Source organism: Streptomyces sp. NPDC094147 (genome assembly GCF_044764265.1).
Classification (GTDB): domain Bacteria; phylum Actinomycetota; class Actinomycetes; order Streptomycetales; family Streptomycetaceae; genus Streptomyces.
In genome coordinates, this window is sequence record NZ_JBIWHT010000038.1 from 1 (window position 1) to 45,126 (window position 45,126).

Annotated in this window: 54 protein-coding genes, 5 pseudogenes and 1 riboswitch; of the genes and pseudogenes, 29 read left to right on the forward strand and 30 right to left on the reverse strand. The window is 69.5% G+C overall.

Going from position 1 to position 45,126, the window contains the following annotated elements:
• Positions 1-230, forward strand: a pseudogene (locus tag ACIQ8J_RS32075) (hypothetical protein); the annotation flags it as partial.
• Between the two features lie 97 nt (positions 231-327).
• A riboswitch (ZMP/ZTP riboswitch) is annotated at positions 328-414 on the forward strand.
• 22 nt (positions 415-436) lie between these two features.
• Positions 437-1,312 carry a bifunctional 5,10-methylenetetrahydrofolate dehydrogenase/5,10-methenyltetrahydrofolate cyclohydrolase gene (locus ACIQ8J_RS32080; RefSeq protein ID WP_403275745.1) on the forward strand — a complete coding sequence of 292 codons (876 nt, stop codon included), beginning with the start codon at positions 437-439 and terminating at the stop codon, positions 1,310-1,312.
• A 706-nt stretch (positions 1,313-2,018) separates the two neighbouring features.
• Here ACIQ8J_RS32080 and ACIQ8J_RS32085 read toward each other — a convergent pair.
• The gene (locus tag ACIQ8J_RS32085) at positions 2,019-2,261 is read right to left on the reverse strand and encodes an RICIN domain-containing protein (RefSeq protein ID WP_403275746.1); all 243 of its coding nucleotides are present in this window, start codon (positions 2,259-2,261) and stop codon (positions 2,019-2,021) included.
• A 180-nt stretch (positions 2,262-2,441) separates the two neighbouring features.
• On the opposite strand from ACIQ8J_RS32085, the gene ACIQ8J_RS32090 reads away from it, so the two are divergent.
• Both ACIQ8J_RS32090 and ACIQ8J_RS32095 read left to right on the forward strand, forming a co-directional pair.
• A complete protein-coding gene (locus tag ACIQ8J_RS32090) occupies positions 2,442-2,858 on the forward strand; it encodes a GNAT family N-acetyltransferase (RefSeq protein WP_403275748.1) in 417 nt (138 codons plus the stop codon).
• 93 nt (positions 2,859-2,951) lie between these two features.
• Positions 2,952-4,083, forward strand: a pseudogene (locus tag ACIQ8J_RS32095) (IS630 family transposase).
• Here the strand turns inward: ACIQ8J_RS32095 and ACIQ8J_RS32100 are convergent.
• The 9 genes from ACIQ8J_RS32100 to ACIQ8J_RS32140 all read right to left on the reverse strand — a co-directional run bounded on the left by ACIQ8J_RS32100 (position 4,008) and on the right by ACIQ8J_RS32140 (position 11,372).
• Positions 4,008-4,961 carry an RICIN domain-containing protein gene (locus tag ACIQ8J_RS32100; RefSeq protein WP_403275749.1) on the reverse strand — a complete coding sequence of 318 codons (954 nt, stop codon included), beginning with the start codon at positions 4,959-4,961 and terminating at the stop codon, positions 4,008-4,010. The pseudogene ACIQ8J_RS32095 and the gene ACIQ8J_RS32100 sit on opposite strands and share 76 nt — an antisense overlap.
• A gap of 346 nt (positions 4,962-5,307) precedes the next feature.
• Entirely contained in the window at positions 5,308-5,682 is a 375-nt protein-coding gene (locus ACIQ8J_RS32105; RefSeq protein ID WP_403275750.1) for a nuclear transport factor 2 family protein, read from the reverse strand.
• Between the two features lie 69 nt (positions 5,683-5,751).
• Positions 5,752-6,327, reverse strand: coding sequence for an NADPH-dependent FMN reductase (locus tag ACIQ8J_RS32110; RefSeq protein WP_403275752.1), 576 nt, complete (start codon positions 6,325-6,327; stop codon positions 5,752-5,754).
• Between the two features lie 112 nt (positions 6,328-6,439).
• A complete protein-coding gene (locus tag ACIQ8J_RS32115; protein ID WP_403275753.1) occupies positions 6,440-6,907 on the reverse strand; it encodes an ester cyclase in 468 nt (155 codons plus the stop codon).
• Positions 6,908-7,033: 126 nt separating this feature from the next.
• Positions 7,034-7,657, reverse strand: a complete 624-nt coding sequence (locus ACIQ8J_RS32120; RefSeq protein WP_403275754.1) for a TetR/AcrR family transcriptional regulator — start codon at positions 7,655-7,657, stop codon at positions 7,034-7,036.
• A gap of 603 nt (positions 7,658-8,260) precedes the next feature.
• A complete protein-coding gene (locus tag ACIQ8J_RS32125; RefSeq protein ID WP_403275755.1) occupies positions 8,261-9,202 on the reverse strand; it encodes a ribosome-inactivating family protein in 942 nt (313 codons plus the stop codon).
• Positions 9,203-9,206: 4 nt separating this feature from the next.
• Positions 9,207-9,857, reverse strand: coding sequence for an ester cyclase (locus ACIQ8J_RS32130; RefSeq protein WP_403275757.1), 651 nt, complete (start codon positions 9,855-9,857; stop codon positions 9,207-9,209).
• A 174-nt stretch (positions 9,858-10,031) separates the two neighbouring features.
• Positions 10,032-10,397, reverse strand: a complete 366-nt coding sequence (locus tag ACIQ8J_RS32135; RefSeq protein ID WP_403275758.1) for a hypothetical protein — start codon at positions 10,395-10,397, stop codon at positions 10,032-10,034.
• A 282-nt stretch (positions 10,398-10,679) separates the two neighbouring features.
• The gene (locus ACIQ8J_RS32140; protein WP_403275759.1) at positions 10,680-11,372 is read right to left on the reverse strand and encodes an alpha/beta fold hydrolase; all 693 of its coding nucleotides are present in this window, start codon (positions 11,370-11,372) and stop codon (positions 10,680-10,682) included.
• Positions 11,373-11,556: 184 nt separating this feature from the next.
• Between ACIQ8J_RS32140 and ACIQ8J_RS32145 the strand changes: the two genes are divergently transcribed.
• Together ACIQ8J_RS32145 and ACIQ8J_RS32150 are read left to right on the forward strand one after the other, a co-directional pair.
• Positions 11,557-14,418, forward strand: a complete 2,862-nt coding sequence (locus ACIQ8J_RS32145) for an ATP-binding protein (protein WP_403608038.1) — start codon at positions 11,557-11,559, stop codon at positions 14,416-14,418.
• A complete protein-coding gene (locus ACIQ8J_RS32150) occupies positions 14,408-14,941 on the forward strand; it encodes a hypothetical protein (protein WP_403275763.1) in 534 nt (177 codons plus the stop codon). The genes ACIQ8J_RS32145 and ACIQ8J_RS32150 overlap by 11 nt, the downstream gene beginning before the upstream one ends.
• Here ACIQ8J_RS32150 and ACIQ8J_RS32155 read toward each other — a convergent pair.
• Positions 14,938-15,765 (reverse strand): MerR family transcriptional regulator, encoded by an 828-nt coding sequence (locus tag ACIQ8J_RS32155; protein WP_403275764.1) that lies wholly within the window; start codon positions 15,763-15,765, stop codon positions 14,938-14,940. The two genes, ACIQ8J_RS32150 and ACIQ8J_RS32155, sit on opposite strands and share 4 nt — an antisense overlap.
• A gap of 116 nt (positions 15,766-15,881) precedes the next feature.
• Between ACIQ8J_RS32155 and ACIQ8J_RS32160 the strand changes: the two genes are divergently transcribed.
• From ACIQ8J_RS32160 to ACIQ8J_RS32175, 4 genes are all read left to right on the forward strand, one after another.
• On the forward strand, positions 15,882-16,613 hold the full coding sequence (locus tag ACIQ8J_RS32160; protein WP_403275766.1) for an SDR family NAD(P)-dependent oxidoreductase: 732 nt from the start codon (positions 15,882-15,884) through the stop codon (positions 16,611-16,613).
• 107 nt (positions 16,614-16,720) lie between these two features.
• The gene (locus tag ACIQ8J_RS32165) at positions 16,721-17,131 is read left to right on the forward strand and encodes a VOC family protein (RefSeq protein ID WP_403275768.1); all 411 of its coding nucleotides are present in this window, start codon (positions 16,721-16,723) and stop codon (positions 17,129-17,131) included.
• 496 nt (positions 17,132-17,627) lie between these two features.
• A complete protein-coding gene (locus ACIQ8J_RS32170; RefSeq protein WP_403275769.1) occupies positions 17,628-18,743 on the forward strand; it encodes a DNA alkylation repair protein in 1,116 nt (371 codons plus the stop codon).
• A 198-nt stretch (positions 18,744-18,941) separates the two neighbouring features.
• Positions 18,942-19,241: a helix-turn-helix transcriptional regulator gene (locus ACIQ8J_RS32175; RefSeq protein ID WP_403275770.1), complete on the forward strand. Its 300-nt coding sequence runs from the start codon at positions 18,942-18,944 to the stop codon at positions 19,239-19,241.
• Here the strand turns inward: ACIQ8J_RS32175 and ACIQ8J_RS32180 are convergent.
• Both ACIQ8J_RS32180 and ACIQ8J_RS32185 read right to left on the reverse strand, forming a co-directional pair.
• Positions 19,238-19,957, reverse strand: a complete 720-nt coding sequence (locus ACIQ8J_RS32180; protein ID WP_403275771.1) for a Rieske (2Fe-2S) protein — start codon at positions 19,955-19,957, stop codon at positions 19,238-19,240. The genes ACIQ8J_RS32175 and ACIQ8J_RS32180 overlap by 4 nt on opposite strands.
• A complete protein-coding gene (locus tag ACIQ8J_RS32185; RefSeq protein WP_403275817.1) occupies positions 19,954-20,586 on the reverse strand; it encodes an RNA polymerase sigma factor in 633 nt (210 codons plus the stop codon). Before ACIQ8J_RS32185 ends, ACIQ8J_RS32180 begins: the two co-directional genes overlap by 4 nt.
• Before the next feature lie 257 nt (positions 20,587-20,843).
• Here ACIQ8J_RS32185 and ACIQ8J_RS32190 point away from each other — a divergent pair, with 257 nt between their 5' ends.
• From ACIQ8J_RS32190 to ACIQ8J_RS32200, 3 genes are read left to right on the forward strand one after another with little or no spacing between them, the layout of a single operon-like run.
• Positions 20,844-21,377 carry a plastocyanin/azurin family copper-binding protein gene (locus ACIQ8J_RS32190; protein ID WP_403275773.1) on the forward strand — a complete coding sequence of 178 codons (534 nt, stop codon included), beginning with the start codon at positions 20,844-20,846 and terminating at the stop codon, positions 21,375-21,377.
• The gene (locus ACIQ8J_RS32195; RefSeq protein WP_403275774.1) at positions 21,374-22,363 is read left to right on the forward strand and encodes a metallophosphoesterase family protein; all 990 of its coding nucleotides are present in this window, start codon (positions 21,374-21,376) and stop codon (positions 22,361-22,363) included. Before ACIQ8J_RS32190 ends, ACIQ8J_RS32195 begins: the two co-directional genes overlap by 4 nt.
• On the forward strand, positions 22,360-22,761 hold the full coding sequence (locus ACIQ8J_RS32200) for a hypothetical protein (protein ID WP_403275775.1): 402 nt from the start codon (positions 22,360-22,362) through the stop codon (positions 22,759-22,761). The genes ACIQ8J_RS32195 and ACIQ8J_RS32200 overlap by 4 nt, the downstream gene beginning before the upstream one ends.
• Here the strand turns inward: ACIQ8J_RS32200 and ACIQ8J_RS32205 are convergent.
• Positions 22,758-23,576 (reverse strand): MerR family transcriptional regulator, encoded by an 819-nt coding sequence (locus tag ACIQ8J_RS32205; protein ID WP_403275777.1) that lies wholly within the window; start codon positions 23,574-23,576, stop codon positions 22,758-22,760. The two genes, ACIQ8J_RS32200 and ACIQ8J_RS32205, sit on opposite strands and share 4 nt — an antisense overlap.
• A 130-nt stretch (positions 23,577-23,706) precedes the next feature.
• Here ACIQ8J_RS32205 and ACIQ8J_RS32210 point away from each other — a divergent pair, with 130 nt between their 5' ends.
• Together ACIQ8J_RS32210 and ACIQ8J_RS32215 are read left to right on the forward strand one after the other, a co-directional pair.
• Positions 23,707-24,081 carry a nuclear transport factor 2 family protein gene (locus ACIQ8J_RS32210; protein WP_403275778.1) on the forward strand — a complete coding sequence of 125 codons (375 nt, stop codon included), beginning with the start codon at positions 23,707-23,709 and terminating at the stop codon, positions 24,079-24,081.
• A gap of 16 nt (positions 24,082-24,097) precedes the next feature.
• Positions 24,098-24,418 carry a putative quinol monooxygenase gene (locus ACIQ8J_RS32215; RefSeq protein WP_403275779.1) on the forward strand — a complete coding sequence of 107 codons (321 nt, stop codon included), beginning with the start codon at positions 24,098-24,100 and terminating at the stop codon, positions 24,416-24,418.
• Between the two features lie 33 nt (positions 24,419-24,451).
• On the opposite strand, the gene ACIQ8J_RS32220 is transcribed toward ACIQ8J_RS32215, so the two are convergent.
• Together ACIQ8J_RS32220 and ACIQ8J_RS32225 are read right to left on the reverse strand one after the other, a co-directional pair.
• Complete coding sequence (locus ACIQ8J_RS32220) at positions 24,452-24,646, reverse strand: hypothetical protein (RefSeq protein WP_403275780.1); 195 nt, start codon at positions 24,644-24,646, stop codon at positions 24,452-24,454.
• 467 nt (positions 24,647-25,113) lie between these two features.
• Positions 25,114-25,365 carry a hypothetical protein gene (locus ACIQ8J_RS32225; RefSeq protein ID WP_403275781.1) on the reverse strand — a complete coding sequence of 84 codons (252 nt, stop codon included), beginning with the start codon at positions 25,363-25,365 and terminating at the stop codon, positions 25,114-25,116.
• Positions 25,366-25,522: 157 nt separating this feature from the next.
• Between ACIQ8J_RS32225 and ACIQ8J_RS32230 the strand changes: the two genes are divergently transcribed.
• Complete coding sequence (locus ACIQ8J_RS32230; RefSeq protein ID WP_403275783.1) at positions 25,523-25,648, forward strand: hypothetical protein; 126 nt, start codon at positions 25,523-25,525, stop codon at positions 25,646-25,648.
• Positions 25,649-25,655: 7 nt separating this feature from the next.
• Here ACIQ8J_RS32230 and ACIQ8J_RS32235 read toward each other — a convergent pair whose 3' ends face one another.
• Both ACIQ8J_RS32235 and ACIQ8J_RS32240 read right to left on the reverse strand, forming a co-directional pair.
• A complete protein-coding gene (locus ACIQ8J_RS32235) occupies positions 25,656-26,105 on the reverse strand; it encodes a hypothetical protein (protein ID WP_403275784.1) in 450 nt (149 codons plus the stop codon).
• A gap of 558 nt (positions 26,106-26,663) precedes the next feature.
• Positions 26,664-27,248 carry a TetR/AcrR family transcriptional regulator gene (locus ACIQ8J_RS32240; RefSeq protein WP_403275785.1) on the reverse strand — a complete coding sequence of 195 codons (585 nt, stop codon included), beginning with the start codon at positions 27,246-27,248 and terminating at the stop codon, positions 26,664-26,666.
• A gap of 93 nt (positions 27,249-27,341) precedes the next feature.
• On the opposite strand from ACIQ8J_RS32240, the gene ACIQ8J_RS32245 reads away from it, so the two are divergent.
• From ACIQ8J_RS32245 to ACIQ8J_RS32255, 3 genes and pseudogenes are all read left to right on the forward strand, one after another.
• Positions 27,342-28,160 carry an SDR family NAD(P)-dependent oxidoreductase gene (locus ACIQ8J_RS32245; protein ID WP_403275786.1) on the forward strand — a complete coding sequence of 273 codons (819 nt, stop codon included), beginning with the start codon at positions 27,342-27,344 and terminating at the stop codon, positions 28,158-28,160.
• Positions 28,161-28,199: 39 nt separating this feature from the next.
• Positions 28,200-29,156, forward strand: a complete 957-nt coding sequence (locus ACIQ8J_RS32250; RefSeq protein ID WP_403275787.1) for an SDR family NAD(P)-dependent oxidoreductase — start codon at positions 28,200-28,202, stop codon at positions 29,154-29,156.
• Positions 29,157-29,295: 139 nt separating this feature from the next.
• A pseudogene (locus ACIQ8J_RS32255) lies at positions 29,296-29,537 on the forward strand (AraC family transcriptional regulator); the annotation flags it as partial.
• Between the two features lie 295 nt (positions 29,538-29,832).
• Here ACIQ8J_RS32255 and ACIQ8J_RS32260 read toward each other — a convergent pair.
• The 4 genes from ACIQ8J_RS32260 to ACIQ8J_RS32275 all read right to left on the reverse strand — a co-directional run bounded on the left by ACIQ8J_RS32260 (position 29,833) and on the right by ACIQ8J_RS32275 (position 32,476).
• A complete protein-coding gene (locus ACIQ8J_RS32260) occupies positions 29,833-30,234 on the reverse strand; it encodes a DUF5958 family protein (RefSeq protein ID WP_403275788.1) in 402 nt (133 codons plus the stop codon).
• 2 nt (positions 30,235-30,236) lie between these two features.
• Positions 30,237-30,845 carry a DUF6000 family protein gene (locus ACIQ8J_RS32265; RefSeq protein WP_403275790.1) on the reverse strand — a complete coding sequence of 203 codons (609 nt, stop codon included), beginning with the start codon at positions 30,843-30,845 and terminating at the stop codon, positions 30,237-30,239.
• A gap of 205 nt (positions 30,846-31,050) precedes the next feature.
• Positions 31,051-31,266 (reverse strand): DUF6243 family protein, encoded by a 216-nt coding sequence (locus ACIQ8J_RS32270; protein WP_306086212.1) that lies wholly within the window; start codon positions 31,264-31,266, stop codon positions 31,051-31,053.
• 439 nt (positions 31,267-31,705) lie between these two features.
• Positions 31,706-32,476, reverse strand: a complete 771-nt coding sequence (locus ACIQ8J_RS32275) for a transposase family protein (protein ID WP_403275791.1) — start codon at positions 32,474-32,476, stop codon at positions 31,706-31,708.
• Between the two features lie 100 nt (positions 32,477-32,576).
• Between ACIQ8J_RS32275 and ACIQ8J_RS32280 the strand changes: the two genes are divergently transcribed.
• Positions 32,577-33,092 (forward strand): winged helix-turn-helix domain-containing protein, encoded by a 516-nt coding sequence (locus tag ACIQ8J_RS32280; protein ID WP_403275793.1) that lies wholly within the window; start codon positions 32,577-32,579, stop codon positions 33,090-33,092.
• Positions 33,089-33,376, forward strand: a complete 288-nt coding sequence (locus tag ACIQ8J_RS32285) for a hypothetical protein (RefSeq protein WP_403275795.1) — start codon at positions 33,089-33,091, stop codon at positions 33,374-33,376. The genes ACIQ8J_RS32280 and ACIQ8J_RS32285 overlap by 4 nt, the downstream gene beginning before the upstream one ends.
• On the opposite strand, the gene ACIQ8J_RS32290 is transcribed toward ACIQ8J_RS32285, so the two are convergent.
• The gene (locus ACIQ8J_RS32290) at positions 33,377-33,682 is read right to left on the reverse strand and encodes a transposase (protein ID WP_403275796.1); all 306 of its coding nucleotides are present in this window, start codon (positions 33,680-33,682) and stop codon (positions 33,377-33,379) included.
• Positions 33,679-34,377 carry an IS630 family transposase gene (locus ACIQ8J_RS32295; protein WP_403275797.1) on the reverse strand — a complete coding sequence of 233 codons (699 nt, stop codon included), beginning with the start codon at positions 34,375-34,377 and terminating at the stop codon, positions 33,679-33,681. Before ACIQ8J_RS32295 ends, ACIQ8J_RS32290 begins: the two co-directional genes overlap by 4 nt.
• 124 nt (positions 34,378-34,501) lie before the next feature.
• Between ACIQ8J_RS32295 and ACIQ8J_RS32300 the strand changes: the two genes are divergently transcribed.
• From ACIQ8J_RS32300 to ACIQ8J_RS32310, 3 genes are all read left to right on the forward strand, one after another.
• The gene (locus ACIQ8J_RS32300) at positions 34,502-34,831 is read left to right on the forward strand and encodes a hypothetical protein (RefSeq protein WP_403275798.1); all 330 of its coding nucleotides are present in this window, start codon (positions 34,502-34,504) and stop codon (positions 34,829-34,831) included.
• Positions 34,832-35,141: 310 nt separating this feature from the next.
• The gene (locus tag ACIQ8J_RS32305) at positions 35,142-35,516 is read left to right on the forward strand and encodes a VOC family protein (protein ID WP_403275819.1); all 375 of its coding nucleotides are present in this window, start codon (positions 35,142-35,144) and stop codon (positions 35,514-35,516) included.
• Between the two features lie 743 nt (positions 35,517-36,259).
• Positions 36,260-36,595, forward strand: a complete 336-nt coding sequence (locus ACIQ8J_RS32310; protein ID WP_403275799.1) for a hypothetical protein — start codon at positions 36,260-36,262, stop codon at positions 36,593-36,595.
• A 507-nt stretch (positions 36,596-37,102) separates the two neighbouring features.
• Here ACIQ8J_RS32310 and ACIQ8J_RS32315 read toward each other — a convergent pair.
• Entirely contained in the window at positions 37,103-37,792 is a 690-nt protein-coding gene (locus ACIQ8J_RS32315) for a hypothetical protein (RefSeq protein WP_403275820.1), read from the reverse strand.
• Between the two features lie 137 nt (positions 37,793-37,929).
• Between ACIQ8J_RS32315 and ACIQ8J_RS32320 the strand changes: the two genes are divergently transcribed.
• The gene (locus ACIQ8J_RS32320) at positions 37,930-38,079 is read left to right on the forward strand and encodes a hypothetical protein (protein ID WP_403275822.1); all 150 of its coding nucleotides are present in this window, start codon (positions 37,930-37,932) and stop codon (positions 38,077-38,079) included.
• A gap of 237 nt (positions 38,080-38,316) precedes the next feature.
• Here ACIQ8J_RS32320 and ACIQ8J_RS32325 read toward each other — a convergent pair.
• A pseudogene (locus ACIQ8J_RS32325) lies at positions 38,317-38,481 on the reverse strand (helix-turn-helix domain-containing protein); the annotation flags it as partial.
• A gap of 207 nt (positions 38,482-38,688) precedes the next feature.
• On the opposite strand from ACIQ8J_RS32325, the gene ACIQ8J_RS32330 reads away from it, so the two are divergent.
• The 4 genes from ACIQ8J_RS32330 (at position 38,689) to ACIQ8J_RS32345 (ending at position 42,860) form a co-directional block, all read left to right on the forward strand.
• Positions 38,689-39,690 carry a Gfo/Idh/MocA family protein gene (locus ACIQ8J_RS32330; protein ID WP_403275800.1) on the forward strand — a complete coding sequence of 334 codons (1,002 nt, stop codon included), beginning with the start codon at positions 38,689-38,691 and terminating at the stop codon, positions 39,688-39,690.
• On the forward strand, positions 39,687-40,946 hold the full coding sequence (locus ACIQ8J_RS32335) for a DegT/DnrJ/EryC1/StrS family aminotransferase (protein WP_403275802.1): 1,260 nt from the start codon (positions 39,687-39,689) through the stop codon (positions 40,944-40,946). The genes ACIQ8J_RS32330 and ACIQ8J_RS32335 overlap by 4 nt, the downstream gene beginning before the upstream one ends.
• Complete coding sequence (locus ACIQ8J_RS32340) at positions 40,943-41,404, forward strand: NUDIX hydrolase (protein ID WP_403275803.1); 462 nt, start codon at positions 40,943-40,945, stop codon at positions 41,402-41,404. The genes ACIQ8J_RS32335 and ACIQ8J_RS32340 overlap by 4 nt, the downstream gene beginning before the upstream one ends.
• Positions 41,405-41,882: 478 nt before the next feature.
• Positions 41,883-42,860: an L-threonylcarbamoyladenylate synthase gene (locus ACIQ8J_RS32345; protein ID WP_403275806.1), complete on the forward strand. Its 978-nt coding sequence runs from the start codon at positions 41,883-41,885 to the stop codon at positions 42,858-42,860.
• Between the two features lie 19 nt (positions 42,861-42,879).
• Here the strand turns inward: ACIQ8J_RS32345 and ACIQ8J_RS32350 are convergent, their stop codons facing one another.
• The 4 genes and pseudogenes from ACIQ8J_RS32350 to ACIQ8J_RS32365 all read right to left on the reverse strand — a co-directional run.
• A complete protein-coding gene (locus ACIQ8J_RS32350; RefSeq protein ID WP_403275808.1) occupies positions 42,880-43,521 on the reverse strand; it encodes a carbonic anhydrase in 642 nt (213 codons plus the stop codon).
• Between the two features lie 9 nt (positions 43,522-43,530).
• Positions 43,531-43,686: a hypothetical protein gene (locus tag ACIQ8J_RS32355; RefSeq protein WP_403275810.1), complete on the reverse strand. Its 156-nt coding sequence runs from the start codon at positions 43,684-43,686 to the stop codon at positions 43,531-43,533.
• Positions 43,687-43,840: 154 nt separating this feature from the next.
• Complete coding sequence (locus ACIQ8J_RS32360; protein WP_403275812.1) at positions 43,841-44,092, reverse strand: hypothetical protein; 252 nt, start codon at positions 44,090-44,092, stop codon at positions 43,841-43,843.
• A gap of 753 nt (positions 44,093-44,845) precedes the next feature.
• Positions 44,846-45,126: pseudogene (locus tag ACIQ8J_RS32365) on the reverse strand (hypothetical protein); the annotation flags it as partial.

Here is a 45,126-nt window from a genome sequence, read left to right on the forward strand (position 1 = left end):
ACCCCGGCCAGATGCCCCGGCTTGAGGAGATCCACGACAACCTGCTCGACCGCCTGAAGGAAGCGAAGGACCAGGGATGGCTCGGCGAGGTCGCCTCCATCGAGACGAGCGTGGCCGCAGCTGAAGACAAGCTCGCCTCGATGCGCGAGATGGCCGCCAAGCACACCACCACGAGCCTCGGCATGCCGAACTTCGGTCCTCAGACTGGGCGGCACAGCTCAGACAGATGAAGGACGCTCTTCCAGGGACAGGAAGAAGACATCTGACAAACCGGATCACCGCTTCTACCGGTGAGCGAGCTACCGGCGCTCGCGTCTACTACGCTGGCTCCCAGGCCGTGACTGGCGCTGAGGTGGGGCACCACCGGGGAGCGGCCCGACGATCTCGTCAGTGCCGTGCGCCTGGGCAACTCGCAGCAAACATGCCGGAGTAGCCCATGCCCCAGACACAAACCGCCGCTCTCATGGACGGCACCGCCCTCGCCCGCCGCATCGTCGAACGCAGCGCAGCCGTTGCGGCGGCCATTGCGCAGCAGACCGGCAAGGCACCGTGCTTGGCGACCGTGCTGGTGGGAGACGATCCCGCCTCAGTGACCTACGTCCGCATGAAGCGTGCCCGGTGCGAAAAGGCAGGCATCCGATCTCGGCACCTCGCGCTGCCGCCCACAACCACCACAGCAGAACTGGTCGACGCCATCACGGCCTTGTCACAGGATCCCGACGTGCACGGCATTCTGCTGCAGCACCCCGTCGGCCCGCACATCGACGAACGAGCCGCGTTCGAAGCCATCGCCCCGCACAAGGACGTCGACGGGGTCACGATGCGCTCCTTCGCCGCAATGAGCTTCGGGCTACCCGGCTTTGTGTCCTGCACTCCAGGCGGCATTGTGCGTCTTCTTGACGAGTACGGCGTCGACCTGGCCGGCAAGCGCGCTGTTGTCGTTGGCCGGAGTGCCATCCTCGGCAAGCCGGTCGGCATGCTGCTACTCGCTCGCAACGCCACCGTGACGTATTGCCACTCGCGCACCACCGACCTGGCATCGATCGTGGGAGAGGCCGATGTCCTTGTCGCAGCGGTCGGCCGCCCGCGCTTTATCAGCGGCTACGACATCAAGCCCGGGGCCGTCGTGATCGACGCTGGCTACAACCCCGGGAATATCGGTGACATCGACTTCGACACTGCCAAAACCCGCGCGAGCCTCATCACACCCGTGCCAGGCGGCGTCGGCCCCATGACCATCGCTGTCCTCCTCGCGCAGACCGTTGATGCCGCCAGCCAGCAACTCGGCCTGACCACACCCAACATCCACTGAGGCTTGCCCCAGGACAACCGAACGCCAAGAAGCCCCCGGAATCGCGAGGCGAATTCCGGGGGCTGTGTTCGGGGGGTGTTGTCAGAGCCTGTTGTCGATCCTCCGTTCTGGATCTTTGAGCGGGTCTAGTGTGGGGGTGTGGCCGGGGTCAATGGGCCTGTGCGGGAACGGCGTTGTCCGGCTTGTGGTGACTGGTTGAGGCCGGGGGCCGCGCCGAGGGCGGTGTTCTGCTCGGGGGTGTGTCGTTCCAGGCAGTGGCGTCGGCTGCGGCGGGTGAAGCTGCGGGCGGCCGCGCCCAGCGGCGGGCGGCGAGATCCACGGGTGCCGTTGGCGGTGGGGCTCGCGCGGTCACGGGGTGTCCGCGCGGCGACGGCGGCCTCGCTGCCCTCGGCAGGGCGGGGACGACTCAGGGCCCTGCGTAATGCCTACGCGGGGCCCTGAGGTGCAGCACCCATGGGGGTGAGGTGCGTATTGGTCAACGAGTGCGGGGCCGGTGGGTTGCGGGCATGGAGCCCGACTGCCGCGACCTCGCCAGGCCCATTCCATCCCAACTCCGCGAGGGCGGTGCGCTGTTCGGGGGATTTGTCGCGGCGGCTTTTGGTCGCCTCCGGTCGGATGGCGGCCGGCTCCGGCTGCGAGCGGGAGCGGGCCGGGTGTCTGTGTCAGGCCGGGTCTGTCGGCTTGGGACAGGTGGTGCGGGCTGGGGTCAGCTGAGGGGGTGGAGGTAGAAGGCTTCGTTGTCGGCGGGGTAGGGCAGGGGGCCGTACTGCTGCTCGTACTGGATGACGGGGGTGCCGTCGGCGGTGCCGTTGCCCGCGACGTTCAGCAGGTATTCGGTCCTCTCGTTGGAGATGGTCGTCAGGTTCGGGAACAGCGGCAGGGGGTGTTCCAGGATGAAGTTCTGGGTGTCGATGGTGGGGCCGTGGCGGTGGCAGTCCCAGATGTTCATCTGGGAACCCTCCCTGCTCGCGGTGCCGTTGTCTAGTGCCGCATCAGGCAACGTTCGCCCTGTTGACGACCTGGCAGAGGTCGGGATCGGCGGTGTGACGGTTCCGGAGACTGGGACCGGCAGGCTCAGGTGAGGGAGAAAACCGGTGCTGTTCGTGCCGAGCCCTGGCAGGATCCCGCCATGGAGATCCGCCGCATCACTCGGGTCGAGGCTGTCCAGGACGCCGGGCATCTCTTCGATGTGTCCCCCCTCCCAGAGGCGACTGAGAGGTTTCTGGCGGACGAGCGCCACCACCTCCTGATCGCCTATGTCGATGACGTCCCGGCAGGGATGGTCACCGGCGTCGAGATGACACACCCGGACAAGGGCACCGAGATGTTCCTGTACGAGCTGGGCGTGGACGAGTCGTTCCGCGGGCGCGGTGTCGGCCGGGCCCTGGCGTCGGCGCTTGCAGGCCTGGCGCGCGAACGGAACTGCTACGGCATGTGGGTGATCACGGACGAGGACAATGCGGCGGCACGGGCGACTTACCGTCGTGCTGGAGGCATCCCGGAAGAGAAGCAAGTGGTGCTCGTCTGGACCTTCGACCAGGCGTAGATCCACAGGGTGGAGCGACCTGCCACATAAGGCAGTTGTGACGCGCGCTTCCCGGGGCCCGCGCCGGGCCCGTGTTCCCGCCAGACTGTGCGGGTGGCAGAACGAGTACGCGTCCGTGAGATCGATGACGACGAGGGAAGACGGCTGTTGCGCATCATCCGCCGGGGCACCGGATCGGTGGTGACCTGGCGGCGCGCACAGATGGTTGCTGTCCGCGCAGGGCATGCCCGTGGCGAAGATCGCCGAGGTGACGTTCACCAGCGCGGACCGGGTCCGGGACGTGATCCGCAACTTCAACGCGGACGGGTTCGACTCGCTCTATCCGAAGTACAAGGGCGGCCGGCCGAGGACGTTCACCCTGCCCGAGCGGCGCGAGATCAAGAAGATCGCCAAGTCCAAGCCGGCCGAGCACGGCCTGCCGTTCTCGACCTGGAGCCTGGCCAAGCTGGCCGACTTCCTGGTCGCCGAGGGGGTGGTCGACGACATCAGCCACGAGGGCCTTCGGATCCTGCTCCGCGAGGAGGGCGTCTCCTTTCAACGCGTGAAGACCTGGAAGACCTCCCGCGATCCCGACTACGCTGCCAAGAAGGCCCGCGTTGAGCACCTCTATGCGATCGCCGACGGCGAGGTCATACTTGAGGATGGCGAGCCCGAAGTCGTTTTATGCCTGGACGAGTTCGGGCCTCTCAACCTCCAGCCCCACCCCGGGCGGCAGTGGGCCGAGCGCGGCGGGAAGCATAAGGACCCCTACCGCGAGCCCCGGCCCCGCCGGCGGGCGACCTACACCCGCCCGCACGGGGTCCGCCACCTGTTCGCCGCCTACGACCTGGGCAAGGACAAGCTCTACGGCCACATCAAGCCGACGAAGAACCGGACGAAGTTCCTGGAGTTCTGCCGCTACCTGCGCAGCCTCTACCCGCCCGAGATCCGGATCGCGATCGTGCCCGACAACTTCTCCCCGCACCTGACTACGAAGAAGGACAGCCGGGTCGGCGACTGGGCGGCGGCGAACAACGTCGAGCTCGCCTACACCCCGACCAACAGCTCCTGGCTGAACCGGATCGAGGCTCAGTTCACCGCCCTACGCTACTTCGCGCTGGACGGCACGGACCACGCCAGCCACAAGGAGCAGGGCAGCATGATCCGCCGCTACATCATCTGGCGCAACAGGCACGCCGCCGACGCCCGGCTACGCGAGGTGGTCGACCGGGCGAACGTTGCCTGATGCGGCACTAGGTCCATGCACTTGCCGCTGTTGACGCTGACGATCCGGTTGGACCTGTTCTGGAAGCCGTCGGGGCGCAGGGTCCACTGCTGGTTGGTGCCGTTGTCGGGGTGGTAGAGGATGAGGTGTGTCCCGTTGGTGCGGCGGGCCTGGTAGACGTCCAGGACGCTCCCGTTGCCTCCGTTGTCGCCCAGGGTGAAGCGGGCCGGGCCAGCTCCCGCGCGAAGCGCGGAGAACGTGATGGGCCAGTGGTCGCTGCCTCGCGGATTGCCGCGGGCGGCCTGCCAGTTCTGGGTCAGGACGTTGGAGACGGCGTAGTCGAGGCGTCCGCCGCTGAGCTGGGTGGGTCCGCCGCTCTCGTAGATGTGCGAGTTGGGCGGGATGCCGGTGCGACCGCCCACAGGCAGGGAGCGCGGCGCCCGGTTGAAGTCGCCCAGGACCACCCAGTTCCCCAGGGCCAGCTGCCGGGAGCGGGCGGCGACGCGGCGCACCAGGGACGCGGCGTCGGTGCCTCCGCTGGCGCTTGCATGGATGGAGGCAAAGAAGGTGTTGTCCGCCTGCCGTACGACGCCGAGAGCGGAGCGGTACACGCCTGCGATCTCCTCCACCCGGTCCGGCCTGAAGGACGTGATCATGGCCGGATTGACACCCCGGGCCGGGTTGGCGCCCTGGTAGAGGATGTACACGAACCGCTCACCCCGCGTACGGGTCGCAGGGATCCGGTACGCGCGGATGTTCTGGCCGATCCGGCCCAGTGGCACCGCTCCTGCTGGCGGTGTGATCGACGCTTCCTGCAACGCCACCACACTCGCGTTGTCCGACAGGCCCAGCGCATAGGTCCAACGGCCGGAGGACCGCTGCATGTTCCAGGTCGCCATCCGGTTCGAGTCCGGCGGCGCAGCCGACGCAGTACCCCCGCCCACGAGCAGGAATGCCGCGCACAGGGCCCCGATCAGCAGACCTGTCAGCCCCCGTCGGCCACCAGCGCGCCATGGGGCCACCTCTGTTCTCCTCTGTGAGTGCTGCATGCACACCAATGTCGCGCCGCCCCGAGGGCAACGGCAGGCATATTCAAGGCAGTTGACCCAGACGGGGCACGAACGGCTGTCAGACGACTCGTTCAGGATCTGTCTCAAACTGAGAACATCGGGGATGCCCCACAGCGCGCGTGCTGGATCAGGCCGCTACCAGAAACGGACTTCAACGCCCACTAACAAACCACCGCTAGGACGGCGGACGGATCTCCGTGACGACCGTGTAGAGCTCGGCGATGACGCCGTCTCTGGTGCGGGCGATGTCCATACCGCTGACCATCGGGGGGTGGTCGCCGGCCGGGCCGTACTCGAAGCCGAGGTGGCCGATGTCGTCGAGCTCCGACGCGGCGCCTGCGGGTCGGAAGACCCAGTCCGGGTTCTCGTCGCGCAACTCCGCGGCGCGGCGTACGAAGTCCGTGCGCCCGTGGTTGATGCGGTCCGGTTCGTGCCACACCACGTCTTGGGCGTAGTTCTCGGCGATGACCGCGGCCCGGCGGTCCGGGTCGGGTTCGTTGAACACCTCGAGCAGGTTGACGCGCATCAGGTCGGCGGGGGATCTGGCCATGGTGAGTCCGTTCGCCGGGCTTGGTGGGGCGTTCGGGCGGAGCTCCACCGGACCGTGTGGCCTGGTGGCTCAGGTCGCGGCGGCCGGGGGCGTCCGGAGCGGGGCGAGGGCCGAGGTCCAGGCGATGAGCTGGTCGAGCATGGTGGTGAGGGCGGGCAGGTTGTGGTCGCCGGGCTTGAAGACGCTGAAGTCCTGGAAGTCGGTGAACAGGGAGAGTGCGACTTGCTGGCGGACGTCGGCCATCTGGAGCTCGGCGGCGACCAGGCGCAGTTGTTCGGCGGACCGCGTGCCGCCCGTGGCGCCGTAGGAGACCAGGCCGAGGGCCTTGTTGTTCCACTCGGCGTAGAGGTAGTCCAGTGCGTTCTTCAGGACACCGGGGATGCCGTGGTTGTACTCGGGGGTGACGATGACGAAGCCGTCGTACGCGGTGATGGTCTCGGCCCAGCGGCGGGTGTGCTCGTTCTGGTACTGGCCGAGGGAGGGCGGCATGGGCTCGTCGAGGTGGGGGAGGGGGTGGTCGCGCAGATCGAGCAGCTCGAAGCCGGCGTCGGTCCGGCGCGAGGCGTGGTCGAGGACCCAGTGCGCCACCTGGTCTCCGACGCGGTTGGGCCGGGTGCTGCCGAGGATGATGCCGATGGTGGGCATGGTGGCCGCCTCTTCGTAGTGCCTTGCATCTGCCGGACACGCGCTGCCCGGAAGGCCGGTGGTCGACCGGGCGCGGTGCCCGGCAACATGTGGGGCTGCCCTGAGGGTTGGGTCAGTTCGGTGCGGCGGCCGACGGCGTGACGGCGGAGGCGAAGTCGGGCTGCACGCCGAGCTGGGCGAGCATGACGCTGAGGCCGACGTAGCAGCTGAACTCCTTGACCTTGCCGTTCTCGACGTACCAGAAGTCGGCCGTGGGGATGTTGAGCTTGGCGCCGGTCGGCCGGATGGTGCCGGCCGGTGTTTCGAACGGTCCGGTGAAGGTGCCCTGGATCGTCAGCTCGACGGCGACGATGTCGCCCGTGACATGGAATCGGTGCAGTTCGCGGTGGATGTCGGGCGCGAGTGCTCCCATGAAGGCGACCTGATCGCCGAGGTGTTCACCGCGGTAGCTCTCGCCGGCGACGACGTTGTTGAAGACGCCGTCCTCGGTGAACAGGTCCATGAAGCCCTGCACGTCCAGGACGCTGCCCTCGGCCGCCCGGTACGCCGCCCTGACCACGGTCTCCGCGTCGGTGCTCATGGTGCCCTCCCGCGTTGAGAGAATCCATTCAAACCCTTGATTGATATTCTTGGGAGGGTATGACCGTCTTGTCAAGCAAACGCTTGGCGCTGGGCCAGGTGCTTCCCATCCGGTGGTATCAGGCGCCTACTGGGCTCCCCGAAACGCCCCGGCCACCACGGGAATGAGCATCCGCTCCACCCGCTCTGCGGGCTCGGCGCCCAGCTCGGCCCCGATGGGTGCCACCGCGAGCCAGTTCAGCATCCCGGCCGCACAGCGGACGCGGAAGACGAGCTCCCGCTCGTCGGCCCCGGGAAGGTTCGCCGCCAGTACCCGCACCGCCTGCCGTCGGGCCTGCTCGAACTTCCCGGCCAACCTCTCCCACCCTTCGGGCGGATCGATCCCCACCCGCGCCACCGTCCGTATCACGGCCAGATCCCGCCCCCCGGCCGCGAGCGCGGTCACCATCGGCCGTGCAAACGCCTCGGCCAACTCGCTCAGCGTCGCGTTCCCTGCCAGAGCGTCGAGCTCCCGGATCTGCGCGTCCAGGTATCGCTCCAGTGCGTGCTCGATCGCCACGTCGCACAGCGCCTTCAGCGATCCGAAGTGGTAACTCACCGCGGCGACGTTGGCTCCGGCGTTCTGGGTGATCTCACGGAGGGTCACCCCTTCCTGCCCCCGTTGTGCGAGCAGCTCGAGAGCAGCCGCAAGCAGATCGTCCCGCGTTCGCTGACCGGCCTCGCGGCGAAGGTCCGTTTTCTCTGGCCTCACGGATAGAACTCAAGCGACCGCTTGACTTCATTGTCAAGCGGTCGCCTGCCGCGGACGTCCGGCTCAGGGTGATTCGACTCCGCGACACCGGCCAGCCCCACCACCCGCCTCCCGCGGCTGCTTCGGGAGCGGGAGGACGGCTGCGGCGTCAGCCAGGGGGACTTCGGCACAGCCTCCGCTTCGGACAGGTGCTGCACCCGGCCGTCGTCATCCTGGTCAGCCGCACGCCGTCACCGAGGCAGTGGTCGAGCAGTACACGAACACCGCTGAGCGCGAACACGACCCGCCTGGGGCATCCGCCAGACAGACAGTAGATCCGGAACTGCCGATGTGAGTCGTGGCCGTCGATGCCGTGACGGCGGAGCCGACGTGGTCCGCACTGTGCTGGCGGCGCTGGACCGCAGGAACCCACCGCCAGCGCCATCGGCCACATGATCGCCGCAGAGGCGTGACCCGGGTAGGGGTCTGACAACCCTGCGGCCTTTAGGTGCCGCCTGCTCAAACGCTCCGCCGGTATCCAGTGGCATCCCTGGATACCGGCCCTGCCGCTCTGCGCGGTGCCGGGTGAGGCCACTGCACTGTGCGGCAGGGAGAGCGTGGCGGTCAGAGTTCGTCGCGTGAGGGGTTGGGGTAGTTCCAGCCGGAGTTGAAGGTGTGCAGGACGCGTAGGTAGCGTCGGACCTGGTCGGTGTTCTCGATGGTTCCGATGCCGGGGATGTAGGGGACGGTCGGGGTGGAGGTGTTACCGGCGCCTACGAGGTTCCAGTAGAAGTTGGACAGGACGCCCCAGTTGTTCTCCAGGTTCTGTTGCCAGGCCGGCAGGCCGTTGGTGCCCCAGCCCCAGTCGCCGACGGCGGCGCGGAAGACCCCTTCGAGGTCGTTGAAGCGGGCGGCCTCCGATGTCATCTGGATGAGCAGCATCAAGGACCGGGCGGTGTTCTGGGTGTTGGTGTTGGCCGAGGTCTGGTTGGCGAGCTGGAGGATGGAGGCGCGGATGTCGTTCCACCAGACCGGCATGCTGGATCGGTCGCGTCCGGCTGCCTGGACGAGGGCCTGGTAGTTGCCGCCGAAGGGCAGGTTGGTGATCGATGTGTCGACGGGGGCGCGGTTGAAGCTGGCGTCGTTGAAGGTGTAGGAGACTCCGCTGCCCTGCGGGGAGTACCCGACGACGTAGAGGTTGTCGGGCTGGACCCACAGATCGACCGCTCGCCGGTTGCCGCTGTCGTCGTGGGCGGACAGCGAGACCCGGACGATGCCCTCAGCCTGGGAGGCGTTCTGTGTGTACTGCGTACCGTCCCGCCAGGTGTCGGAGACCGCGGCGCGCAGGCTGGCCAGGAACGTGGAGTAGGCGATTGTCTGCTGGCTGCTGGGTGCGTCGCCGAGGTCCAGCCAGACGTGGTTGATGGATCCGTCGCCGGTGTGGGCCGCGGCCGGCTGGGCAGTGGAGAGCAGGCCGGGCACGACGGCCAGGGACATGGCCAGGGCGAGCAGGGCCCGGCGTAACCGGCCCCGACCGGTCCCGGCATTTCTTCGGTTGCGTGTCACAGCGTCAACTCCTCTTCGATGGCCCATGCGGGCGTGGCGTTGTCTGTCCAGAAGTGCAGCACCAGGCTGTGCACCGGCAGAAGAAGGCAGCAGGCTCGCTCGTACGCCTCGGTGCCTGGCTCCGATGAACGGAGTGGGTGTGAGGCAGCGGACGGCACACACCCACTCCTCGCCCGGCCGGGGCGGGGCAGCTCGCTGTCGCGGTTGACGCCGTGACGGCGCCGGCGAACTCCGGCTGCACGCCGAGCTGGGCGAGCATGACGCTCAGGCCGACGTAGCAGCTGAATTCCTTGATCTTGCCGCCCTCGGCGTACCAGAAGTCGGCCGTCGGGACGGCGAGCTTGGCGCCGGTCGGCTGGATGACACCGGCGGATGTTTTGAACGGACCGGTGAAGCTGCCCTGGATCGTCAGCTCGACGGCGACGATGTCGCCCATGACGTGGAACCGGTGCAGCTCACGGTGGATGTCGGGCGCCAGCTCGGCCAAGGCGAGGACCGGGTCCCCCAGGTGATCTCCGCGGTAGCTCTCCGCGGCGACGACATTGTTGAACACGCCGTCCTCGGCGAACAGTTCCCTGAACCCCTCGACGTCCAGGACGCCGCCCTCGGCCGCGTGGTACGCCGCCCGGACCACTGTCTCCGCATCGCCAGCCATGACGCTCCCCCCTTCCGGGAAGGTTGGTCAAACGATTGATTCAGATTGTTGGGAGGTGCCCGGACGTTGTCAAGCAGTCGCTTGAACTCCTGTGGAGGGGGCGGGGTTTGGCCTGTTCAGCCGTCTGCCGGATGACCGTGGATCGCCCCGGCCAGCACGCGAACCAGCAACTGCTCAATCCGCTGAGCGGACTTGGGGGCCAGTTCGGTGCCGATGGGTGCCAGCGCCGGCCAGTTCAGCCATCCCGGCCGCGCACCGTGTGCGGAAGACCAGCTCCTGCTCGCCGACGCCGGGAAGGCGCGCCGTCAGCACCCGCACGGCGTCCTGGAGGGCCCGCTCGAACTTGCCGGCTGGCCGCTCCCGCCCCTGGGGTGGATCGATGCCGACGCGCGCCACGGTCCGCACGAGGGTCAGCTCCCGCCCGCCGGCCGCGAGGGCGCGCACCATCGGCCGGGCGAACGCGGCGGCCAGCTCCTCCGGCGCCGCATCAGGGCCGAGGGTGTCGAGCGCCTGAATCTGTGCGTCCAGATACCGCTCCAAGGCATGCACGATCGCCCATCGCACAGCGCCTTCGGCGAGCCGAAGGGGTAGCCCACCGCGGCCATTGGCGCCCGCACTCTGTGTGATCTCGTGCAGCGTCGCACCCTCTTGCCCCGTTGTGCGAGCAACTCCAGTGTGGCCGCCAGCAGGCCGTCCCGTGTGCGCTGACCGGCCTCTCGACGCAGATCCGTCTCCCCTGTCTTCACAGGCAAGACTCCGCCGGCTGCTTGAGTGCATTGTTAAGCAGGTATCTGAACTGCCGGCAGGCCAGGTTCTTTGCCGTTACGCGCCGGCCGCCCGGCGGATCAGGTCGGCGACCGCGGCGGGCCGGGACAGGTACACGGCGTGGCTGGCGGCGACCTCTGCGCTGGTGGCGCTGATCCGTTCGCACATCGCGCGCTGGGCGGGCGGGGGGATCATGTGGTCGTCGGTGGCGATCAGGTACCAGCTGGGTTTGGTCCGCCAGGCGGGCTCGGTGACCGCTCCGGTAAGGGCGTCCATGCCCCAGGGCACCTGTGAGTCGGCCATGAACCGGGCCTGCTCGGGCGGCAGGTCGCCCGCGAACGCCTGCGCGAACTTCTCCCGGTCCAGGAACAGGAAGCCGTTCTGGGGCGGCAGGATCGGGGGCACCGGGGCGCCCGGGGGTGGGGCGGCGATCAGTGTGCTCACCGACTCGCCCTTGTCGGGGGCGAAGGCGGCGATGTAGACCAGGCTCGCCACCTGGTCGTGCCGGCCGGCCTCGGTGATGACGGCGCCGCCGTAGGAGTGGCCGACGAGGATTACCGGGCCGTCCTGTGCCTCGATGACCTGGTGGGTCGCGGTCACGTCGCCCGCAAGGCTCAGGGTGGGGTTCTGGACGACGCTCACGTTGAAGCCTTCGCCTGCCAGCCGGTCGTGCACCGCCTGCCACCCGGAGCCGTCGACGAACCCGCCGTGCACGAGGACGACGTTGCGTAGTGCCGAGTCTGCACTCATTTCCCTCACCTTTGTCCGGTTCCAGTTGGGAAAGCCGTTTCCTGGGGCGAGTTGAGGCTAGGTCGCTCTGGTTCTGGTCGCTTCTGTCAAATGACGTAGGTCGGGCGTGAAGGCGCCACAACGCGGGACGTCGGATCAGGGGCCGCCCTAAGGTGACCGGAGTTGGCGGATGGGGGAGGCGTACGTGCAGGGTTCGCCTCCGTCGGAGGGCCCGGCCGGGCAGTTGATCGGACGCGGCGACGACCTCGCGCTCGTTTGGGGCTTCGTCGACCGGGCCCGGGTGTCCGGGGGCGCGTTCTTGGTGTCGGGGGAGGCCGGCGTCGGGAAGACGGTTTTGCTGGACGCTGCTGCCGAGCACGCTGAGGGCGCGGGCATGCGGGTGGCGCGGGCTGGCGGTGTGGAGTTCGAGAGCGAGCTGAGTTTCGGCGGGCTCCATCAGATCCTGCATCCGCTGTTGTCCGGCCTTGGACGGTTGACCGACTCGTACCGCAGTGCGCTGGGCGTTGCGTTGGGACTGGAGCACGGCGCGCCGCCGAGCCGACTGATGGTGGCGAACGCGGCGTTGGACCTGCTGGTCCGGGCTGGAGGCCAGTGCCCGTTGCTGGTGATCGTCGACGACCTTCCCTGGCTGGACCGGGCCAGCACCGTGGTGCTGGGTTTCGTCGCCCGCCGCTTGGGCGGCAGCCGGGTGGGCTTCTTGGGCGCCTACCGCTCGGAGGAGACGGGCTTCTTCGACCGCGGTGGTGTGGCCGAGCACCGTCTCGGGCCGCTCGATGCCGCCGCGGCGGAGGAGTTGGTGAGGGACCGGTTCCCTGCCCTGGCGCCGCGCGTACGGGCACGCCTGCTGGCGGAAGCCCACGGCAACCCCCTGGCCCTGCTCGAACTCCCCATCGCCCTGCGGGGGTTACGGCGGACCGGGGTCTCGATCCCCGAGGTGCTGCCGCTCAGCCGACGTCTCCAGGCGGTCTTCGCGACCCGGGTCAAGGCGCTGCCAGCCCCGACCCGGACGCTGCTCCTGTACGCCGCCCTGGACGGCAGCGGCGAGCTGCGCGCCCTCGGACCGGCCGGATCCGGGACGGTCGGCATCGAGGATCTGGGACCTGCCGAGCGGGCCGGGCTGGTGTACGTGGACGACACCACGAGTCGGTTGAGGTTCCGTCACCCTCTGACGCGTTCCGCCGTCGTGGAGCTGTCGACCGGCGCCGAGCGACGTCATGTCCACCGCGCGCTGGCCGAGTACAGGGCGGACCGGCCTGAGCGACGCGCCTGGCACCTTGCCCAGGCCACCGTCGAGCCCGACGAACGCGTCGCGGGGCTACTCGATCAGGTCGCGCACGACATCGTGCGGCGCGGGGATGCGGGCGGTGCCGTCGCGGCACTGCTGCGTGCCGCAGACCTGAGCCCGCTCGCCTACGACCGCAGCCGCCGGATCGCCGAGGCGGCGTACCTCGGTGCGGACCTCACCGGCGACCTGCGCGACGTACCGAAGCTCCTGGAAGACGCGCGCCGTGCCGACGGCGGCCGGGCGGGCCCGCTGTTCGCGGCGGTCGCCGCGGCACACCACCTCCTCCTGAGCGGGGAAGGCGACTTGGACACCGCCCACCGGCTGCTCCTCGGGGCCATCGAAATGCAGCACCAGCCGTACGACGCCACCGATTCCACCATGATCGAGGCGCTCTACACCCTGGCCTGGGTCTGCCACGGCGCGCAGCGCCCCGAACTGTGGAAGCCGCTGAACCGCGCGATCGGCCTGCTGAAGCCGCAGGTCCCCGACCGGTTGGCCCTGACCCTCGCCATGATCAGCGACCCGGCTCGGACGGCCCCGCCTGCCCTCGTGCGGCTGGACGAGGCCATCGCCGCTCTCGACCAGGAGGCCGACCCGGTCTGGATCATCCGGGTCGCGATGGCGTCCGTGTACATCGACCGACTGGCAGGGTGCCGAACGGCACTGCGGCGCCTGCTCCGCGACGGACGCGACACCGGCGCCATCACCCTGGAACTCCAGGGCCTGATCTTCCTGAGCAGGGACTGCTTCGCGGCGGGCGAGTGGGACGAACTCCTGGACCAGGCCGACCAGGGGCTCCATCTGAGCGAGGCGCACAGTTACCGGTTGCTGGCGACGGACTACCGGTACCAGCAGGCGCTGGTCGCCGCCGCACGCGGGGACAACGCCGCCGTCAAGGCCCTGACGGACGAGATGACCCGTTGGGCGGCGCCCCGCCAAGCCGGCTTCCACCTGGCATGCGCCTCCCACGCGAGGACGCTCGCCGCACTCGGTCAGGGCCGGTTCGAGGACGCGTACCGGCACGCGTGCGCAGTCAGCCGTCCGGGCGAGCTGGCCTCCCACGTCCCTACCGCGCTGCTCCTCATCATGGACCTCGTGGAGGCCGCCGTCAGGACCGGCCGCCACGCGGAGGCGGCGGCCCATGCCACCGTGGCACGCGAGGCGGGCCTCGCCGCGATCTCGGCACGCCTCGCCATGATCGTGGAGGCGTCCGCAGCGATCGGCACCAGTGATCAACAGGCACTCGCCCTCTTCGCCAAGGCGCTCGCCCTCCCCGGCACCGACCGCTGGCCTTTCGAGCGCGCCCGGGTCCAACTCGCCTACGGCGAACGTCTCCGACGGGCGAGATCCGCCGCACAGGCACGCACGCAGCTCGCCGACGCGCTGGACACCTTCCAGCGGCTCGGCGCCCGCCCCTGGGCCGCGCGGGCCGGCAACGAACTGCGCGCCGCCGGAGGCTCCGGCGGGCAGACCGAGACCGGCAATCCGGCGTCCCTCACCCCACAGCAGCGGGAGATCGCCCTGCTCGCGGCAGCCGGCCTCACCAACAAGCAGATCGCCGAACGGCTCTACCTCTCCCCGCGCACCGTCTCCACCCACCTGCACCAGCTGTTCCCCAAACTGGGCGTGACCTCCCGCGCCGCCCTGCGCGACGCACTGAACCAACTGCCGTCCGAGCACGAAGCGTCAAGGTGCCGCCTTATGCCCAAACCCAGCGAGAACACCCGCATAGCTTCGGATGGGGACCGCGATGACATCTGATCGTCGACAGCACGTCCGGACCTGGCGTGTGCTGGTGGCGGTGCCCGCCGGAATCCTCCTGGTACCGGTCCGCGCCGTCGGCCCGGCGCGGGCCGCCGAGTCCCAGTGGGTCGACTTCGGCGGGAACGCGCGAGCGTACTCGGCGGTCTACTCCGTCAGCGTCGGCGGGTTGGACTACGACGTCACCCGGGGCCTCGACAACAACATCTGGTTCCGTTACAGCCGCGGGCCGTGGCAGCTGCTCGGCGGACATGCCGCGGCCCGCACCACGTCCCCGCCCCGCATCGTCGAATTCCCGCCCGGTCGGGCGATGACGCTGATCCGGGGCACGGACCAAGAGATCGGGTACAGCCAGGCGAACAACGGCGGGACGAACTCCTGGACTCCCTGGACTCCCTGGACCCGGCTGCCGGCCGGAGCGAACGCGATCGGCAGCACCGCTCAGGCAGCAGCCGCAGGTGATCGACGTGAGCCGACCAACGGGCCCTGCACGCACAATGGTTGCCAGCCGTCCCTAGGCTAGGGCCTGGGCCGGGTTTGGAAGATCGGCCATCCGACCTCGGTCTGCCACAACGACTCATCTGGGGTATCGGAGGGGCCGACGAGGTAGTACTCGCGAATCGGTCCGTCGACCGCCAGGGCGTGTCGGGTCACGTAGTCGGCGAGGGCACCATACGTTCGGTCGACTTCGGTGCTGGAACCGAGATGGACGATCGTGGCGAGCTCTGCCGGCGGGATCACGGTGGTGGTGACGCGTCCGACCGGCTGTGGCAGGGGGTCGGACGGAAGGAAGATCGTGACCCGCCCCCGGCCCTCGGTGAACAGCTCTGTGTCGAAGATGCCCCCTAGGGGCCCGGTCGGCTTGATGCCCTGGGCTGACAGGGTGCCAGCCACTTCGCCCATGGCTCCCCGATACCAGGCCACAACGTCGGCCTGTTCAACGGTGTCGGTGATGGCAGCGGCGGACGCGGCTGCGACATGGCGGTGATCAATCGCGACGGTGCTGTCCTGGGGGCGGTCCAGCAGACCCCGGAGGGATTCGACCGTCTCCTGGGTCCGGGCCAGACTGGACTCAAGACGCGCCAGATGGTTGGCGATCACCCGGTTGCGGGTCTCGACGTCAGGAGCCTGAAGCACGATCCGGATGTCATCGAGCGGCATCTCCAGATCGCGGAAACGGCGGATGATCTGTGCCTTTACGATCTGCTCTGCGGCATAACGCCGGTACCCGCTGTCCACGTCCACCTCGACCGGCTCCAACAGGCCGACCTCGTGATAGTGGCGAAGCATCTTCACGCTCAGGTGCGTGGCCCGGGAGAAGTCGCCGATGGGCATCGTCGAGTTCACGAGCCCAGCGTGACTCTCCCCCGTAGGAGAGTCAAACAGAAACTCCGCTCTTGACCCTCCCCCAGCGGGAACACAAACGCTGGCATCAGATCGTGACGCACAGAAACGAGGATGTCATGAGTACCACCGCTGCAACTGTTGGAACCGCCCTGGTCACCGGGGCCACCCACGGCATCGGCCGGGCGGCTGCACTGCGCCTGGCCCGAGACGGATGGGAGGTCATCGTCCACGGCCGCAACGCGGAGCGAGGCGCCGAGGCCGTCGCTGCCATCCGGGCCGAGCGAGGCCGAGCCCGCTTCGTGGCAGCCGACCTGACGGACATCAGCGAGGTGCGCCGCCTGGCCGAAGAGGCCGGCGAAGTCGACGCGCTGGTCAACAACGTCGGCACATCGTGGTTCGGCCCGACCGCCGATCTCGACGGTCCCGGGTACGACGCGCTCTTCGACGGCAACGTCCGCTCCGCCTACTTCCTCGTCGCCGCTCTGGCCCCGGCCATGGCCGATCGGGGCCGAGGCAGCATCGTCAACCTGGGGAGCATGGCCGGCACGATCGGCCTGGACGGCGCCGCCGCCTACGGTGCCACCAAGGCAGCCATGGCCTCGATGACCCGCTCGTGGGCGGCCGAGTTCAGCCCGAAGGGGGTTCGGGTCAACGCCGTCGCGCCCGGGGCGGTGCACAGCATCCCGGAGCTGTACGACGTCACCGAGGCTTTCGCCAAGACCTCGCTGATGGGACGGGGCGCCCAGGTCGACGAGATCGCCGAGGTCATCGCCTTCCTCGCCTCCGACAAGGCCAGCTACGTGACCGGTGCGGTCCTGGCCGCCGACGGCGGCCGCGCCGCCATCTAACGCCGTGACGTGGCTCGACGTGGGCACCACCGCGTGACGCGGCCTGAACGCAGGCATCTCGATCGACAGCAAGAGACAACAGCAAGAGAAAAGGAGGACTGAGGGCCATGAAGCTCCTCGGGTTGGATCACATCGGAATCGTCGTGCGCGATATGGACGAAACCATCGCGCGGGCGGGTGAGACCGTTGATGGCAGCGCTCTCGGCGAGCGCATTCTCACCGACGACCTCGACCTGCAGTTTCTGCTCTTCGGTGAAACGCGTCTGGAACTGATTGAGCTCCGCGCCGCCGGTTTCGGCATGCCGATGCTCAAGGATGGCGAGACTGCGGTCATCGGCCATCTCGGATATGAAGTCGACGACCTCGAAGACACCAAGGCCGATCTGGCACACCGAGGCGTCGCCTTCCAGGGCGAGTTCAAGACCGACGAGGTCCACTCGATCTTCACGGTGCCGGAGACGACGTTCGGGCTGACCCTGCAGTTCACGCAGTACCTCGGCCGCGAGACGGGCGTGTGAGCGCCGAGGGATCCAAGAGGGTGATGGCGCGGTAATCCCGCCGACCGCGACCACCCCACCCGCGGTCACGGGCAGGCGGCGACGCCGGGTACGGAGCGTAGCCGCCTGCCGCTCCGCGATCTGCGCCCGGACCGCCCGGCGGCGCGGGCGTTCCCGGCTCGGGACCATCGCTGCTCCTGGCGGGTGGGGCAGTGGGGGCGGTCCCCGTCCCAGCATGGTCATCGCAGCTGGCGAGGAGGCCACCGCACCAGCCTGTGCCGCGAGCGGAGCAGGACAGCGCCCCCACGGCCTGCACCGCGACCCTCGGAGCCCCTGGTCTTCCTTGTCACTGACCGGCGTCCGTGAGGTCGCTGAGCACGGTGGTGGCCGCGCGACGGCCGACCGCTGTGCATGCCCGGCAGGCCAGCCGACCTGCCTGCGGCTTTGACTCTCCGGCAGGGGGAGACCCTACGGTGACCGTGCCCGCACTGCCAGCGACGAGGGAGAGGAGGACGGCGTGCCGTTCGCCGATCAGTTGATCAACGTGGACTGTGTCGAAGCGCTGGCCGAGGTCTTGAGCAGCGTCGCGCCGCGGCGTCCGTGGACGGCCACCCGGGCGGTCGGCGCGAGCCTGCCGGGTATGGCGCTGTCCGAGCGTGCCCGGGTGGTGCGTGACGCGCTGATCAGCGACCTGCCGAGCCAGTGGCCGGCCGCCGAGAAGATCATCTCCCGAGCGCTGGACGATCCGGCGTTCACCGGCTGGATGATCTGGCCGGTGACGGAGGCCGTGGCCGGCCTAGCGACCGGGGACGGCTCGGCGGCGGTCTTCGACGCGGGCCTGGCGCTGCTGGCACGGTTGACGCCCCGCCTGACCGGCGAGTTCGCTTTGCGCACCTTCCTCAATACCGACCTGGATCGCACCCTCGCGATGGCGCTGGCCTGGACCAGGGACGATGACGCGCATGTGCGCCGTCTGGCCAGTGAGGGCACTCGACCCCGCCTGCCCTGGGCCAAACGGGTACCCGCGCTGCTGGCCCGACCCACCGCCACCGGGGCGATCCTGGACGCCCTGCACGCCGACCCGTCGGACTACGTGCGGCGTTCCGTGGCCAACCACCTCAACGACCTCAGCCGCTCCGACTCCGCCCTGGCCGTCACCACCGCCCGCCGCTGGACCGAGACCGCGACACCGGGCACGGCCGGCACGGTGGCCGGTGTGGTGCGCCACGGGCTGCGCACCCTGATCAAGCAGGCGGATCCGGGTGCCCTCGCACTGCTGGGCTACGGCACGGCGGACGACCTGAGCGTGGACGGCCCCCACCTGCACAGCGACACGGTCGCGGTCGGCGAGACACTCACCTTCGACGTGACGATCACGAACACCGGGGCCGAGCCGGTCAAGACCGCCGTGGACTACGTGGTGCACTACCGCAAGGCCAACGGCGCGCTGGCACCCAGGGTGTACAAGCTCAGCACGCGCATGCTCGCCCCCGGACAGAAGCTGGCTCTGACCCGCGGCCAGAAGTTCGTGCCGTTGACCACACGCCGGTTCCATCCGGGCGGCCAGGCCCTGGAGTTGCAGGTCAACGGCGCCCGCTACGGCTACGTCCCCTTCCTCCTGCGCGAGACATAACCCGTACCTGCGGAACGGGCTCCCGGTCACGCTCGACGAACTGCTCCACGGACACCCGCCAGCCGTCGGCCTCCATCAACGCCCGGATCTGCTCTGCCATCTCCTCGGACCAGGCCCTGAGCCTTCCGCCGCAGCGCGACCGCACCACGCTGGTACCGGGCCGCGGCGGATCCACGGCTGGGCGCCGCGCTGCAAGCCATGCACGAGAAAGCGGCCCACCCGTGGACGGTCCCCGAACTCGCCGAGATCAGCGGCCTGCCCCGGGCCGCCTTCGCGCGGGTGTTCCGGGAGGCACTCGGCCGAGCCCCCATGCAGTACCTGACCGACTGGCGCATGACGCTCGCCCGCGACCACCTCCGCGCCGACGACCTCAGCCTGGCCCAGATCGCCGACACCGTCGGCTACGGCTCGCCCTTCGCCTTCGCCGCAGCCTTCCGCCACCACGGAGACCCACCCGGAACCTGGCGGCAGCGGGAACGAGGCCATCGGGGTGGCTAGGCGCTCGGGTTGTCCGGGGCGGGTTGGTCGGGGGCGTAGATCTGGATGTCGTTGCCGCGCACGCGTACTGGTAGCCGTGGCAGTGCGGGCAGGGGGTTGTTGTTATGAGGGTGGGTCAGTGGCTCTCCGGCCAGGGTGAATGTCCCTCCGTGGCAGGGGCAGGCCAGCTGGTCCTTGGGTGGGGTCAGGCGCAGGCGGCAGCCCTGGTGGGTGCAGATCCCGGATACGGCCTGTACCCGCCCCGACGTGCGCTGCAGGAATCCGGTGATGCTACCGAGGTCGAAGGACAGCACGGTGCCCTCGGGGAGGTCGGTGACCGCGGCCACGGCTTGCCAGTCGCCGGTGGTGGGGGTCAGCTCGGCCTCGGCCGGGACGGCCGACGCCCGTTGGGTCAGGGCGTAACCTGCTCCTGCTCCGGCGGCGGCCGAGGCGGTCACTGCGGTGGCCGCCAGGAACCGGCGCCGTCCCGGAGACCATCGGCCGCCGGCAGGGGCGGGTGCGGGGACTGCTGCGGGGCGCGGCTCGGCGGCCTGGGCGGCGAGGCGGCGGCGCAGGTCCTCGACGAACGCCTCGCGGGGGTGCTGGGCGTCGGGTCCAGTGGCCGCCAGGTCGATGGCGATGCGCGCCACGGCCAAGTCCTCCTCGGTGGGGGCGAAGGGCCTGGGTCGGCGTCGGCGCAGCAGGCTGTCCACGTAGCGGTCGATCGGGCGTTTCATGACGCTTCCCCTTCCTGGTCGAGTCCTGCTGCTCTGCGCAGGGCGCGGTGCTGGAGCACCTTGGCGTTGGCGACGCTGATCCCCAGTTCCTCGGCGGCTGCCTTGATGGTGTAGCCGCGCAGGAACCGCAGGGTCAGGATCGCGCGGTGGCGTTCGGACAGCCCGGACAGGATCGCGGTGATCCGTTCCGGGGTCCGCCCCGGGTCCTGGGCCTCGGCGGGTGCCGCGGAGTCCTCCAGGTCGAGCTGGTCCAGGTTGATCTCGGTGACCTGGTGGCCCAGGGTGTTGCGCCAGTGCCGCATCAGGACCGTGCGCGCGGTTGCCAGCAGGTAGGAGCGGACCTCGCCGATACTGGCCGTGGTACGCAGCGGTCCCATCGCGTCGAGGAAGACCTGGGAGGTCAGGTCCTCGGCATCGGGGCGGTTACCGACCTTGGCGAACATCTGCCGGTAGATCCGGTCGACATTGTCAGCGTAGATCGCATCCCAGTCCGCATAGGCGGCTGTCGGCAGGACCGTGGGCCTGGGGGGCTGCCGCGGCTGACGTTCCGTGGCACCGGGCCGCTCACCTGGGGAGGCCGCGAACACGGCGCGCCTCCACAGTGCGGGCAGCCACGCCCGAATTCCCATGGTCACGCTGCATGGTAATGCCCCACCGCTTCCTCCCGGCGTGCAGGTTCATCCCGGACCGGCGGGTCCAGCCCCGTCGGCTGCGCCTGTCACAAGGGGATAGCGCCCCGGGTTACACCGTGCCGCAGGGCTGTGGTCTCCGCGGTGCCCCGATGTGTCCTGCGGCGTAACCCCGCCCCCTATCTCCAATGTGAGTTCGCGGGACGCCGGTCGTTGCCCGGCCCTGGGCGCCCCGCCCGGATGAAGAGACGAGAGTCATGAACCTGCACGTTCACCGCCGCACGTCCCGCATGCTGAAACCAGCCGTCCTGGGCCTTGCCGTCCTGGGCACGAGCATGCTGCTGGCCGCCTGCGGAAGCCCCGCCCACCCGGCCGCGCAGCAGACCGCGCTGTCCCCCGCGGCAGGACAGTCGCTGGCCGGGACGCCCGGCTCCACCGCCACCGGCCCGCTCACCGCCCCAACCGCCATGCCGGGTATGACCATGAGCCCTCCCGCCCAGAGCGGCTCCGCCGCCAGCGCCCCGGCGCCGGTGGGCGGTGACACGGTCGCCATCAAGGGCTTCGCGTTCGCCCCGGCCGCGCTGGTCGTCAAGGCGGGTACCACCGTCACCTGGACCAACCAGGACGCCGATGCCCACACCGTCACCAGCCAGGGAACCGGCGGCCCGTTGAAGTCCGCTGCCCTCAGCACGGGGCAGAGCTACTCCTACACGTTCACCACCCCAGGCACCTACGCCTACCTGTGCACCATCCACCCCTTCATGACCGCGACCGTGACGGTGACCAAGTGACCGACACCCCCCACAGTCCCGCCGACCCCGCCGCCGACCAGTCCGGACCTGCCTCCGAGCACGGCATGAGCCGGCGCCAACTGCTCCGCCACGCCGGATGGTTCGGCTCCGCCGTCGTGCTGACGGTCGCGGGCGGCGAGGTCGTCAGCCACATCGCTCACGACCAGGACAGCACCACCGCAGCCGCCGTTGCGGCGGATGCCAACGCCCTGCGGTTCGTCCAGGTGTCCGACAGCCACATCGGCTTCGGCGGCCCGGCCAACACCGACGTGACCGGCTCGTTCAACCAGGCCCTCGAACAGATCAACACCCTGGGGTTCCGCCCCGACTTCGTCATGCACACCGGCGACCTCACGCACCTGTCCACCCCGGCCCAGTTCGACCAGGTCCAGCAGATGCTCGGCGGCGTCCGCACAGGCCGGGTGTTCACCGTCCCCGGGGAGCACGACTCGGTCGGCGACGCCGGGCGCGCCTACCGGCAGCGCTTCGGAGCCGGCACCTCGGGCGAGGGCTGGTACTCCTTCGACACCCACGGCGTCCACTTCATCGCCCTGGTCAACACCCTGAGCCTGGAGAAGCTCGGACACCTCGGCACCGACCAGATCAACTTCGTACGCAGGGATGTCGCAGGGCTCAAGTCCGACACCCCAATCGTGGTGTTCAGCCACATCCCGCTGTTCGCGATGTACCCGAAGTGGGGCTGGAGCACGGACGACGCGCTGCAGGTCCTGGCCCTGCTCAAGCGCTTCTCCTCGGTCACCTGCCTCAACGGCCATGTGCACCAGCTGTTCAGCAGGACCGAAGGCAACGTCACCTTCCACTCCGCCACAACTACCGCCTACCCACTCCCCGCCCCTGGCCATGGCCCGGCGCCCACCCCGCAGGTCCTGCCCGCCGGGCAGCTCAAATCCGCCCTCGGCATCCGCAGCGTGACCTACCGGCAGAGCACCGCCGCCCTGGCCATCACCGACGAGAAGCTGGCATGAAGAGCACACTCGCCCGGACCATCGTCCTGCGTACCGGACTCGCCGCCACCCTGGCGGCCAGCGGATACATCCACGCCCAGCTCTACATCACCGGCTACCGCCACATCCACGTCATCGGTGTGATGTTCCTCCTTCAGGCCAGTGCGTCCTTCGCGATCTCCGCTCTGCTGCTGATCGGCGACCCCCCGCTGATCCGGCTCGCCGCCGCGGGAGCGGCCACTGGAGCCCTGGGCGGATTCGCCGTCTCCCGCACCACCGGCGTCTTCGGCTTCGTCGAACGCGGCCTGCAACCGTCCCCCCAGTCGCTGATCAGCATCCTGGTCGAAACCGTCACCCTGCTCCTGCTCGCACCCGCACTCATCCGCACCCTGCGACGCCTGCGGGCGAGCCGCCGCTAGGCGTTCGAGCGGAAGATGGGCCAGCCGACCTCGGTGATCCAGTCGTGCTCGTCGGCCACGTCGAGGGGGCTGCGCAGGTAGAACTCGCGCAGCGGGCCGTCGACGCCGATTTCGTGGCGTGCGGCGTGGGTGCCCAGGTCGGCGTAGGTGAGATCGATGGTCTGGAGGGGTCCGCGGTGGACCGCGACCGCGAGTTCCGCGCCGGGCACGACCACGGTGTCGATCCGGCCGACCGGGCGCGCCTCGCCGTCGACCGGGACGAACACGAGCGCCTCACCGCGCTCGTCCTGGAGCAGCTCGCTCGTGAACAGACCGCCCATCGGGCCGGTGCGGCGCAGTCCGCGAGCCGTGACGAAGCCGTGCAGCTCGCCGAGGGCGCCCTGCCACCAGCTCACCGCGTCCTGCCGGTCGACGACCTCGCGAATGCCGAGCGCCGGCTGCTCAGGGACCGTGCGGTACTCGATGGTCGACCCGTGCGCCGGCCGGGACAGCAGCTCGCGCAGCGACTCGACGGCGCTCTGCGCCTGCGCGAGCCGGTCCTCCAGCCGCGCGAGATGCGCGCTGATCAGCTCGTTGCGGGTACTCACGTCCTCTGCGGCGAGCACCGCCTTGACGTCCGCCACGGGCATGTCCAGGTTGCGCAGCCGGACGATCACCTGTGCGGTGGGCACCTGGTCCAGGGAGTAGTACCGGTAGCCGGTGCCCGGCTCGACGTCGGCCGGCGCGAGCAACCCGACGTCGTGGTAGTGCCGCAACGTCTTGATGCTCAGATGGGCCACGCGGGAGAACGCGCCGATCGTCAAGCCTGTGTGCATGGCGCCAGTATCAACCCTCCCCCTGCCGGAGGGTCCAGCGGAAGACCCCTGTTTGACTCTCCCGTGGGGGTAGCGCCCAGCGTGTCCAGTGAGCACCCCACCGGTCCGAGGACAACGAAGGAGCCCCGCAATGAACACCACCGACCCGGCCGACGCCCTGCCCGAGGTCCTCGCCGCCTACATCGCGGCGGTCAACGCCTTCGACCTGGATGCCATCATGGCGACCTTCTCCGACGACGCCCTGGTCAACGACGTGCGCCGGGAGTTCGTCGGACCCGCCTCGATCCGCGCCTGGGCGGGCCGCGAGATCGTCGGCGACAAGGTCACCATGGCCGTGACGGAGGTCGCGCACCACGGCCCCCTGACGCTCGTGCGAGCACGCTACGACGGCGAGTACGACAAGACGAACCTGCCCGACGAGCTGATCCTGACCAGCTACCTCACGGTCGCCGACGGCAGGATCACGTCCCTGATCATCGTGCACAACGAGCCGGCTCCCTACTGACTGCGGGAGGATTCCCATGAGCACACTGGTCACCGCCGAGCTCTTCGCTCTGCCCGGCCGCGGCGACGAGGTCGCGCAGCTGCTGCTGGACATCCTGGGCGAGAGCCTCAAACACGAGGGCTGCGAAGAGATCCGCATCCTGCGCGACCAGAACGACGCCGACCACGTCACAGGCCTGACCCAGTGGACCGAGGCGCACAACTACACCGACTACCTCGCCTGGCGCACCGCACACGGCTTCACCGCCACCTTCGAGGCCATGCTCACCCGCCCCCTGGTGATCCACTACTACGACCAGATCTACCAAGGCCTGGGCATCGCAGCGGCGGCCACCTGACGTTGCGTCAAGTGGCCGCCGGGGGGAGGAATCTCAACCGGGCTTTCTCGCGGAGACCACGGTCTTGTGGTGCGATCGGCGGGCGGCGCGCTCTGCGCATGCCTCCTGCTGGAGGATGACGGCGATCTGGTCGACGTCGTCGTTGACGTCGAAGAACCCTGGTGGAGCGGAGCGGTTGGACCCTCGCGATGGGCGTCGTGCCTCGTCGGGGGTGATCCTGAAGTCCACGGTTCGACGGCAGGTCGGCCCGGGGCCCGGCGCCTCCCCGGGGCGGACAGGTGACCGGTCGCGAGTGCCGGACTTGCCCAGGGGACCCTGGGCAAGCTCACAGTGCGGCAGGCTTGCCCAGCCCGGAGGCCGGCTCGCCTGCGCCTGTTTCCACGGGGGTGAGGGCCCCTGGCCAAGGGTGTGGCAGGGGCCCTCAGCGCGCTTCCGCGGGGGGGATCATGCACGCGCCGCCCCGGACAAAGACAGCGGTCTGGGCCGGGACACGGTGGTTCAGCCGGACAGCCCCGGCATGGGGATGTTGCCGCGGCGGGGTCCGTGGCGGGATCCTGGAAAGGGACGCCGAGGCGTCCTAACCCCGATGGGGAGGCGTGTCGTGCCGAACCGGCGGCCTCGTGGATATCAGCCGCAGTGGAACCCCGTGCCCGCACGTGCGAGCTGCTGACGGCCGTGGACCGGGTCCTTGTGCGCTAGGCGGCTCGGCTGCCGCTCACGATCCGGCAGGTCTGGTTCTCGCTGATCTCCGACGGCGTGCTGGAGAAGTCGTAGGCGCCGACCAGACGGTAGAAGACCATGCGGGCGGTGAGCGGGAGGTCGTCGGCGTACTCGTCCAGGACCGCGAGGATCTGCTCAATGAGCAGCTTGGTGGCGGGGCGTGGGTTCCAGGCGACGAAGCCGCGGGGCCGGGTACGAGTGTAGCGGCGGCCGGAGACGGTGCTCATATCCCAGTGTCCGCCCGGCACAGGGCCGCACGGCACTCCACCGAACCTGTCCACCATCCGTCTGCTTCCGAGGAGTTCGGCCCCGCACGGCCCGGCGAGGGGGCGCAGTGGAAGCGCGGGCGGCGAATGCCGGCCACGGCAGTGGAGGGGCGGGGCGATGGCAGACACGACGGCCCGGCCCGGCGCGCCGATCGGCGACCTCCTGGTGCGTACGGCGCTGTACGAGCGGTCGCCGCAGTGCCAGGAACCCGCACCGAGACGACGCAAGAGGCCGAAACCGTAGGGCTGGTCTACCGCAGGGTGATGCAGGGCCTGGCGGTAGCGCCGTAGTTGAACTCCACGCAGATCCGGCTGCCCGCGGGGAGCTCGGGCCCGATGCGGTCGCGGCCGCCGGATCCCCAGGCGATCTCGGTCCAGGACATGACCGTCCTGCCCCCGCGCCAGCTCCCGCCGACACGGGCGGTTCCACCGGGGGCCTGGTACCACCAGCGAGCCTGATTGCGGGGGTTCACCGGGCTGCGGGTGGCGTAGACCCAGCTCACGGTGCGCGGCCCGGAGCCGGGGCGGTGCCAGGAGGTGACGATCAGCCCGTACGCGCAGGGGTTGTCGCCCTCTGCCCGGCACACATGGGTCCACTCATCGACGTAGGCGTCGGACGTCGCCGGCGCCACAGCAGCAGCGAGACCGGCAAGGGCCAGCGCAGCGGCCCACAACGCGTGGACCTTCACAAACCTCGGCACAGGGAAACCTCCTGAAGGCGGACGATGCTGAGTCCAACCGTCGTAGGCACCGGAACGTCACTGCCGATGCCGTGCCCGCGCCGGTGGACACGTCGGCTCTGACGCCGGCGGGAGGCGAGGGCGTCAGGGCCGGAAACACGAACCGACTCGGGGGAGGGGCGGTAGTCCCACGTGTCGCTCTGCACAACGCAGCGGCCACCGCGAGGTCACGCACCCCACCACGGTGAACCCTCCGGGGAAGCGGATCAGCCACCGAGCTGCTGCCGGCAGGCGCGCACGACGGACGGATCGACACCAGCGCCCCGCACCCAGGAGTAGATGACAGCAGACCGCCCCGGCGTCGTAGCCGGGCGCAGGGTCGATGCGGCTCGGATGAGTTCTGGTGAGCTCCCAATCCACCACCCGCCTCCGCTCGACCTGCCGATGCGCAACGGCGACCATCCCAGCATCGAGCTCGTGGTCGGGACCGATGTTCACGGTGTTGCAGTACACGTCGATCAGGCTCTCGTTGCCCGCTCTGGCTCAGTTGATCAGAGCAGTAGGCTCCTCATCAGCGGGTCAGTCGGCGGACGCGGTGGGGCCCGCCTCGCGGAGGCAGCGTTCGAGGAGCCGCAGAAATCCGTTGAAGGAGTCGTCCGCGGGCCAGGTCTGATAGGCGGTGAGGGTGGCGGCCACGGCGAGGTTCATCCGCAGGGTCGCGGTCAACTCGTCGGACCCGGCGGTGCGTTCGGCCACCCAGTTCCGCAGGTCGTTGAAGAACTGCTCCCCGAAGCTCTGGCCGGACTGGGCGAGGGCTGGCGACTGCGCCTTCAGGATGCGCTGGATCGGCATGCGCTCGCGCAGGCTCTCGCAGAACCCCGTGAGGATCGCGGTCAGCGAGTCCCAGAGCGGCTCGTCCACGGGGCGGTCGTCCATCAGGGCCTGCCAGTTGCGCCGCTCCTCGGGGTCCTGGTCGAAGACGACGGCCTCCTTGCTGGCGAAGTAGTTGAAGAACGTGGCGCGCGAGACGTTCGCCGCGGCCGCTATCTGCTCGACGGTCGTGACCTCGTAGCCCTCCTCGTCGAAGAGCCGCAGCGCGGCGGACCGGATGGCGCGCCAGGTCGCCAGCTTCTTGCGCTCCCGCAGATTCATCGTTCCTCCCATGGGTCCATCGTACGGCTCGATTCCTGGACGAGTGTATTTTTGGACGCGTCTAAGTTTTCGCGCTACGGTGGAGTCGATCCCGAAGGAGACACCATGAGCAAGGTCTGGTTCATCACCGGTACGTCCCGCGGCCTGGGCCGCGCGTTCGCCGAGGCCGCGCTGGAGCGCGGCGACAAGGTCGCCGCCACCGCCAGGAACGCGGCCGCCGTGGAGGATCTGGTCACCAAGTACGGCGACGACGCGGTCCTGCCGCTTGCGCTGGACGTCACCGACAAGGCGGCCGTTGCCGTCGCGGTGGGCGCCGCGCACGAGAAGTTCGGCCGCCTGGACGTCGTGGTCAACAATGCGGGCTACGGACTGTTCGGCATGGTCGAGGAGATCACCGAGCAGCAGCTGCGCGACCAGATGGAGACCAACCTCTTCGGCGCGTTCTGGGTCTCCCAGGCCGTGCTGCCGATCCTGCGCGCACAGGGCAGCGGCCACATCGTGCAGGTGTCGTCCGTCGGCGGCGTCATCGCACTGCCGTCGCTGGGCGCGTACCACGCGTCCAAGTGGGCGCTCGAGGGCTTCAGTGAATCCCTCGCCCAGGAAGTCGCCGGCCAGGGGATCAAGGTCACTGTCGTGGAGCCGGGCGGCTTCACGACGGACTGGGCCGGCTCCTCCGCCGCGCAGGCCGAGCCGAACCCCGCCTACGACCAAGTCCGCGAGGCCCTCGCGGCCCGCATCGGAGACGCCCGGTACGCCGCCCCCGCCGACGCGGCCACAGCCCTCCTGCAGATCGTCGATGCGGCGGCCCCGCCCCTGCGGGTGCTGTTCGGTACGGAACCCATCGAGCTCATCGAGCCCGCCTACGCCCAGCGCCTTCAGACCTGGGCCGACTGGGAGCACGTCTCCCGGACCGCACAGGGCTGACCTGCTCCCCTCCCTCTCTCACGTCAGGAGCCCCACCTCATGTCCGCACCGCAGACACCCCGCACGTTCGGGGCAGCCACCACCGCCGCCGAGACGATCGACGGCGTGGACCTGCACGGCCGCCGGGCCGTGGTGACCGGAGCCAGTTCCGGAATCGGCGTGGAGACGGCCCGGGTGCTCGCCGCGGCGGGCGCCGACGTCACCCTGGCCGTACGGGACACCGACGCGGGCGCCCGGGTGGCCGCGCGCCTGGAGACGGAACTGCCGCCCGCATCGGGGAAGTTGACCGTGGCGCGGCTCGATCTGGCCGACCGGTCGACGGTCTCGGCGTTCGTGGCGGCCTGGACCGGTCCGTTGCACATCCTGGTCAACAACGCCGGAGTGATGGCCCCGCCGGAGCTCGTCCGCACGCCGGACGGCCGGGAACTGCAGTTCGCCGTCAACCACTTGGGGCACTTCGCCCTCGCCACCGGCCTCCACCCGGCACTCGCCGCGGCGGACGGCGCACGGATCGTCTCGGTCAGCTCCATCGGCCACCTCTTCTCACCGGTCGTCTTCGACGACCTGGACTACCGCTTCCGCCCGTACGACCCCTGGACCTCCTACGGGCAGTCGAAGACCGCCAACGCCCTGTTCGCCGTCGGTGCGGCCGAGCGATGGGCCGGCGACGGCATCACAGCCAACGCGCTGATGCCGGGCAACATCGCGGACACGTCCCTGTCCCGGCACCTGGACATGCAGCAGGTGGCCGCCTTCATCGCCTCGGGCGCACTCGCGCTGCCGCCGCAGAAGTCGGTGGAGCAGGGCGCCGCGACTTCGGTGCTGCTGGCCGCCTCCCCGACGGTGGAGGGCATCACCGGCCGCTACTTCGAGGACTGTGCGCAGGCCGAGCCGGTCACCGGGCGCGCCGGCGCCGCCGCCGGTGTCGCACCGTACGCCCTGGACCGGGAGGGCGCAGCACGCCTGTGGTCCGTATCCGAGGATCTGGTCCGCTAGAGCCCTACCCTGCGCGCATGACCTCGCGACACGAGCAGTGGGCCCGGCTGCGCCGTCAGTTGTGGCAGCCTCCGCGCCCCATGACGAGCAGCCGCGCGAGCGTGTGGTCGGACCGCTTGAGCTCTCCTACGACCTGGCGGAGGCGTCGCTCGCCCTTCGGGCGGAGACGGGACCGTCGGTGGACCCGGAGGTGGCCTGGGCCTGGGACCGGACTACCGTCAGCCGCGGCCGGGTCCGGGGCAAAGAGTTGGCGGCTGAGATCGGGTGGAGCCGCAAGCGCCTGTGGTCCCGGTTCGGGTCGCAGATCGGCCTTTCCCCAAGCGCGCCGCGAGGCTGGTCCGCTTCGACCACGCCTTCCATCGCCTGGCCGCGGGCGACGGCCGGTTCGGCCCGATGCAGGACCACTTCCTCGGACTGTCCACTAACGCGATGGGCCCTGAAGACACCCGTTCTCGGTTGCGAATGCGGCGAGTGGGGGTGGTGGCCGCTCATGGCCCGCATTACCGCGACGGCAGACCTCGTAACCTGGGACGCCTTCGAGCATACGATGACGCCTTGCGGGCCCTGAGCGAGGTGATCGGCTCCGACGCCGACGACACGCGGGTATGAGCGCTGCCGTCAGCCCGTCCAGCCGCAGATGGAGTCCAGGGGCGGAGAACAGTGGCACGGGGAGTCATCACCCGCCGGCGGCGGGCAGGCTGTGCCACCAATGACCGCATCCGCCGGAGCAGAAGCGTTCGCGGCGCCGTTCGTCCGCGACCGCGAGTACCGCGACCAGAAGCCGGAACGCCTTGCGGCGTTCGTCGACAGGGGTGAGGCCGGCGATCTTCCCCAGTTGCTGGTTGATCTGGCCGCGTGCGATCAGGACCGCGGGAGTGTGCGTCGGGCGCAGCCCGGCACGGCGGATGCTCTCCGGTCCGTCTTCGGTGACGGCGCGGGCCTGCATGCAGTGATGGCGCAGGAACAGGAGTACCTCGGACTGCTCCTCCGGGCCGCGCGTGTCGAACCACTCGATGCCCTGTGACACCGGGCGCAGCCCTTGGGCGAGTTCGTTGAGGATGATGTCTCGATCGGTCATGATCAGCTCCCGCAGTCCAGCGAGGCGAAGGCTTCAGCGGTCTCGTCGACGAAAGCGCAAAGCTGCTGCACGGCCTGCCGGCAGTTTTGCGGGTCGAGGGCCTCCACGGCCCGGACTTCGAGCCATCGGTCCCAGGGGCCGCCCGGGGCAAGGAACCGTGTTGTGTACTCGGAGCCGAGAATCCCATCGAGGTACAGAAGCGTCCCAAGGACGACTGCCCGGTCGTAGTCGAGGTCGGGGCGTGACAAGTAGTGATCAAGGTAGGTGCTGAGTAGTTCGGCATCCGCTGTGGAGCCGAACTTCGCAAGGGCAACGCAGTATGCGGCGCCTGCACACGGGCCCTCGCTGGCTAGCAGGAGCCGGCGATCTGATTTCGTCGTCCCACCGCAGGCCCTGCAGGACGATGACGTCGTCCAGCATGCCCAGCCGCTCGCGCCCGTGGAAGGCGAATTTCGCGAGGGCTGTAGGTTCCGCGGCGGGCTGTCCACCGGAGTCGTTCTGACCAGCGGGTTTCGTGGTCGTCCCACCGAGGTGTCCACCAGCGTTGTCCTGCGGCCGCGTCCACTTCCTCGGCCGCGGTCGCCCCTCGCGGTGTCGCCCAGGTTGGGCACCGAGAACGTGCTGAGCTGCTGATGCAGCTCGGGGTGAAGGCGGTGACGGGGCTGCCGAATCTACGGATGCCCCGGGTGGTCGGCCGAGAGCTGAGCGGGACCGGCCGCGCCCGGTACGGCAGCAGAGCCCCAATACGGCAGGGCCCGGACCGCGCGTCGCGGTCCGGGCCCTGCCCGTGCGGTGCCGCACTGCGGCGGCGGTGCGTCAGCTCTGTGCGGTGTCGTCGCCCGTCTGCCCGGCGCCCTCGGCTGCGCCTGCCTTCTCGCGCATCTTGCGCACCAGCTCCGCCTTCTGGTCGGCGGCACCCTGGCGGTCGAGGTTACGGTGCGGACCGTTGTTCTGCCGTTCGGCGCGGGACAGCCTCTTGCGCTGGCCGCCGCCCATGCCCACGGGGTTGTTGATGTTCTTGCTCACGGTCACGGGTTCTCCCGGTAATGATGTGAAGTGATCTACGGATTCATCGGTGAGGGACGGGCGCGGCGACGTCGAAGGACGTCAGCAGGGGCCCATCACGCTCTCACTCGTAAATCGGCGTCTGGAAGAACATGACAAAGACGTTACCCGGTTCCGTCGGCCCCGCACACCAAGTTTCTCACCGTCCCGGCGTCGGCCGGGCCTTCGGTGAGCGCCCGGGGTCAGCCGTTTCCTTCCGGGAATCTCAGCACCGCCAGCACCCGCCGGTGGTCGCCGCCCGCCCCGGGCAGGTCCAGATGGGCGTTACCGGGCCGCTGCGGGCGTTGCCAGTGGTCGCGAGCACACTGATGGCATGAGAGATCATCCCGCTTGCGGGACAACCTTTGAAGGGTGTTGCACAAAGCTGTGTTTGCGCAGGTCAGGGTGTGTGACCACAGTCTTCTGGTCATGATGTGAGTGCGAGGTTGTGCATGTGGGCGACGGCTTGGACGGCGTGGTGGAGGCCGTCGCCGTGCTGTCGGCAGTCGCGGAGGATCTTGTAGTTCTTCATGCGGCCGATCACATGTTCCACCCGGGCACGCACCTTGCGGTGGGCGGCGTTGTCCGCTTCCTCGCCTGCCAGCAGGGGCCGGCGCGGGCGTTTGCGGTGCGGCACGGCCATCCCGCAGTTGAGATAGGCGCCGTCGCCCAGCACGGTCACGTCATGGCAGTGGTCGGCGAGGCCGGAGGTACGGCAGGCGTGGGCGTCGGCGGTGGTGCCCGGTGCCGGTCGGGCCGCTGCGATCACGAGGCGGGTGTCGGCGTCGACGATGACCTGCACGTTCGCGGAGAAGCGGTAGTTGCGGCTGGACGCGCCGACCTTGCGGTCGCGGACCGGGATCAGAGTGCCGTCCACGATCCACAACCGGTCCGCGGCGTCGGCCGGACGCGAGACAGGCTTGAGGGCCAGCAGCGGCCCGAGACGTTGGACCACCCGGCACACGGTGGGCGAGGACACTCCGAACAGCGGTCCCAGTTGTCGCATGGTCAGGTTCGTCCGGTAGTACTCGGCGACCAGCAACACCCGCTCGGCCAGCGGCAAGCTCCACGGCCGGCCCTGCATCGTGCCGTTGCCACCGTGCTCCCGCACTGCCTTGAGCAACCGCGAAAACTGTGTCAACCGTAGCCCCGTGAACGTCTCCACCCACACCTGTTCAGCACTCAACACCCCAGCCATACAAGAGAAATGCCCAGCTCACAGCCTTGTGCAACACCCTTTACTGAGCTTTTCGTCAGTTCTGTGGGTGCAGGGGCTTCGGCGGTGTGAGCATGTTGGTGTGTCTTCCGAGTCTCAGGCCGTTGTCTCCGACGTCTCCGTTCTGCCGCTGACGCGACCGCAGTTGGCCGAGGCCCGTCGCATGCGCGCGGTCGAGTTGTTCGAGCAGAGACGTTCGTCATGCGAGGTCGCGCGGATGGTGGGGATCCACTCCGAGAGCGTGCGGCGGTGGCAGCGCCTGTGGGAGCAGGGCGGGGCTCAGGCACTGCGACGGCGTCCAGCCCCCGGTCGGCCGCCCAAGCTGGATGACGCCCAAGTCGAGGTGGTTCGGGCCGCGTTGGACCAAGGCGCCCAGGCGCACGGGTTCGAGGCAGACCTGTGGACCTTGGAGCGGGTCGGCGCGGTGGTTGAGCGGGGGAGTGGGGTGGAGCTGGCCCGCGCATCCGTGTGGCGCCTGCTGACCGGGCGGCTGGGGTGGAGTCTGCAGCGGCCCAAGCGCCAGGCCGTCGAGCGGGACGAGTCCGAGATCGCCCGATGGGTCACCCAGGAGTGGCCACGCATCAAAAAGGGGCGGTGAAGAAACGTGCCTGGATCGTTTTCTTCGACGAATCGGGCGTGTCACCGTTGCCCCAGATCCGCCGCACCTACGCACCCCGCGGCCGCACTCCCACGCTGCGGCACCGGCTGAACTGGAAGCGCGACGGGATGGCCGCCGCGCTGGGCTACCACGCCGCCGACCCTCGACGTGGTCCGCGGCTGTGCTTCCACCTCAAGCCGGGCAGCTACGACACCACTTCTTTGATCGAGGTGCTGGAACAGGTCACTAGTGCTGCTCCGCAGAAGTTCGTTGAGGGGTGTTGATCAGGCTGCCTTGAGCGGGGTGCCTTCGTAGGTCCACCGGTAGGGCCTGGCGGTGTCGTTGTGGCCGATTACGTAGGCTTCCAGATTCTCGATCAGGTCCTCGCGGCTGGCGGAGTCGCCGTGTCGCAGGACCCGGCGGGTCAGGGCGGAGAAGAACAGTTCGACCTGGTTGAGCCAGGAGGCGTGCGGTGGGGTCCAGCACACGTGCCAGCGCGGATGCGTGGCCAGCCACGCCTTGGTGTGCTTGGCGGTGTGCGAGGAACCGTAGTCGAGCACGACGTGGATCTCCTTGGCTGGTGCGATCACCCGGTCGAGTCGGTCCAGAAAGCAGTGAAGGTCGCCGCGTCGTTGCGGGCGATCACCTCGGTGAGGACCTCACCGGTGCGCGCGTCGAGAGCCGCGACGAGGGAGGCGGTGCCGTGGCGCCGGTACTCGAAGTCCTGCCGGGCGGGTGCACCGGGGCGCGCAGACGGGCTGGGATGGCGGCGCGAGCGGGCCGCGATCGCGGTCTTCTCGTCGATTGAGAGCACCACCGCTTCGTCGGGCGGATCGCGGCAGCGGGCGCACACATGGGCGGCTCGCTGCCAGAAGTCGGGGGTGTCCCGGCGCGTGAGCCAGCCGCGGACCTTGTGTGGTTTGAGGTCCAGGTCCGCAAGGATTCGGCCGACCTGGGAGGCGGAGACCGGTGCGAGGCACGTGCCGGACACCTGCTGGGCAATGGCCCGGTGTGACCAGGGCTCCTCCGGATGCGGCGGCGCGCTCGTCGCGGTGGCCACGATTGCCACGCGTACCTCGGGCCCGTATGCCTTCGGCCGTCCCGACCGTTCGGCGTCCCGCAGCCCGTCCAGGCCCAGCGCGGCGAACCGCCCCCGCCACTTGCGCACGGTGTTCACGCTGATCTCCAACTCTCGCGCGATCGCGCCGTTGGCGAACCCGTTCGCTGCCGCGAGCACGATCCGGGCCCGCAACACCGCCCGCACCTCGGACTTCGCCGAAGCCACCGTCCTAACGAGTCGCTCGCGGACCTGCCGATCGATCGCCACCGCAACCGCCGTCCCCACTTGTTGCCCACCATGTACGGCCAACGATCACGCGGACCGCCGCCGCACCCGGCAGGATGAGCCCGTGCCGAAGAACCCCTGGGAGTCGATGCAGCACCACCTGCGCCAGCGACTGAACCGCCACGCTCGCGAGCGGTGGCCGCACGTGAAGGCCGTCACGGTCCACTTCCGCTCGGGATTCGCCCACGTGGCAGCCGAGTTGGCTGGCGAGCAGACAGTCCCACTGTGTCGCCTGCGCTTCACCGGCGTGATGCACACTTGGGGCCTCGCGCTCTATCCGGCCAGCAGCGATAGCTACCGGGATAACGTCTTGCCCAGCGGACTGCCCGCCGGCTCCCCGGAGGAAGCCCTCGACTGCGCAGGCGACCTCTACCTCAGCGGACCGGCCATCTGATCAACATCCTTCGACGAACTCCGTGGACTGGATCAGCCAGCGGTGCGGATGCACTGGATCGCGGGCACGGTGAGGACACCTCAGCGAACTGACCGATCGCTTTTCTGTTGTCACAGCCTGCAAGATCCAGTAAGGTCACCCAACGTGAACACCGGACCGGCACTACGCCACACACAGATCGGCTATCCGGTGGAGGGCTGATCGCACGGTGGGTGCGGAGAAGGCACCCCTTCAGTTCGGCACGCGGACCTCCCGATGCTTGTGCATTGCGAGTCCGTTCTTCGTGTCGAGCTACAGCGAGGTCAGCCGAATGAAAGTCACGTTCAACCACACCATCATCGCCGCCAAGGATCGCAACGAGTCGGCTCGGTTCTTCCGAGAGCTGTTGGAACTTCCGGAAGCACCGTCATGGGGCCCGTTCACCAACATCCAACTCAACGATGGCGTGCTGCTTCAGTTCGCCGAGCCGCCGGTGGAGATCCAGATGCAGCACTACGCTTTTCTGGTCGACGATGAGCTGTTCGATCTGACGTATCGGCGGCTGTGTGATCGCGGCATTGAGCACTGGGCCGATCCGCAGATGCGACGCCCCGACGAGATCAACACTGAGCACGGCGGTCGAGGGGTGTACTTCAAGGACCCTGCCGGTCACTTGATTGAGCTGATCACACGCCCGTACCTGTAACCGAGAGAGCCCCTGGTCGGGCACCCCGAACGTGGCGCCCGACCAGGCGACCAACTTCTCCAGCTGTGCCTCAAGCGATCGTGCGAGTCATCCTCATCTTCCATGCCACCGAAGCGACCGCCACCCAGCCTGATCAACACCCCTCAGCGGACTTCCGCGGAGCAGCACTAGGTGGGCGACGTGTTGACGTGGGGGTCTGGTGATCGTTTCAGGGTGTGGGGCGGTGGTGGGGTGCGGCTCTGAGCTGGGGTTTTCGTGGGGCTGTGGTGGTTGGAGAGGTCCCGACGTGCGGGTTCAGTGATTGTTTCGGATTGTGGTGATCGGTGGAGGAATTTGGCTTGGTCTGCGGGTGCGGCGGGGACGGGCGCCGCGGGGAGTTGCGATTGCGCGGTCACGGGGTGTCCGCGCGGTGCCGGGTCCCCTTTGCGGCCCTTGGCAGGCCGCCATGGGACGGCTGTTGCTCGTTGTCGCCTCCGACGGGGTGTGGATCACGACGTGCCGGCCGTGGTGAGCGGGAGCGAGTTCGGGCGCCGCCGGGGCCGGGATGCGGTGGCCCTGGGGTGGGGAGGGCGCGTTCGGGGTGCTGGGGGTGGCAGGGCGGGCTCCCGACCGCTCTCGCTACGCTCCGGTTTCGCGCCATAACGTTGTGTGGTGACAGGTTGTACGGCACCCCTGCCATCGGCCCCTGCCCGGGGGCGTGTTCGACAGGATGTTCTTTGATGCGATTCCGCGGGACGGTGGCTGTGGCTACCTTCGCCCTGGTGCTCGGCTCACTCGGCCCTGCCACCGACGCCAGCGCGGCCGCCGGATTCTTCCGGTATCACTATGTTAACGCCGCGGGTAAAGGGGTCATCGGCCAGCTCGTCAACCCGCGCAATGACGAGTGCATCCTCATCCCGCAGACCGCAGCCGGCAAGCCGCCGGTGGACGGACCGCAGAACATCACCGACCGGCCGGTCAAGCTCTACCTCGACGACGAATGCGACGGTCCCTCCACGGAGTTGAAGGCCTTCGAGAAGCGCGGCGCCGACAGGAGCCTCAAGTTCCGCGCGGTCCTCTTCATCGAAGCGACCGACTGACGCAAGCCGCGACCGCCGGTGCACCGTTGAGCACCCGGCACCGCCCGGGTGTTCAACGGTCCAGCATCCCCTCGTGCTTGCAGCCTCCTGCACCTGACCGTCAGTGCGGTGGCGGTGAGAGTGGTGGCGACGATCAGGCGGATCTTCATGCCGGTCTCCTGACACGAAAGGGATGGTTCCTACCCCAGCGGGACGGGGTGAATGCAGAGCCTGGTACATGGAGGTGGGGGCCATCCTTGCCCGCGCAGAGTCCCCACTGCCTGCGTACCCGCCCCGCGCCCCGCGTGCTCCGGAAGACACCCGACCAGCCGGTGGTACACGAGCGACCCCAGCAGAGCCAGAAGACGTTCCCACGGCACACCCGGGGTCCGGCTCGCGCGGTCAGGGGGTGCCCGCGCTCGGTGAGGCGGAGGACACCGCTGTCTTGCCTGCGCTCGTCGTGGCGGCGCAGTTCCCTGGTGATGGGCCTGAGGTTGGGTCGTTCTGTCCTGTAGGGGGCGGGGCGTTCTAGGGGAGGGTGCCGGCGCGGGCGGCGAGGGCGCGGAGTTCGGGGGTGGTGCGGCCGGACAGCAGCAGTCCGGTGATGAGGGATCTCACCGCTGGGCGGGAGTGCGTCTCCTGGGGTGCCTGGTGCTCGGCGGCCAGGAGCACGCGCACGCATTCGTCCCGGCGTCCGCGTTGGGCCAGGGCGGCCGCAACGTCGGTGTAGTACCGTGCCCGGCGCTCGACGCCGGGCAGGCTCTGGGGCGGCAGTGCACGGGCGGCATACAGGGCTGCGGAGGGGTCGCCGGTGGAGAACTCGGCGGAGATGCGGTGGAGTTGGACGGTGGCGGGGCTGAAGCCGCCGTGGTCGCGCAGGGCTGTGGGGCCGCCGAGGTGAGCGGCGATGGCGGCGGCCTCGTCCGTCAGCTCCCGCATGCCTGCCTTGTCGCCGCTCCGCGCGGCACTGTAGGCGGCGGACTGGATCAGCAGGCCGCGTTCGGCGGCGCCGCTGCGGGATGTGCGGAGGCTGGGGTTGTCGGCGGCGTTGAGCGCGATCGACAGGGCCTGTTCCTCCCAGCCGACGCGGCGGGCGAGCACGGCCAGGTTCCGGGCGGCTTCTGCCACGGCGAGGGGGTGCCCGGCGGCTTCGGCCACGTGGCGTGCGCGGTCGGCTGGCATCCAGCCGAGCTGCTGTTCGTCGAGCTTGATGAGCATGCGGGTCGCGAGCAGGTAGCTCTGCCCGAGCAGGTCGAGGTGCTCGGTTCGACGTCGGAGCCGATGGCGTGTCCGGCACGGATCAGACGGGGCAGGCGTACGGCGAGGTTGGTGTAGTGGCAGGTGTGGAAGTCCGTGTGCACGCTGGCGAGTTCGGCGGGCAACTGCTCGGGGCCCGGCAGCTCGTTGTCCTGGCCGATGCCGAGCATCGCGTCCCGCAGACGACCGACCAGAACCTGTCCGACCGGCATATCCTCGGCGGCTGCGGACCCCGGTCCCGGGAGTGAGACGCCGGCTGTGGCCGCGGCTGAGAGAGCCAGGAACTTGCGTCGCCGCACTGGGTCGTCACCGTCCTCCCTCTGGGTTCGTCCCACCCTGGAGCCGGGAAGGCGCGGGTATCCGAGACCCGAGGTGACGGAGTATCCGTGTCGGTTCTCCGCGGGAGGCGAAGCGGCGGTAAGCCCGAACTCCTTGGGCCGGATATCGAGCACGTCAGCGAAGCGTCGGAGCACCGCGACATCGGACAGCGAGGAGAGGCCCCGCTCGTACCGGGAGACCTGGGAGGCGGAGTAACCGGTTCGGGCACCGAGATCAGCAAGCGTCCAGCCCCGGGCCTGCCGCCTGCTGCGGATCAACTCCCCAGGCCTCTTCGGGCGTTCGGATCGCGCTCGCGCTGTGCTCACTGGCATCCACGCCCCCGTCGATGGCCGAGGTGCCGCCCCGCCCACCGTAGACCCGGGCCGCCGGGCCGCAACAGCGGTTTTGCACCAGATGCAAACGGCATTGCTCCTCACGGCAGCGCCCCTGCCGGTACCGGACCAGATGCGGTGCCCTGGAGCAATGCCAAGGCCCGCAGCAGGCGGGCCGACGCGCTTTCCCCGAAGGGCGTGAACGCGATGAGCGTACGCAAGAGGGCAGCCGCCATCGGGCTCGGCCACCAGGCCCTGGACGACCACCTGCCAGGGCTGGCCGGCTCCCAGTTCGCCCAACTCGCCGCGGTCTGCGACACCGACCCCAGCAAGCTCGCCGCCCAGGCCCACCAGCACAACGTCCCCGGCTTCACCGACATCCGCGCCCTGCTGGAGGACGTGCGCCCGGACTTCGCCATCGTCGCGGTACCGCACCACGTCGGCCGTGAGGTCATCGAGACCTGCGCTGTGGCCGGGGTGCATGTGCTGAAGGAGAAGCCGTTGGCGACCAGCCCGGCCGAAGCCGCCGAGCTGGTGGCGCTGTGCGACAAGGCCGGAATCGAGCTAATGGTTACTGCCCAGCGCCGCTTCCACCCGCTCTGCACCGCGGCGGTGCAGCTGCTGGAGCAGATCGGACAGCCGTGCCTGGTCGAGGGCCGCTACACCTTCCACTGCCCCGACCCGGCCGCCGGCTGGCGCGGCCGGGCATCCCTGGCCGGAGGCGGGGCCTTGATGGACATGGGCTACCACCTCATCGACCTGCTCATCTGGTACCTCGGACCGCCCGACCGGATCCTGGCCAGTGCCTCCACCGCCGCACACCCCGACGCGCAGTACGACGCCGAGGACACCGCGCTGGTCCACCTCGCCTACGACTCAGGTCTGTACGGCTCCCTGCTCATCTCCCGCTCGGCCGGTCCGAAGACCGAACAGCTGACGGTGACCGGCCCCCGCGGCGCCGTCGTGATCGAGCGAGGCAGGCTGCGGCGCCTCGCCCCGGACGGGCAGTTGATTGAGTCCCTGCCCCGTGAACCGGCCTGGCCCTCCGCCGATGCCGCGCAGATCGACTGCTTCTGCCGCGTGCTCGACGCCGAGCGGACCAATCCCTGCGGCCCCCGCAGCCATGTGGCGCACGCCGCGTTCCTGGCCGCCGCCTACACCACCCAGACCTCCCTCACACCCGCGGACCCGAAGGAGTACCTGCTGTGACCGCCGACTCTCCCCTCGCCCTCTTCGGAGGTCCGCCCGTCATCGACGTCCCCGGCCCGCACTTCTCCTGGCCTCCGATCGGCGACAGCGACATCGCCGCCGTCACCGGCCAGCTGACGTCCGCGGTGTCCATCCCGGACCGCTCCGGTGTCATCGCCGAGCTGGAGGACACTGTGGCGTCCTTCCTCGGGGTCCGGCACGCCGTCACCACCTGCACGGGAACGGCCGCCCTGCACTCGATGTACGCCGCGGCCGGCATCACCCCGGGCGACGAGGTGATCGTCCCGGCGCTGACGTTCCACGCCACAGCCACCCCGCTCTTCCACCTCGGCGCCCGCCCCGTGCTCGCCGACGTGGACGAACACGGGCAGCTCGACCTCGACGACGCCGCCCGCCGCATCACCCCGCGGACGAAAGCCGTCGTCGCCGTCCACCTGTGGGGCCTGCCCGAAAACATGGACGACCTGCTCTCCTTCAGCGCCCGGCACAATCTGATGCTCCTCGAGGACGGCTCCCATGCCCACGGCGCCACCTGGCGCGGCCAACTCGTCGGCTCCTTCGGCCGCGCCGCGGCCTTCAGCATGAACGGGCCCAAGCCCCTCTCCGCCGGGGAAGGCGGGTTCGTCGCCACCGACGACACCGAGCTGTACTACCGCGCGCTGATGCACGGCCAGTACAACAAGCGGTGCCGCCGCGAAATCCCCGCAGACCACGCCCTCGCCCCCTACGCGGTCACCGGCATGGGGCTCAAGCTGCGCATCCACCCCCTGGCGGCCGCACTCGCGGCCACTCAACTTCCCCGCCTGGAGGGCTACCTGGCCGGACGCGAAGCTGTCGCAGCACGGATGCGGAAGGCCCTGCGCGAAGTACCGGGCATCGACGTGCCGCACCCGCCGGCCCATGCCCGTCCGGCCTGGTACGCGCTGCCGCTGCGCTACGACCCGGCCCGGCTCGCCGGCCTGTCCGTCGAACGGTTCATCGAAGCCGTCCGTGCCGAGGGCGCCAAGGAGATCGACCAGCCTGGCTCTACCCGCGCCCTCGGCGAGCACCAGCTGTTCCGAACCCCCGGAGCCCTCCTGCCCGGCTACGCCGACCACCAGGGACCCGACGCCGACAGTTTCGCCAACGCCCAGTGTGTGCACGGCAGTACGGTGAAACTTCCGGTGTGGCACGGCGAACAGGACCTCCACCTCGCCGACGCGTACACCGCGGCCATCATCAAGGTCACCGACCACCACAAGGAACTCGTGAAGTGAACGCCCCCGTCGACGCCGCCCTGCTGGGCGACCTCCTCCACACCGCCGATGCCGACGGCATCACCAAGCACGTCGTCGGTGCCGTCATCCCCAACACAGACGGCAAGGTGCTGCTGCTTCACCGCGCCGCCGACGACTACCTCGGTGGTCTGTGGGAGCTTCCTTCCGGCGGCGTCGATGAGGGCGAGACCCTGACCCAGGCCCTGCACCGGGAAGTCGCCGAAGAGACCGGCCTCACGGTCACCGAGATCGGGACCTACCTCGGGCACTTCGACTATCGCTCCAAGAGCGGCAAGAAGACCCGGCAACTCAACTTCACCGTCACAACCACCCACGAGAGCGACGCGGTCAAGCTCACCGAACACGATGCACACCTGCGGGCCGACCGTACGGAACAGGAGCAAGTCTCCAGCGCCGTACAGGCCATCCTCGCCACCTGGCGACAGGAAGGCGCGTGAAGGATCAGTGGGGGAGGGTCGATGCCTGCCGCGTCAGGCCGCAGCGGGCGATTCCTCGACTTCCTTGGCCCTGACCGCGGCACCAGGCATGTCACATGCCGGCGTCGCCTGTCGAAGAGTGGAACGGATGCATCCGCCGTCTCCTCGACGAAGCCAAGGCCGGACGCGCCGCCGGCGTCCGTTCCTCACGTTCATCGACTGCACCGGCCTGTCGGCGCTGCTGGCCGGCGCCCGCGCGGCGAAGGCCAGCGGCAGCGAGCTGGGCTGTGCTCGGTCCCGCATCCGCTGGCGAGGCTGCTGCGGCTGACCCACACGGAAGCGCCTTCACCATCCAGCAGCCGGGCGGACGGTGAAAGCCTTGACCGGCCGGGAGCGCTGCTGCGCGTACGGCGGTTCGGACAATGGAACCGTGGTTGGCGCTGAGATTGATCATGGCCGTCGCCGGGTCCTTGTGTGATGTGCACCTAGGATTGCGAGGGTGACGGCAAGCACCATTGACATTGAGAAGGCAGCCGGTGTGCTCCGCGCCGGCGGCCTGGTGGCCCTCCCGACCGAAACCGTCTACGGACTGGGCGCCAACGCCGAGGACCCCGCCGCCGTAGCGCGCATCTTCCAGGTCAAGGGGCGCCCGCCCTCCCACCCGCTGATCGTCCACATCGGCAGCGCGGAGGATTTGGATGACTGGGTTGAGAGCGTGCCTGCGGCGGCGCGCATGTTGGCCGAACGGTTCTGGCCGGGGCCGCTGACGCTGGTCCTGCGGCGCGGTCGCAGGGTGCCGCTAGAGGCAACCGGTGGGCTGGAGACGGTGGCCGTGCGTGTGCCCGATCATCCCGTCGCGCTCGCGTTGCTGTCGGTCTTCGGCGGCGGCGTGACGGCCCCGTCCGCCAACCGCTTCGGCGCGGTCAGTCCCACCACCGCGGACCACGTCCGAGCGGAGCTCGGGGATGGAGTCGACTTCGTACTGGACGGCGGCCCCTGCCAGGTCGGCGTCGAGTCGACCATCGTCGATGTCACGGGCGAGACACCGAGCATCCTGCGGCCCGGCGGAGTGACACGCGAGGACCTTGAAGCGGTGCTGAGGAGCCCGATTGCGTTGCCTTCGACGAGCGGTGTCCGGGTGCCGGGCCAGCACCCGTCGCACTACGCACCGCAGGCGCGGGTCGTCCTGGTCGAGCCGGAGAAGATCGTTGCCGAGGCTGAGCTTGCGCTGGAGTTAGGGCACCAGGTGGGCGTTTTTCTTCCGCCCTCCTTCGCCGGCGCTTCGGTGAAGGCCCACGCCGTCGTGGCCCTTCCCCCTTCGATGGCCGCCTACGCGCACGGGTTGTACGGGTTCCTGCGTGACCTCGACCAGCAAGGGTGCGACCTCATCGTCGCGTCCGTGCCGGTGGAGGAGGGGCTGGGACTGGCGATCGCCAACCGGCTTCGCCGGGCTGCGGGGCCCCGGACCACCGTGTGAGCGTCCGTGGCCGGGGCGGTCAGGAGGTGGTGGGGACCGCCGCATCGAGGCCGCGAGAGGCGACGAGCTGTGCGCTGCCGTCGGCCAGCCGGTAGGAGAGTCCCACCACGCCGAGGCGGCCGGCGGCCACCCGCTCGGCCAGGACGCGGGAGCGTTCCAGCAGCAGGTCCACGGTGTGCTCGATGTGCTCGGCCAGGATCTCTTCTGCCGTCTCGCGTCCGGCGGCGCGGGCTGCCAGCACGCTCGGGGTCACCCGTTCGACGACGTCCCGGACGAAGCCGCCCGGCGTCTGCCCGTTCTCCAGGGCGGAGCAGGCTGCCGCGACGGCGCCGCACGAGTCGTGGCCGAGGACGACGACCAGCGGCGCGTTCAGGACATTCACGCCGAACTCTATGGATCCGAGGACTTCCGTACCGGCGACATGCCCGGCGGTGCGCACTACGAACAGGTCGCCCAGGCCGCGGTCGAAGATGATCTCGGCGGCCAGCCGGGAGTCGGAGCACCCGAACATCACGGCGAAGGGCTGTTGGGACGGTGCGGTCTCGGCGCGGCGGGCGGCGTCCTGGTTCGGGTGCTCGGTGGCGCCTGAAACGAAGCGCTGGTTACCGGCCATGAGCAGCTCGAAGGCGGCGCGGGGCGTCGGGGTGTCGATCTCGGTCATGGCGGCAGCCTACGAGGCGACTCCGGCCGTCGCACCGCCTGGTCCCGCCTGGTCGGGCGACGCTGCCGGCTTGAGCGTCACCCCCAGGCGCCGGGCGAGGGCGGCCTCGATGCGGAACCTCAGTGTGCGGCGCAGATGCCCGGCCCCGTACGGCCGGTGGTCCACAGCCCTGCGTTCGTCCTGCACACCCGCACAACGAGCGAGGCACGGCCCGCGCTGTCGGCTATACGAGGGCGGACCGCCCGAGGATCACCCGCCGTCCCCTCCGTTCCGGCCTGCCCCAGCAGCTCCGTCATGACGTCCTTCGTGCCGTCCTCGGTCAGCCGGGCATCGCGGTCGCGGCCGGTGAACATCTCCAGCAGGGCCCTGACAGGCAGGTGGGCCTCCGCCGGATACGCAGTCTCCCGTCCAGACGGTGGGTGTAGTGCGTGCGCCGCCCCTCTCGCTCCCGGCTGAGGTAGCCGACCTGGTCGAGGTAGCCGACGATGCTCTGGGCGGTGCGTTGGGTGACGTGGCAGGCGGCGGCGATGTCACGGATACGCGTGGCGGGATCGCGCGCGATGGCCACCAACCACGCGCGCGTGGTTGGTGAGGAAGCCCCACCCTCCGGCCTGCTGGTCCACGATCAGCCTGCCCCTTCGATGCTGCCGCGCCGGAAACACCGGCTGGAGACTTCCCGAAACCCGGTTCATCCATTGTCTGTGGAGAACGGTCAGGCGGCACGGGCCAGTCCGCCCCTGCAGAGCAGGTCCCCCCGAGTGGGTACGGGCTCCGGTATCGCCCGCGCCCGAAACCCGGGTGATTCCGGCGGCACCGAGTCCCCCTTGCCTGTTCGGCTTGGGCCGGTGCCACGCTGCCCGGCCCATACAGGAACCCTGTCCTGTGTGGGCCGGGCAGTTCCCGTTTCCCGGGCCGTCGCGGCGCACCAGGAGCGGCGCGGCGCTTACCAAGCCACTGCGCTGCGCACTACCTGCGCAGGTACCGGGGCAAGCCCCGGTTGGTAAGTGCGGTGGTAAGTGGCGGTGCCCTTGGTAAGCCGCATCCACCCGCGAGAGTGCGGGGCTTGCCCGGCTTGCTCTTCAACGTGCCTTACAACTTGCTCTCCAAGGTGCCCTTCAACGTGCCTTACAACGTGCTCCTCAACTTGCCCCCAGTCTCGCCGGTGCGCCGGGGAAGCTGCACGTCGGAAGGCTGGTCAAGGGGGCAGGCGCGCGCCGACTTCTTCTCTGTGACACCCCTTTTGGCGTCGGCGGAAGTTCGGAGCCGGCCACGGCCTGGTGGTGGTTGTCCTGGCGGGGCAATCGGTGCTGCCCGTGGTGGGAGGTCATGGGCGGCGGTTGAGAGTGTGGAGGGTGGTGAGGATCGAGCCGACTGCGCCAAGGATGCCGAACAGGGCGAGGACGGCCTGGGCGGGCTGGGCTGCGGCGGGGTGCTCGGCCAGGGCGTAGAAGAGGAACGCGGCGAGCAGGGCCACCATCGCGATGGCGAGGGCGGTCACGATGCGGCGGATGGTGGGGTCGGTCTGCGGCGCGGGCTCCGGGTTCGGGACCGAGGGGGCGGGCGCGGCCGGGGTGGCCGGGGCGGGGGTGGTGGGCTCGGCGGTCG

Excerpts from the sequence above, each read along its gene's own strand:
- ACIQ8J_RS32080 (WP_403275745.1), top strand. The coding sequence starts at position 437 with ATGCCCCAGACACAAACCGCCGCTCTCATGGACGGCACCGCCCTCGCC.
- ACIQ8J_RS32085 (WP_403275746.1), bottom strand. The coding sequence starts at position 2,261 with ATGAACATCTGGGACTGCCACCGCCACGGCCCCACCATCGACACCCAG.
- ACIQ8J_RS32090 (WP_403275748.1), top strand. The coding sequence starts at position 2,442 with ATGGAGATCCGCCGCATCACTCGGGTCGAGGCTGTCCAGGACGCCGGG.
- ACIQ8J_RS32100 (WP_403275749.1), bottom strand. The coding sequence starts at position 4,961 with ATGGCGACCTGGAACATGCAGCGGTCCTCCGGCCGTTGGACCTATGCG.
- ACIQ8J_RS32105 (WP_403275750.1), bottom strand. The coding sequence starts at position 5,682 with ATGGCCAGATCCCCCGCCGACCTGATGCGCGTCAACCTGCTCGAGGTG.
- ACIQ8J_RS32110 (WP_403275752.1), bottom strand. The coding sequence starts at position 6,327 with ATGCCCACCATCGGCATCATCCTCGGCAGCACCCGGCCCAACCGCGTC.
- ACIQ8J_RS32115 (WP_403275753.1), bottom strand. The coding sequence starts at position 6,907 with ATGAGCACCGACGCGGAGACCGTGGTCAGGGCGGCGTACCGGGCGGCC.
- ACIQ8J_RS32130 (WP_403275757.1), bottom strand. The coding sequence starts at position 9,857 with ATGGCTGGCGATGCGGAGACAGTGGTCCGGGCGGCGTACCACGCGGCC.
- ACIQ8J_RS32140 (WP_403275759.1), bottom strand. The coding sequence starts at position 11,372 with ATGAGTGCAGACTCGGCACTACGCAACGTCGTCCTCGTGCACGGCGGG.
- ACIQ8J_RS32150 (WP_403275763.1), top strand. The coding sequence starts at position 14,408 with ATGACATCTGATCGTCGACAGCACGTCCGGACCTGGCGTGTGCTGGTG.
- ACIQ8J_RS32160 (WP_403275766.1), top strand. The coding sequence starts at position 15,882 with ATGAGTACCACCGCTGCAACTGTTGGAACCGCCCTGGTCACCGGGGCC.
- ACIQ8J_RS32165 (WP_403275768.1), top strand. The coding sequence starts at position 16,721 with ATGAAGCTCCTCGGGTTGGATCACATCGGAATCGTCGTGCGCGATATG.
- ACIQ8J_RS32175 (WP_403275770.1), top strand. The coding sequence starts at position 18,942 with ATGCACGAGAAAGCGGCCCACCCGTGGACGGTCCCCGAACTCGCCGAG.
- ACIQ8J_RS32180 (WP_403275771.1), bottom strand. The coding sequence starts at position 19,957 with ATGAAACGCCCGATCGACCGCTACGTGGACAGCCTGCTGCGCCGACGC.
- ACIQ8J_RS32185 (WP_403275817.1), bottom strand. The coding sequence starts at position 20,586 with ATGGGAATTCGGGCGTGGCTGCCCGCACTGTGGAGGCGCGCCGTGTTC.
- ACIQ8J_RS32190 (WP_403275773.1), top strand. The coding sequence starts at position 20,844 with ATGAACCTGCACGTTCACCGCCGCACGTCCCGCATGCTGAAACCAGCC.
- ACIQ8J_RS32200 (WP_403275775.1), top strand. The coding sequence starts at position 22,360 with ATGAAGAGCACACTCGCCCGGACCATCGTCCTGCGTACCGGACTCGCC.
- ACIQ8J_RS32205 (WP_403275777.1), bottom strand. The coding sequence starts at position 23,576 with ATGCACACAGGCTTGACGATCGGCGCGTTCTCCCGCGTGGCCCATCTG.
- ACIQ8J_RS32210 (WP_403275778.1), top strand. The coding sequence starts at position 23,707 with ATGAACACCACCGACCCGGCCGACGCCCTGCCCGAGGTCCTCGCCGCC.
- ACIQ8J_RS32215 (WP_403275779.1), top strand. The coding sequence starts at position 24,098 with ATGAGCACACTGGTCACCGCCGAGCTCTTCGCTCTGCCCGGCCGCGGC.
- ACIQ8J_RS32225 (WP_403275781.1), bottom strand. The coding sequence starts at position 25,365 with ATGAGCACCGTCTCCGGCCGCCGCTACACTCGTACCCGGCCCCGCGGC.
- ACIQ8J_RS32230 (WP_403275783.1), top strand. The coding sequence starts at position 25,523 with ATGGCAGACACGACGGCCCGGCCCGGCGCGCCGATCGGCGACCTCCTG.
- ACIQ8J_RS32240 (WP_403275785.1), bottom strand. The coding sequence starts at position 27,248 with ATGGGAGGAACGATGAATCTGCGGGAGCGCAAGAAGCTGGCGACCTGG.
- ACIQ8J_RS32245 (WP_403275786.1), top strand. The coding sequence starts at position 27,342 with ATGAGCAAGGTCTGGTTCATCACCGGTACGTCCCGCGGCCTGGGCCGC.
- ACIQ8J_RS32250 (WP_403275787.1), top strand. The coding sequence starts at position 28,200 with ATGTCCGCACCGCAGACACCCCGCACGTTCGGGGCAGCCACCACCGCC.
- ACIQ8J_RS32260 (WP_403275788.1), bottom strand. The coding sequence starts at position 30,234 with ATGACCGATCGAGACATCATCCTCAACGAACTCGCCCAAGGGCTGCGC.
- ACIQ8J_RS32275 (WP_403275791.1), bottom strand. The coding sequence starts at position 32,476 with ATGGCTGGGGTGTTGAGTGCTGAACAGGTGTGGGTGGAGACGTTCACG.
- ACIQ8J_RS32305 (WP_403275819.1), top strand. The coding sequence starts at position 35,142 with ATGAAAGTCACGTTCAACCACACCATCATCGCCGCCAAGGATCGCAAC.
- ACIQ8J_RS32315 (WP_403275820.1), bottom strand. The coding sequence starts at position 37,792 with ATGCTCATCAAGCTCGACGAACAGCAGCTCGGCTGGATGCCAGCCGAC.
- ACIQ8J_RS32330 (WP_403275800.1), top strand. The coding sequence starts at position 38,689 with ATGAGCGTACGCAAGAGGGCAGCCGCCATCGGGCTCGGCCACCAGGCC.
- ACIQ8J_RS32350 (WP_403275808.1), bottom strand. The coding sequence starts at position 43,521 with ATGACCGAGATCGACACCCCGACGCCCCGCGCCGCCTTCGAGCTGCTC.